This window comes from Streptomyces sp. NPDC045021 (assembly GCF_056432645.1).
In genome coordinates this window covers 1-57,671 of record NZ_JBWKIQ010000024.1, presented here as the reverse complement: position 1 = coordinate 57,671, position 57,671 = coordinate 1, and the positions used below count along the sequence as shown (strand labels likewise).

Here is a 57,671-nt window from a genome sequence, read left to right as displayed (position 1 = left end):
GTCGAGGCCGCCGCGGGAGTCGTCCAGGTCGAAGAGGTCCGACCACGGTCGCTGCCTGCCGCCGCTCACCGCGGCGACCCCCGACGCGCGGTAGCGGGCGGTCTCCAGGGACCAGTCGAGATTGCCGCGCATCACATAGCGCATGGCGTGCACGTAGTCCTCCACCTGCGCCCGCAGTTCGGGCTCGGCGTCGTACTCCTCGAGCACCGAGGGAAGCCGCGCCGCGAGTGCCTGGAACCGATTCACTCGCGCGTTGGCGGCCCGCGCGATCAGTGCCACCGCCTCCTCCAGCGTGTGGTCCGAGGTGTTGAGCAGCAGGATCACGCTGTTGTTGACGTCTCCGGCGGCCAATTCCTTGTCCACCGACATGATGTCGTTCACGAAGATCACCACATCACCGGTGATCTCCCGCATCTCGGCCAGCGGCCCGGAATGCAGCATGTCCGGCAGGGTGTAGCCGCCGCACCGCTCGGCGAAGTCCAGGCACGGCTGGACGCCGATGGAGTCCCGGCGGCCCCGCAGGAAGGCGTCGAGGGTCATGTCGGGCCGCCGCGTCCGGTTGAGGGCCTCCCAGTGGTAGGCCCGCAGATAGTCGCGCCAGTGGTCGCGGAAGCGGTGCTGCCACACCGTCGGGGTGCCGGCCGCCGAGCGGACCCATATGTCGCGGAAACCGTCCGCGAGCGGGTTGCCCGACGGGTTGGGAGTCCCGGGGACGGGGGAGGGTGGTTCGTAGAGGATCGACACCAACGTGTCGACCTCGCGCTCCACGTCGTCCGGCCGACGCCCCAAAGGGCCGTCGAACTGGTCGTCGAAGATGAAGAACCAGGCGTTGAAATCGGCGGCGAGGTCGAGGTCGGATGTGGTCGCACGGGGGTAGAAGAACGCCATGAGGCGCTCGAGCCGCAGGGCGTCGTACTCCTGGAAGTCGCGGTCGAACCGGAGAATCGCCAGGTCGCGCAGCCACTTGAGGGTGTGCCGGCGGGCTCGGTCGGTGTGCGGGCTCGACCGCCCGGGGAAGGGAATGCTCAGCAGGGTGGTGCGTTCCGCGAGGATGTCGCGCTGGATGGGGCCGCTGGGGGCTGTGATGTCCGTCAAGGTGCCCACCTCGGGTTGCGTCACGGGCGGTCCGGAGCTCCCCGGACCGTGAGGAAAGTGAACTGGCGTTTGCCATCTACCCGTTCGGCCGACGCGGATATCACCAGCGGGCACTACAGAGCGTCCCGACGGGCGTACGCTCGGCGCTACCTGCCGAACAGGCACGAGAACGGGAACGGACATGCCAGACGCGGTAGAACAATTGGGACGAGTGAATCGCTTGGTTCTCGAACGGGAGTCCGAACTCGTCGCGCTCGACGGGGCTTTGAACGATCTCTGCGGGACTCGGTCCGGCACGAAGCACGGTGGCCTGATCGCCTTCGCGGGTCCCGCTGGCCTCGGCAAGACCGCGCTGCTCGCCGAGGTCCGCAGGCGGGCGGCGGCGCGTGGTTGCACCGTGCTGTCCGCGCGCGGTGGCGAGCAGGAGCAGGGGATGGCGTTCCACGTCGTCCGCCAGCTCGTCCAGCCGGTCCTCGCGGCCACCGCCGAGGACGAACACCGCCGGATACTGGGCGGCTGGTACGACATCGTCGCCCCGGCGGTCGGGCTGGTGGCCTCGCAGGGCGACGGCGCCCCCGATCCCACCGGCGTGCGCGACGGTCTGGACTGGGTGCTGACGCGCTTCGCCGTGCAGCAGGCGCCCGTCGTCCTGGTCCTGGACGACGCGCACTGGGCCGACGCGGAGTCCCTGGCATGGCTGACCGCCTTCGCCCCGCGGGCCGAGGAACTGCCGATGCTGGTGGTCGTCGCGTACCGTCCCGACGAACTGCCCGCCGACGCCGTGGCGTTCCGCAAACTCGCCGGCCGGCACGGCTCCCGGCCCTTCGACCTGGTGGCGCTCACCCCGGGCGCCGTCCGGCGCATAGTGCGCGACGCGGTGGGGGAGAGCGCCGAGGAGGCGTTCTGCCGCGAGGCGTGGGCGGTCACCGGCGGCAACCCGTTCGAGGTCACCGAGCTCACGGCGAAGATCTGCGACCGCGAACTCAAGGGCCAGCGCGAGGACATCGCCGAACTGCGCGAACTGGCCTCCGCCGTCAAGGGCAGCGGTCTCATCGAGCGCATCGAACGGCTGGGCCCGTCCGCGGTCCGCTTCGCCTGGGCCGCCGCCGTCCTCGGCACCTCGATCGCACCGCCGCTGGCCGCGGGTGTCGCCGCGCTCGGCCGCGAGGAGGCGGCCGACGCCTTCGAACGGCTGCGGGCCGCCCGTATCCTCACGGTCGGTTCCTCCGACAACTCCACGTTGGAGTTCGTCCATCCGCTGATCGCCACCGCTGTCTACCGGGCGATCCCCAGCGCGCTGCGTGTCGGGATGCACGGCGAGGCCGCGTCGGCGGTGACCGAAGCGGGGCTGGGCGCGGCGAACGCCGCCCGGCACCTGCTGGAGCTGCATCCCGAAGGCGACGAGTGGGTCGTGCAGCAGTTGCGCGACGCCGCCCGCGAGTACCTGCGGGCCGGAGCGCCCGAGACGGCCCAGCGCTGCCTCGCCCGCGCCCTGCGCGAACCTCCGCCCTACGGCGAGCGCGCCGCCGTGCTCTTCGAACTCGGCTGCTCCTCGCTCCTCAGCGAGCCCGCGAACACCGTCAACCACCTGCGGGCCGCGCTGGACGAGCCGGAGCTCGAACCGGATCTGCGCGAGGCCATCACCTACCGGCTCGCCCAGGCACTCGGGCACACCGGCCGGATGGCGGAGGCCGCCCGCACCGTCGAGGCGGAGGCCCACCGGGCCACCAACACCCGTACCCGGCTGCGCATGCAGGCCGAGCAGTTCATGTGGAACGCCTTCCGGGCCGACGAGCAGGACTCGCCCGCCCGCTCCCGGCGGCTGAGCCGGCTGGCGGACCATCTCACCGGCCGCGGACAGGCCGAGCGCTACATCCTGGGGCTGCGCGCCTGGGACGCGATGGTGCGCGGCGAACCGGCGGCCGTCGCGGTCCGCTACGCCGAGGAGGCGCTCGGCGACGGCCTCAGCTGGACCGACGAGAACTGGGGCTTCGAGGTACCGGTCCTCGTCGCGTTGACCTTCATGTACTGCGACCAGCCGGGCCGTGCCGAGGACCTGTTCACCAAGGGCATCGCGGAGCTGGAACGCAAGGGCTGGCGCGGCGCGCACCTGTCGTTCGGCTTCACGCTCCTCGGGTACATCCGCTACCGGCGCGGGCGTCTCGCCGAGGCGGAGGATCTCGTGCACGCCGGGCTGGGCATCGCCGACCGGGTGGGACCAGGAGTGCCCGCGCAGTGGTTCGCGATCGGCATCCTCATCGAGATCCTGCTCGCCCGCGGCCGCACCCACGAGGCACAGGAGCTCGCCGCCACGTACAACTACGGCGAGGTGATCCCGAACGCGGTGGTCTACCCCGACTCCCAGACGGTCTTCAGTGAACTGCTGCTGGCCCAGGGCATGCGGGGCGACGCCGAACGCCACCTCACGGCGGTCGGCCAGCGGCTGGAGGCGCGCGGAATGCGCAACCCGGGCTGGTGCCCGTGGCAGCTGCACCTCGCCCAGGCGGTGGCCCTCGTGGAACCCGAACGGGCCGCGGAGACCATCCGCGAGGCCGTTCAGCGGGCGCGCCAGTTCGGCACCGCGTCGGCGATCGGCCAGGCGCTGCACGCGGCCGCCGACGTGGCCGGTGGTGCCGACGGCCTGCGCCTGTTGGCCGAGGCCGTCAGCCATCTCGAACGCTCACCCTCGGCGTACGAACTGGCCCGCGCGCAGGTCGCGTACGGTGCCGCACTGCGCCGGGCCGGACTGCCGCAGGACGCGGCCGACCGGTTGCACGCCGGTCTGGAGGGCGCGCTGCACTGCAATTCGGACGCCCTCGCCAGCCGGGCCCGGGACGAGCTCGCGGCGGCGGGCATGCGTCCGCTGCAGCTGCGCGCCACCGGGACCGACACGCTCACCGGTCCGGAGCGGACGGTGGCGGAACGGGTCGCGGGCGGCCGGTCCGCCGCCGACGTCGCCGAGGAACTGGGCACCGCGGAACGCGAGGTGACGCGCATGCTGTCCGCCGTCTACCGCAAGGTCGGCACCGATCACGCCGGGCTGGCCAAGGCCCTCGAACAGACATCGGACAACGGGTTCCAGCACTCTGCGCTGGGGTGATGAGCTAGAGACCGGGCAGGTAGGTCCGCGGCGGTCCGGGACAGGGTCCCGGACCGTACGGCGGGCGTACGCTGAGGAGGCATCGGACGCGCTTGCTCCGAGCGCATCGGGCGCCCGGCGTACGCGGTGGTACCAGGGGGTGCGCGATGCCGGAGCACAGGGCCCTTCCAGGGCGCCCCCTGCTCGAACGCGAAGCTGAACTCGTCGCTGTGGACGAGGCGTTACGGCAGCTCACCGGATTGCGCGCGGACGGGGCGGAGAGCCGTGACCGGTCACGCGGCGGCCTGCTGGCCTTCGCCGGCCCCGCCGGACTCGGCAAGACCACGCTCCTGGCCGAGGCGCGCCGGCGCGCGGCCGCCCAGGGCTGCACCGTACTGTCCGCCCGCGGCGGCGACCAGGAGCAGCGGGTGGCCTTCCACGTGGCCCGACAGCTCCTGCAACCGCAGCTCGCCGGATCCGGCGAGAGCGAACTGCGCTCCTCGCTCGGCAGTTGGTACGGCATCGTCGGCCCGGCGCTGGGCCTGTGCGCCGCGGCCGACGGCGCGGCCCCCGACCCGCAGGGCCTGCGCGACGGCCTGGACTGGGTGGTCACCCACCTCGCCCAGCGGCGTGCCCCGGTGGTACTCGTCCTGGACGACGCGCACTGGGCCGATCCCGAATCCCTGGGCTGGCTCGCCGCGTTCGCGCCGCGCGCCGAGGACCTGTCCATGCTGATCGTCGTCGCCTACCGGCCCGAGGAACTGCCGGAGCACGCGGAGTCGTTCCGCCGGCTGCCCGGCAGCGCCGGCCATCGGGCGCTGGACCTGGAGCCGCTCACCGCCGCCGCTACCGCCGACCTCGTGCGCGCGTCGGTCGGCGAGCACGCGGACGACGCGTTCTGCCGCGAGTGCTGGTCCCTCACGTCGGGCAACCCCTTCGAGGCCGTCGAGCTGGCGGCCAAGGTCCGCGAGCGGGGCCTGCGCCCCGACCGGACCGGCGCGCACCTGCTGCCCGAACTGGCGGCCGCCGTGAAGGGCAGCGGCCTGACCACCCGGCTGGAACGGCTGGGCGCCTCCACCGTCCGGCTGGCCTGGGCCGCCGCGGTACTGGGGACCGAGATCTCCCCGGCACTGGCCGCGAGCATCGCGGGCCTCGCCGAGGGTGATGCCGCAGAGGCCGCGGAGCGGCTGCGCGGCGCCCGGGTGCTGACCGGCGGCGCGACCCTGGAATTCGTCCACCCGCTGATCGCCACCGCCGTCTACCGGGCGATCCCCGACGCGGCACGGGTCGCGCTGCACGGCCGGGCGGCCTGGTCGGTGGTCGACGCCGGCCTCGGCCCGTCGGCCGCCGCCCGCCATCTGCTGGAGACCCACCCCGAGGGCGACTCCTGGGTCGTCGGCCAGCTGCGGGCCGCCGCCCGCGAGACGCTGCGCGCGGGCGCCCCCGAGGCCGCCCGCACCTACCTCGGCCGGGCCCTGCGCGAACCCCCGTCCGACGGCGAGCGCGCCGCCGTCCTGTACGAACTGGGCTGCGCCTCCCTGCTGCTCGAACCCGCCACCACCGTGAACCACCTGCGGGCCGCGCTGGAGGAACCGGCCGGCGACCCCGCCCTGCGCGAGGGGATCCTCTTCCACCTCTCCCAGGCACTCGCCCACAGCGACCGGCTCGACGAGGCCGCGGACACCGTCGGCCACGCGGCCCGTATCGCCACCGACCCCCGCACCCGGCTGCGCATGCAGGCCGAGCAGTTCATGTGGGACGCCTTCCGGGCCGACGAGCCCGACTCGCCGGCCCGCTCCCGCCGGCTGGCGCGGCTCGCCGACCGGCTGACCGGCCGCGACCTCACCGAGCGGTACATCATCGGGCTGCGCGCCTGGGACGCGGTCCTGCGCGGTGAGCCGTCCGGCACCGCGCTGCGCCACGCCGGCCGGGCCCTGGACGGCGGTCTGCACTGGGCCGAGGTGGACTGGGGCTTCGAGGTCCCGGTCCTGGTCGCCCTGGTCCACATGTACGCGGACCGGCCCGGCCGGGCGGAGGAACTGTTCGCCGACGGGATCGCCGAGTTCGAACGCCAGGGGTGGCGCGGCGCGCATCTGTCGTTCGGCTATCTGCTGCTCGGCTACGTCCGCTTCCGGCGCGGCCGGCTCGCCGAGGCCGAGGACTTCGCCCGCGCCGGACTCCGGCTCGCCGAGCGCGTCGGCCGCGGCACACCCGTCCAGTGGTACTCCGTCGCGGTCCTGATCGAAGTGCTGCTCGCCCGCGGCCGGGTGGCCGAGGCGACGGAACTGGCCGCGGACCACGACTTCCACGCCCCGTTCCCGTCCGCCGTCACCTTCCCCGACGCGCAGAGCGTCCATGGCGAGCTGCTGCTCGCCCGCGGCATGGCGGCAGAGGCCGCCGTGGAACTGGCCGCCGTGGGGCGCCGGCTGAACCGGCGCGGCATGCGCAACCCCGCCTGGTGCCCCTGGCAGCCGAACCTCGCGCTCGCCGAGGCGGCCGCCGACCCGGACCGGGCCCACGCCACGGCCATGGAGGCCGTCGCCCGCGCCCGGCAGTTCGGCGCCGCCTCCACGATCGGGCACACGCTGCGGGTCGCCGCAGAGGTGTCCAGGGGAGCGGAGCGGATGAAGCTCCTGGAGGAGTCCGTCGACTGGTTGGAACGCTCCCCGGCCGGCCACCAGCTGGCCTGCTCGCTGGTCGCCCACGGGACGGCGCTGCGCCGGGCCGGCCGCCCGGCGGAGGCCGCCGAGCAGCTCTACCGGGGCCTGGAGGGAGCGCTGCAGTGCGGCGCCGACGAGCTGGCCTCGCGGGCTCGCGGGGAGCTCACGGCGGCGGGGCTGCGGCCCCTGCGGCTGCCGGCCGACGGGACCGCCACCCTCACCGAGCCGGAACGGGCGGCGGCGTCCCGCGCTGCCGCCGGCGAGACACCGGCGGTCATCGCGCTGGCGCTGTCCACCGACGAGATCACCGTCGGCCGGCTGCTCTCCGCCGTCTACCGCAAGCTCGGCACCGACCCCGGCGGGCTGCCGGGGGCGTACCCGTCGCACCCGTCCCGCGGCCGGCCCGGGGCAGCTGCGGGGGAGGAATGACCGTGGGGCGCCGGGAGGTCCGGCGGCCACGGCCCCCGGCGCCGCGCGGAGGACCGCGGGCCACGTACGATGGCCGTATGTCGTTCCTCCGCCGCCGCACCGCAGCCACGCCCACCGGGCCGGACTTCGATGTCCTGGCCATGGACCCGGGGGACTGGCCGGGCATTCTCGGCGCCGGGCTGCTGCCCGGTCCCGACGGCAGTTGCCAGGGCATCTTCCTGCGCTACGACCTCTTCGGCGGACGCGGTCCCGCCATGCTGATCGGCAACCTCCCCGAGGGCTCCCCGGCGCGTGAGCTGGAGGACGGCCAGGTGCCCTTCGAGGTGGCCCAGCTGATGGTGGCCCTCGGCAACGAGGAGCCGGTCGAAGTGGTCAGCACCGAGGACACCCCCGCGATGCACGGCGACGGACTGCTCATCGTCCGGCGGATAAAGGTCTCGGAAGCACGGATCGCCTGCGCGCAGTTCGACCGTAGCGACGGCGTCCAGGTCACCATCGCCACCTGGGACCGCCCCATCACCGACGACCTGTACCAGCTGCTGAAGCCGCTCCCGGCGGAGATGTTCCAGCAGGGCTGACGATCCCCACACCGCACGCGACAGGGGCGCCGCCGGTAGATCCGGCGGCGCCCCTGTCAGCTCACACGGTCATCGGACCCGTGTCCACGGCTCAGCGCGGAGCGCCCACCTGGGACGGCAGGACGGTGACGTCCTCGGCCTTGACGTACTCGATCCGGTGGCCGAACTGGATCTCGTAGTAGACCTGCTTGCCGCGCACGACCTGGTGCGAGGCGGTGTCGAAGGTCGTCGAGTAGTAGTACTCGCCCTGGACCCGGTTGCCGATCGCGTACTTCTGGCCCGCCAGGAGCTTGTAGGGCATCGGCACGGTCGCCTGCACCGGAACGCCCGCGGGGAACGCCGCGGCCTCGGGATAGGCGCGCCCGTAGACCGGGATGTCGGCCAGTCCCGCCTTCGGGGTGACGGTCCAGCCCCAGGCGTTGACGGCTGTCGGCAGCGACCGGGGGTTGTGGAACCAGGCCTTCTGACCGAGGTACCACACGGCCGTCCAGTCGCCCTGGCGCTCGGCGACCGCGTACTGCTGGCCGGTCGAGGCCCGCGCGCCGACATCGTTGACGCCGGTGGTGGAGTCACCCGTCGGGTGCAGGCCGATGTCCTTCACCAGCGGCGCGTCCTCGCTCGGCGCCGTGTGCAGCCGCACCGCCTCCGAGCCGCGCGCCGGGCAGGTGTCGCCCGCCTTGACGCAGCCGGTGTACAGCGGCTGGTTCGTGTCGTACTCCGGGCGGATGGTGACCAGGCCGCCGCCGGGACCCGCCGTGGCGTGCAGCGGAGCGCCCATCAGCTGGAAGTAGTGCGCCCAGTCCCAGTACGGGCCGGGGTCGGTGTGCATCCCGCCGATGTACGCGCCCGTCGGTCCCGGCACGTTGTCGTGGCCCAGGATGTGCTGGCGGTTGAGCGGGATGTCGTACTTCTTCGCCAGGTACGCGACCAGCCGCGCGGACGTCCGGTACATCGACTCCGTATACCAGGTGCCCGGGTCGATCAGGAAGCCCTCGTGCTCGATGCCGATCGACTTGGCGTTGGTGTACCAGTTGCCCGCGTGCCAGCCGACGTCCTTGGTCTTCAGGTGCTGGTCGATGTGGCCGTCCGCCGAGCGGACCGTGTAGTGCCAGGCCAGATACGTCGGGTCCTGCACCAGCTTCAGGGCGGTGTCCCAGCTGCCCTCGGTGTCATGGATGACGATCGTGTCGATCTTCTGGCTGGTGGGCCGATCGGCGAGATCGTGGTTGCCGTAATCCCCGGGAGCCGTCTCCTGGTAGGGCGCGGGCAGCCACTCGCAGCCCACCCCGCGCGGGCACTCCGTCTCGCTGTCGTTGACGTGCTTCAGGCCGAGCGCCCCCACCTGCGCGGTGGCCGGGGTGATCCCCGGAGCGGCGGCCAGGGAGACGTTCTGTCCTGCGTCGGTGGTGCGGGACTGGCCCTGCCGCAGCACGTCGTAGACATCGTCCGCGAAGGCGGTCGCGGTGGCCGAGTCGTCGGCGCCGGAGAAGCGCGCGACGGCGCCGTACCAGTCGGCGGGATCGGAGCTCAGCGGCTGCCCCAGGGACTTCTGGGCGTCGGCGATCAGCGCCGCGCCACCGGCGACATTGGCCGCCGGGTCCGCGCGCAGATCCCGGGCCGGCAGGCCGGTCAGTCCCGCGGCACGGCCCAGCGTGGTGAGCGTGGCGGGCAGCTTCGACAGGTCGGCGGCGGGCACGGCCTGCCCGGTGCCGATCAGCGGCCGGGAGTCGTCACCGCGCGAGTCGTCACCGCCGTCCCCCTTCTGGGGGAAGTCGGTGAGCGCCGTACGGGCGTCCGTGAGGTGCATCGGGCCGTATCCCGCGGTGACGCTGGGCAGCCCCTGATGGGTGTCCCAGCGCGACTCCATGTAGGACACGCCGAGCAGGACGCTCGCCGGCACCTGGTAGCGCTGGGCCGCGTCGCTGAACGCCTGCTGCAGCGACGAGGTGGCGGGCTGGGCGGCGTTCGCGGATGTGGCCGTGGAGAGCACGGGCAACAGCGCCGCGGCGGCGGCCGCAGCGGTCACCGTACGCAGTGTGCTCCGTCGGTGTCTCGCTGGTCGAGCGGCGGACTCTCGCAATGCGGCCTCCTTGAAGCGGTGCTGGGGCGAACGGCTCCACAGAGGTATCGGCTCCCGGACGATCCGTCAACAGGCCCCAATCGGGCACTGTTTGCGCACGTCAAAAGCCCGTGCCGGGAGTTTCCCCGGCACGGGCGTGCTGGCCTGCCCCGCGTCAGTGGTCTGGACCGATGACGCGGGTACCGGCGAGTGGTGAAAACCCCCGCCATTCGGGGGCAGGACGGTCCGCGCGGAGCTCAGCGCGTGCCGACGGCGGCACGCACCGCCCGCCGGGCCAGACCGCAGTCGTCGTGCAGCCGGCGCAGCAGCAGCCGCTGCTCCTCGCCCGCACCGGCCACGGTCTGCGCGGGCGGCGCCGCACTGCGCATGGTGCGCTGCACGGCGGTCTCGTAGGTACGGATCTCGCGGGTGAGCACGAGCATGAGGTTGACCAGGAAGGCGTCCCGGGTGGCGGGACCCTGGTTCTGGGCGAGTTGGCTGATCTGGCGGCGCGCCACCGGGTCGTCACCGAGTACCGACCACAGCACCGCGAGGTCGTATCCCGGCAGGTACCAGCCGGCGTGCTCCCAGTCGACCAGCACCGGGCCGGCCGGGGACAGCAGCACGTTGGAGAGCAGGGCGTCTCCGTGGCAGAACTGCCCCTGTACATGGGCCAGTCCGTGCAGCAGTTTCTGCAGGTCGCCCATGTCCCGGTCGGTGAGCAGCCCCAGCTCGTGGTAGCGCGAGATCCGTGCCGGGTAGTCGATCGGCGCGTCGAACACCCCGGCCGGCGGCCGCCACAGGTTGACCCGGCTGAACGCACTGATGGCAGCGCGGACATCGGACCGGGGCGGTGTCTCCACCGGATGCCGCTGCACCGACACGACGCGTCCGGGCATTCGCTCCAGTACCAGCACGCAGCTCTCCGGATCCGCGGCGATCAACCGCGGGACCCGGGCCGGTGGCCGGTGGCGGACGAACGCCCGGTAAGCCGCTATTTCGTGCTGGAACCGCTCGACCCACGCTGGGGACTGGTCCAGCAGACACTTGGCGACCGCGGGACTGCGTCCCGACGTCCCGACGAGCAGTGCGGTGCGCCCGCTGCGGCGCAGCATCTGAACAGGATTGAACTCGGGGCAAATCCGCTGGACCGCGGCGATGGCCGTCCGCAGTTGAGCGCCCTGGGGGCCGGTCAAGTCGAGTCTCCCGCTGAGCGGATGGGAGGTGCCCGTCGGGAGACCCCGCCGAGCGGCGGTGAGCGGCGGACGGGAGCGCATGGAGGAGTCCGTACCAGCGGGGTGCGACAACCGGGGCGGAGCGGACACGGAGGACGATGCTGAATACATGAGGGGGAAACAGATCCCTTCGTGTGCCTGCGAGCTCATGACAGTGGTGCGGTACTGCGTCCGGCGGTGCCCGCGGGGCGGTGTCGCCACGCGGTGGCCGGTCGGTGGCCCGGCCGGCGCGTGGACGGTACGGAACCGGTGTCGGCGTCCGGACCCGCACCCTGGGGAATGCGGGTTCAAGCCGGTGGTCCGGGTTACGTCCACGCGCCGCACGCTCCTCCCGGGGGCGGTTCGTCCCCTCCACGAGAGCAGTTCAGTGCAGCTCGCAGAGGACTCGAACGACCTTCCGGGAGCCGGCTAGTGCCGGGCCGGGGTGGCGCGTTCCTACATCACACCCTGGCGCGGGTGGCAGACCATCTGGCGCACCCTGGCGAAGCGTGGCGAATACTCGCGGGGCCTTTGTCAGGCGATTAATGTCAACCGTGCCGAGGAACCTGGGGGCTTGACGTGAGCAAAGAAGCCAACACCCGACTTGCGGACCTGTTCGGCCTTACCGGCTGGTCCAAGGGCGAACTCGCACGGTTGGTCAACCGGCAGGCGGCGGCCATGGGCCATCCGCAGCTGGCGACCGACACCTCGCGGGTGCGCCGCTGGATCGAGACCGGTGAGTCGCCGCGCGAACCCGTTCCGAAGGTGCTGGCAGCTCTGTTCACCGAGCGGCTCGGCCGTGTCGTGACCATCGAGGATCTCGGGTTCGACCGGCACCGGCACGCGGGGAAGAAGCAGACCGGAGACGGTCTGCCGTGGCCACCGGAACGAACAGCCGCGGTCCTCACCGAATTCACGGGAATGGACCTCATGCTCAACCGACGCGGTCTGGTGGGCGCGGGCGCCGCGCTCACCGCTGGCTCAGCACTCAGCAGCGCAATGTACGACTGGTTGCACACCGACCCGGCCCTGGTGGCCGATGCACCGGTCATCGACAATCCACTCCACGCCGAACCCGCAGCGTACGACCGGTACGAGGCGGCTCCGGTGGGTTCCCAGGAGATCGAGGCTCTCGAGCGCTCGGTCGAGGTGTTCCGTGCCTGGGACGCGGCCCGCGGCGGCGGGCTGCAACGCAAGGCTGTGGTCGGCCAGCTCAACGAGGTGGGCGGCATGCTCGCCTACCGGCACCAGGACCATCTGCAGCGCAGGCTCTGGGGCGTGGCGGCCAATCTGGCCGTGCTCGCCGGATGGATGTCCCATGACGTGGGCCTGGAGCCCACGGCGCAGAAGTACTTCGTGATCGCCGCGCACGCGGCGCGGGAGGGAGGGGACCGGCCGCGGGCCGGCGAGGCACTGTCCCGTGCGGCCCGGCAGATGGTCCACATCGGCCGGCCGGACGACGCGCTCGATCTGATGAAGCTGGCGAAGTCGGGATCGGGGGAGCAGGCCCTGCCCCGCACCCGCGCCATGCTGCACACGATCGAGGCGTGGGCCCAGGCGTCCATGGGGCGCGGCCAGGCGATGCGGCGGACTCTGGGGGAGGCCGAGGATCTGTTCGTCTCGGACAAGGGCGATGTGCCGCCACCGAGTTGGATGCAGATGTTCGACGAGGCGGACCTGCACGGTATGCAGGCGCTGGCGTACCGCACGCTGGCCGAGCACGACCCGTCCGCCGCGGCCCAGGCGCAGATGCACGCCAAGCACGCGCTGGAGCTGCGGGTGTCGGGCCGGGACCGGTCGAAGATCTTCGACTACATCTCGCTCGCCTCGGCCTGCTTCATCGCCAACGACCCGGAGCAGGCCGACCGTTACGCCCGGATGGCACTGCTGACGATCGGCAGTACGTCCTCGCACCGGACATGGGACCGGCTGCGGGAGATGTACCGGCTCACCGCGCGGTACGCGGACTACACGACGATCCGGGAACTGCGGTCGGAGATCGAGACCGCGCTGCCTCCGCTTCCGAAGAACAGGAGCACCCGGCAGGTCTGACCGGCGATCCTTGGGATCGCACCAGGTCAGTCAGGTCCCACCGTCAGGTCCACCGTCCAACCGTCAGATCAGACCATGTCGATGTCGACCGGGTCTAACCGATTCTCGCGACGAGCACGCAGGCATCGTCCTCGCGCTCGGGGGCACCGAACTCCTCGACCACCAGCCGTACGCAGTCCTGTGCGGTGCGGGCCCGGGTGAACAGCGGCGCCATCGCGAGCAACCTTCGTGCGCCGTCGGTCGGCTCCGTCGCGGCCGGGAACGACGTCCGGCGGGGTACCAGACCGTCGGTGTGCAGTACCAGCAGGTCGCCGGAGTTGAGGGGCTCGGCGGCCTGGGTGTACCGCGCATCGGAGGTCGCCCCGAGGAGCACGCCCTCGGGCGGGTCCAGGGCGCGCCCGGTCCCGTCGCGGAAGAGCAGGGGGGCGGGGTGGCCGGCCTGGGCCCAGGACAGGGTCCGGTCGGCGGGGTTGTAGCGGCAGCACAGCGCGCTGCCGAGGGTGGGCTGGGCCGAGGTGTCCAGCAGGTGGTTCAGCCTGCCCAGCAACGGTCCGGGCTCCAGCCCGGCGACCGCCATACCGCGCAGGGCGCCGAGCATCATCGCCATGCCGGAGGTGGCGCTCACACCGTGTCCGGTGAGATCGCCCACGGTCAGCAGCGTCGCGCCGTCGGGAAGTTGCAGTGCGTCGTACCAGTCGCCGCCGATCAGCGCGCTGGTACCGGAAGGGAGGTAGTGGGCGGCGAGGTCCATGGTGGTGGGCCCGCCGCCCTGCGGGAACCGCAGGGAGCCGCGCCACGGCGGGAGCACGGCTTCCTGCAGTTCAACCGCCAGCCGGTGCTCGGACCGCGCGAGCTGCCGCTGGCGCTGGAGAGAGTCACGGGTCTCTCTCAGCGTCAGCTGGCTGCGGCGCAGTTCGCTGACGTCCCGCAGTACGGCCCACATCGAGGCGGTGCCGCCGTCAGCGTCGAGCACTGGCTCGCCCACCATGTGCAGCGTCCGGGTGGAGCCGTCGGAGCGCACGATGCGGAACTCGCCGTCGATGGGTCTGCCGTCGACCAGGCAGCCGGTCACCATCGAGGTGAGCGCCTGCTGGTCCTCCTCGAAGAGCCAGGACGGGAGCTCGTCCAGCGTCAGCGGGCCGTCGTCCGGGTCACGGCCGAAGATCCGGTAGAGCTCGTCGGACCACTCGGCCTCGTCCGTCAGCAGATCCCATTCGGCGCTGCCGGCCCGTCCGGGGGCGTGATCCGGGACACGGTCCGGCATGGCGGCGGACGGGAGATACGAGCCGGCGAAGTCGCTCGGGACGAACGGTTCCGAGGTGCTGCCGTCGTCCGCTAAACCCTCGCGGAGCTGTCCCAGATGCGCGCCCAGATCGTCGAGCTGGTGCACCGCGAGATCGCAGAGCGCGCGCTCCCAGCGGACCTGAGGGTCCTCACCGTCCGGGGCGGCGGCGTCGCGGCGTACCGCGTCGACCTCGCTGCGCAGCCGGCGGGCCTGGGAAATGAGCGCGTCCACCGCACCGGGGTCTGTCGACTGTGCGGCGGAGCGATCCGCGTGCAGGTGGGACGGCATGACGCTCTCCGAAGGAGTGGCTCCGATACCGGATACCGGTGCTGAGCGGCCAAGGCGGACGGAAGGGCCGGTAACGACTGTGGCACACGGCGTGAGGGCCCGTAAGGGTTTCTGCAATACCCGATCCGGTGGTGCTTATGGCATATGCCATAAGCCTTCCGGTGCCCCCGGAGGCCCGGAGCGACACGGGCCGCGAAACCTCGGTAGGCTGCGGCCCGCCCCGGCCCCACACATTCCCACCCTCCGCCAGGCTTGAAACGCCCGGTGGCCGGTAAGGATGCCGGGCACCCGCAGCGGAAATCCCGTTGCCTTGGAACCCCCCGCACCGGATGCTGACCTCATGTTCGACCCAGACATAGCGCCCAGTGGAACCCTTCTCGGCCTCCTCCAGCGAGGACGCGGAGACGGGACCCTGCATGCCCTGGCGGCGCAGCGGGCAGATGCCCTCGCCGCTCTGGAGCAGTGCGTCCTGCGTGACCCCCGCCTCGACTGGCGGGTGGAATCGCGCTCCCTCTATTACGCGCGGCTGTACTCCGAACTGGAAGCCGGGCTCGACGGGATCGAACAGCACCTCTTCCATCCGGACGACCTCCTGGCCCCCGACGAGCACCGCTGCGGTCTCGCGCTGTCCGTCCTCGGCCACCTCGCCGGCTACGGACGCGGCGACGCCCTGCGCCTGCTCCGGCGCTACGCGGCCACCGGCGGCAACTGGGAGTGGGCCCTGGACGAGCTGGCAGTCCGTGACGACGAGCAGGGACTGCGCGGCCTCGGGCCCGCCCTGCTCGCCCGCTTCCCGGAGACCGCCGAGGGCGACGCCGAGCTGGCCGCGGCCGTGCGCGAGGCGTACGAACCCAGGCCGTGGCAGTTGTGGGCCGAGGACTCCCGGCACCCCGCGACCGCCGCCCGGGTCCGCAAGGCACTGGAAGAGGTCTCCTTCGACCGCTGGCAACGCCAGCTGCGCCCGACGGGCCCGACCCCCGGCTGGAGCGTGCGCGCCGTACTCGAATGGGCCGAGGAAGGCCTCAGCCAGTACCCGGCCGCCCACCGTGACCAACCCGCGGCCCGCTGCCTCGCCGCCGTCGCCGGCCCCGAGGACCGTCCCGAGCTCGTGGCCGCCGCCCAGGACGGCCCCGCCGCCGCCCGTGCCGCCGCCCTGCGCCACCTCGCGGACCGGCAGGATCCGCAGGCCCTCGACCTGATCGAAGCCGCCGCCGCCAGTCCCGTGGACCTCGTCGTACGGGCCGCCCTCGAATCGTTCGAGCGGATGCGCAGCGGCGACGCGATGGACCGCGCCCGCTCCTGGTCGGAGCGCGAGGACGCGCTCGGCATCTCCGCCGCCCGCATGCTGGCCTGCCGCGGTGGCGACGAGGACACCGGCCGGGTGCTGGCCGGACTGCGCAGACTCGTCCGGAGCGACGGCGCCGACGCCGAGGGCCTCGCCGTCCTCGTCGAAGGCGCCGGCCGGCTCGCCATCGGCCGCTCGGCACCCGTGCTGCGCCACGTCTACCGCGAGACCTCCTCCTCGCAGCTGCGCGGCTGCGCCGCCCAGGCCCTGGCCGCCACCGACCCCGGCTTCGCCGCCGGCTTCGCGGTGGAGTGCCTGTGGGACTGCGAGGAGACGACGCGCGAACTCGCCGCGCACCAGGCCGCCACCGGCGACGTGCGGGTACTGGCCCAGCTGCGCCGGATGGCCGCCGATCCGGCCGAGGAGGCCGAGGTCCAGACCGCTGTGCGGGGCCGCCTCAGCTCGGGAGAACCGGCCCGCTAGGACGCTGCTGCGACGGCCCCCGCCCCCTCGGCGGGGGCCGTCGGACGTTTCCCGGGACCGGAGCGGGGGCTCCGGCCGCCCGAAGGGTCATCACGCGTTCCACGGCGGTATAGATCGACGTGGTCCTGTCAACGCTCGGCATGGCGACAACGTTGGTATGCGAGTTGCGATCGTCACCGAGTCCTTCCCACCCGACCTCAACGGAGTGGCGCACTGCGCGCTCCGCACCGCAGAGCACCTGGCCAGGCGCGGGCACGAGCCGCTGGTCGTCGCACCGGCCGGGCCGAACGACGTACTGCCCGGCGACGACCCCTGCCCCGTCATCCGCGTCCCCTCCCTGCCGCTGCCCCGCTACCCCCAGGTGCGGGTGGCCCTTCCGGGCCGCCGGACGGCCGCGGCCATCGCCGCGCACCGCGCCGACATCGTCCATCTCGCCAGCCCGTTCGTCCTCGGCGTGCGCGGCATGGCGGCCGCCGAGCGGCTGCGGGTACCGGCGGTCGCCGTCTACCAGACCGATCTGGCCGGCTACGCCCGCTCCTACCTCCCCGTCGGCGAGGCCGCCGCCTGGCGCCGCATCCGAGCCGTGCACGCGGCAGCCGCCCGCACCCTCGCGCCGTCCACCGCCTCGGTGCAGGAGCTGGAGCGGCAGGGCGTCCCGCGGGTGCACCTCTGGCCGCGCGGGGTCGACCCGGTGCGGTTCCGGCCCGAGAACCGCGACACCGCGCTGCGCCGCACGCTCGCCCCGCGCAGCGAGCTGATCGTCGGCTACGTGGGCCGGCTCGCCCCGGAGAAGCAGGTCGGCCTGCTCGCGGGGGTCTGCGGGCTGCCCGGCGTCCGGGTGGTCGTCGTCGGCGACGGTCCGAGCGCCCCCGGGCTGCGGGCGGCCCTGCCGGGCGCGACCTTCCTCGGCTCCAGGACCGGCGACGAGCTGGCCCGGATCTTCGCCTCGTTCGACGTCTTCGCCCACACCGGACCCTTCGAGACGTTCTGCCAGACCGTCCAGGAGGCGATGGCCAGCGGCGTGCCGGTGATCGCCCCCGCGGCCGGCGGCCCGCTCGACCTCGTCGCCCACGGGCGCACCGGCCTGCTGGTGCCGCCCCATGACGCCGACGCGATGCGCGACGCCGTGGAGCTCCTGCAGCGCTCCCCGGCGCTGCGCGCGCGGTACGGGGCGGCCGGACGGGCGGACGTCGCCACGCGCACCTGGGAGGCGGTCGGCGACCAGTTGCTGGACCACTACGCGCAGGTGTTCACCGCCCGTACGGCGGTCGCGGCATGAGCCGGCCGCTGCGGATCGTCCGCCTCGCGAACTTCATCACCCCCGTCTCCGGAGGGCTGCGCACCGCACTGCAGCACCTGGGCGAGGGCTATCTCGCGGCCGGTCACGAGCCGGTCCTCGTCATGCCGGGGGCGGCGTCCCCGGAACACCCGGCGATCCGTGCGGAATCCACCACCCAGGGGAAGGTCATCACCCTTCCCGGCACTCGGGTCCCCGGCACCGGCGGCTACCACGTCCTCGCCCACCGGCGACCGGTCGAGGCGCTGCTCGACGCGCTCGCCCCGGACCGGCTGGAGGTCTCGGACCGCACGACGCTGCGCTGGACGGGGGAGTGGGCCCGCAGGAACCGGGTCCCGGCCGTCATGGTCTCCCACGAGAGCGCCGACGCCGTACTCCGCACCTGGGGGATGCCGCCGGGCGCCGCCCGAGCCGCAGCCGACCGGCTCAACCGCCGTACCGCGCATTCCTACTCGCGGGTCGTGTGCACGACCGGGTGGGCGGCCGCGGAGTTCGAACGACTCGGGGCGCGCAATGTCGTACGGGCCCCGCTCGGCGTCGACCTCGACCGGTTCCGCCCATCGCTCCGTGACGGTGCCCTGCGGGCGCGGTACGCGGGCGGCGCCGCGGTGCTGCTCGTGATGTGCTCGCGGCTGTCGGCCGAGAAGCGGCCGGGCCGCGCCCTGGAGGCCCTCGCGGAACTCCTCCGGCGCGGAGTCGGCGCGGCCCTCGTCGTGGCCGGGGAGGGCCCGCTGCGCGGCCGCCTGGAGGCGCGGGCCCGCGCCGCCGGACTCCCGGTCACGTTCCTCGGCCATGTGGCCGACCGCGACCGGCTCGCCGCCCTCCAGGCCTGCGCCGACATCGTCCTCGCCCCCGGCCCCGCCGAGACCTTCGGACTCTCCGCTCTGGAGGCCCTCGCCTGCGGCACGCCCGTCGTCGCCAGCGCGCACTCCGCGCTCCCCGCCCTCATCGGCCCGGCCGGCGCCGGGGCCGGCGACGGACCCGCCTTCGCCGACGCGGTCCAACTCCTCCTCTCCCGGGCCGAGACCGCCCGCCGCGCCGCCGCCCGCCGCCAGGCCGAGCGGTACGGCTGGCCCGCGGCCGTCTCCGCCTTCCTCGCCGCCCACGAAGCCGCGCCTCTCGTCACGACGCCTCTCGTCGCCGCGCCTGCCGTCACCACGCCTCTCCCCGGCGCCCCGCCCGTCCGCACCCCGGGAGCCACGTCATGACCTGCCGCCGCCCGCCGCTCGTCCGGGGCGCGGGGGAGACCCCGTGAACGCCCCCGCGCTGGCGTCGGACCCCCGGCCGTCCGCCGGGCACGACCACCCGCTGCCGGAACGCCCGCCCGCCGGCGCGCCGCCGGCGCTCCGGTTCGCCGCGCTGGGCGACTCGCTGACCGAAGGGCTCGGCGACCCGGGCCCCGACGGGCGGTGGCGCGGCTGGGCGGCGCTGCTGGCGCCGGGGCTGGGCGCCGGGCCCCGCGACGTGGAACTGCTCAACTGCGCCCACAGCGGCGCCCTCACCTCCGACGTGGCGGGGCGGCAACTCGACGACGCGCTGCGCTTCCGGCCGCATCTGGCGTCCGTCCTGGTCGGGGCCAACGACACGCTGCGCGGCTCGTTCGACATCACCGTCGTCGTACGGCGCCTCGACGCCGTACTCGGCGCACTGCGGACCGACGGCTCCGGCGTCCTGACGGCCTGCCTGCCCGACCCCGGTCGGGCGCTCGGGCTGCCCTGGCCGCTGGCCCGTCCGCTCGCCCGCCGGATGCGGGCGGTCAACCACGTGGTGCACGCCCTGTCGGAACGGCACGGCGCACTCCATCTGCACGCGGCGGACCGGCCGTGGACGGCGGACCGGGCCGCGTGGAGCGCGGACCGCCTGCACCCCAGCGAACTGGGGCACCGGCTGCTGGCCGGGGAGTTCCACGCCCTGCTCGCGGTCCACGGCCTCGCCGCCGGAGAGCCCCCGTACCCCGACCCGGCCGGTCCCGGCCCCTCGCGTGCGGCGGACGTCTGGTGGATGGCCACCCGCGGCGCCCGCTGGATCGCGGACCGCTGCACGGATCTGCTCCCCGGGCTGCTGCGCCTCGCCGCCGCCGAATGCCGCCACCGGGCCGCCGGCACCACCCACCTCCTGGACACCCGGGCCCACCATCTGACGACCTTGGCCCTGGCCGCGCTCGACGAGGGGCCCGGCGAACCGGCCGCGCAGGTCGCGTAGGCCCGGCGCTCCCGCCCGGCCAGCCGCTCCCACCCGACTTACTGGCGCCCGCGGACCGGGAGGAACCGTACGGGCGTGCCCGGGACGGCCTGCGCCGCCGCGGCCAGCGGTGCTTCCGGCACGACGCCGATGACGGGGTAGCCGCCGGTGGTGGGGTGGTCGGCCAGGAAGACGACCGGGCGGCCGTCGGGCGGCACCTGCACGGCCCCCAACACCATGCCCTCGCTGGGCAGCTCGCCGTCGAACGCCCGCCGCAGCGCGGGGCCTTCGGTGCGCAGCCCGATGCGGTTGGAGTCTTCGGAGACGGTGTACGCGCCGGTCGCCAGCAGCCGTGGCGCGTCCTCGGTGAACCAGTTGTCGCGCGGCCCGAGCAGGACGGGCAGCACGAGTTCGGCCGGCGGGGCGGGCCAGGGCATCGCGTCGGCGGCGCGGGCCCGCCCCTGGGGCGTGCCCAGCGGGAGGATGTCGCGCTCCGCCAGCGGCGCCGGCCCGAGCCCCGAGAGCAGGTCCGCGGAACGGCTGCCGAGCACCGGCTCGACATCGACGCCGCCCGCGAACGCCAGGTAGCAGCGCAGCCCGCCGACGACGGTGCCGAGTTCCAGGACGGCGCCGGCCGGCATGCGCACCGGGGCGCCCCAGGGGGCGGGGCGACCGTCGATCCGGACGGCGCAGGGCGCCCCGGTGACGGCCACGACGACCGGGTGCTCCGCCCGCACCGCGCAGCCGTTGACGGTGGTCTCCAGGGTCGCGGCCCCGTCCGGGTTGCCCACCAGCCGGTTGGCCCGGCGGTGCGCGGGCGGGTCGAGCGCACCGGAGCGCGGCACACCGAGGTGGGCGTGGCCCGGGCGTCCGAGGTCCTGCACGGTCGTCAGCGCGCCCGCCCGCACCACGCGGACCGACCCTCGCGTCATACCGGGTCGCGGGTGGTCCTGCGTCATGTCACGTCCCGCGTGCTGTGCCATACCGGATCCCGCGTGCTGTGCCATGTCGCGTCCCCCGTGCTGTGTCATGTCGCGTCCCGCGTGAAGTGCACCCGAGTGCCGGGTGCCAGCAGTGCCGCCGGCTCGCGCCGCGGGTCCCACAGGACGGCGTCGGTGGTGCCGATCAGCTGCCAGCCGCCGGGGGAGGAGCGCGGGTAGACGCCCGCGTACGGCCCGGCGAGCGCCAGCGAACCGGCGGGCACGGCGGTGCGGGGGGTGGCCCGGCGCGGTAGGTGCCGGTGCTCGGGGAGCCCGGTCAAGTACCCGAAACCGGGCGCGAAGCCGCAGAACGCCACCCGGAAGACGATGCCGCCGACGATGTCCGCGACCTCGTCGGGCCGCACGCCCCACAGCCCGGCGACCTCCGCCAGGTCGGGCCCGTCGTACCGCACCCGGATCTCCGTCTCCGCGGTTGCTTCCGCCGTGAGCGGCGGGACGGTCCAGGCGGCCAGTTCCGAGGCGAGGGCGCGGGGGTCGTCCAGGCCGTCGAGCAGGATCGTGCGAGCCGCAGGGACGATCTCGCGGACCGTCGGCAGCGTCCCGGCCGCGCGCCGCCGCAGCAGCTCGGCGTGGAACGCCCCGACCTCGCCGTCCGCGTCCAGCTCCACGAGCAGCGCGTGTTCGCCGACCGGCAGCGTCCTCATGCGAAGGGCCGCAAGGAGACGCCCGCGTCCTGGAGTTCGCGCCGCACCCGCCGCGCGAGCTCCGCGGCACCGGGGGTGTCGCCGTGCAGGCACAGCGACCTGGCACCGGCGGCGATCCGCCGGCCGCCGGCCGCGACGACCTGCCCGTCGCGGGCGACCGCCAGGGCCTGCGCGACGACCGCGTCGCCGTCCTGGAGCACCGCGCCCGCCTCACCGCGCGGCACGAGCGTGCCCCGCTCGGTGTAGGCCCGGTCGGCGAACGCCTCGGCCACCGCCGGCAGCCCGGCCTTCTCCGCCGCGGCCAGCAGCTCGGAGCCGGGCAGGCCCAGCACCGGCAGCCCGCCGTCCGGCCCACCGGCCAGCAGGACGCCCGCCACCACGGCGGCGGCCTGCGCCGCGTCGCCGACCGTCCGGTTGTAGAGCGCGCCGTGCGGTTTGACGTACGCGACCCGCGAGCCCGCCGCCCGCGCGAAGACCTCCAGGGCGCCGATCTGGTAGGCGACTTCGGCGGCCAGCTCGTCCGGCGGCACGTCCATGGCGCGCCGCCCGAAGCCGGCCAGGTCCCGGTAGGAGACCTGCGCTCCGATCCGTACCCCGCGCTCGGCGGCGAGCGCGCAGACCCGCCGCATCGTGACCGGATCGCCCGCGTGGAACCCGCATGCGACGTTGGCGCTGGTGACGACGGAGAGCAGCGCGTCGTCGTCGGTGAGCGTCCACCGGCCGAAGCCCTCGCCGAGATCCGCGTTGAGATCGATGACCATGTCCGCCATGGTGCTGCATCGGGAACGGCTCGGCTACGGGTGACTTGTGGCCGGGCGGGTGATCCGTGCCGTTTCGTTCGATGTCGGTGGCACCGCCTAATGTGTGCGTCGTGACCGTAACCACCCCGTACCCGACGACGGGCGCGCCCCGCCCCGCTCCGGGCCCGGCCGCCGACGAGGGCCTGGCCCGCCGCCTCAAGGCGCTCGCGTGCACCGCGCCGCTGCACGACCTGGACGTGCGCAAGGCGAACCTGGCCGGCGAGTACTCGGTGTACGCGATGGCGGAGGTGGCGCTGTCCGCCATCGACATGGTCACGCTCAACATGGACTTCGACACCGGGGCCGACCCGGAGCAGATAGTGACCAGGCTGCTGCCCCGGGTCGCCGCCCAGTCCCCGCGCCGGCCCGTCGAGGAGCATGAGCGGGTCGCCCGCTGGGTCCTGGAGAACCTGATCAACGTCGGCAGCGTGGACCGCGGCTTCCGCGCGGTCTACGGCACCTTCGGTCCCGACGGCGCGTACGTCCGCCGCGACTACGACTTCAAGCTGATCGAGGAGGTCCCGGGCCCCGGCGGCGGCGTGTACCTGCGCACCACCGACGAAGCGGTCAACGTCCTGGTCGGCGCGCTCGACACGGACGTCACCAGCGCCCAGATCGCCGCCGAGGTCAAGCTGGAGGTGCTGATCAGCCGGGGGCGGCTGGCGGACGCCCAGCTCGCCGCCGAGCAGGCCCGCTACCGCACCGTGCAGTACGCGGAGACGCTGCGCCGCGCCCTGGAGGCGACCCGGCGCAACGTCCGGGCGGTCGACTGGCTGCGCGCCGTCCCGGACATGATCGCCGAGGCGCTCGACCACGTCGCCGACCGGTACCGGCACGAGAACGCGATCCTCACCAACATCCGCAAGGCGCGCGACGAGGCGGAGGACCCCGAGCACAAGCGGCGGGCCGCCGAGCTCGTCGACATCGTCAAGGACTGCATCCGCCGCCACACCCAGCTGCAGTCCCGGCTGCTGGAGGCCGGCCCGCTGTTCCGCGCCGAGCAGGACCGGCAGGCGTTCGCCTCGGCGCCCGCCCGCGCCGGACTCGACCTGTACGGGCAGCTGATCGCGCCGATCCTGCCGCTCCCCGTCGAGCAGGCGTCCCGGGTCACCGACGCCTTCTTCGCCCGTGGCGCGGGCCTGCGCACCCCGCCCGCGGTGCGGATCTGCGACCTGGTGGACGTGCTGCTCACCCCGCCCACCGAGCGCGAGCACCTGGGCGCGGCCATGCCCGAACCGGACCTGGTGGCCACCCCCGCGGACAGCCGCTTCAGCGAGGAGCAGCTGGAGAGCGCGCTGGAGCTGCTGGACCTGCCGGACGACGCGCCGCGCCGGCTGTCCGGGCTGCTCGCCGACGCCCGCCGCCGCGATCCGGAACTGCCCTACCTCGTCGCCCTGCTGGCGGTGCACGCCGCCAGCCCGCCGGTCGGCACCGCCTACCGGCAGGGCGAGCCGCGGCTGCTCTTCTCCGTCGACGACGGCGAGGAGCTGACGGATCCGGAGTTCGGCGGCGCCGACCTGATCGTGGGCACCGCCCGGCTCGACACGGCCGGTATGGCCGCGGCCCGTTCGGAGATCGCATGACAGCCGCCCCACCCACCAGCGCCCCCGAACAGCCACCCGCCGTCCGCCCCGAGGAGATCCACCCGTGACCGAGTACCGCGACGACGGGACCGCGCAGCAGGCCGGGTACGGCGATGCCGCGCCGGCCGCGCGATCCGGCGCCCCGTCGCCCGTCACCGCGGCCGACGCGGCGGACGCCGCCCGGCTGGTCTCCTACGGGCTGCAGCCCAAGCTGCTGCCGGCCCGCGACGCGGAGTACACGGAGCTGATCCGCAGGCACCGCGAGGAGCCCGCCTTCGCCCGTCTCGCGGACGCCGTCGCCGCCGGGCTCGGCCTGATCGTCCTGGAGGTGTCGCCGCGCGCCGGGATGGCCGTGGCCGCCGCCGAGGACTCGGTGTTCGCGGTGCGGATGGGCGAGTACTCGCGGCGGGCCGCCTCCGACGCCGGCGACCGGTTCCTGCACGGTCTGGCGCACCTGGCCACGGCCACCATGGCGTTCCCCCGCCCCGAGGACCTCGCGGACGACGGCTACATCGGCCGGATCACCGTCAACGGCGTCGACGGGTTCGTCCGCCAGGCCTGCCGCCGGCTGGAGGAGCGCGCCGCGGAGCAGGGCGAGAACACCGACCCGGCCAGCGACGCTCCCGGCCTGGAGGCGGCCTGGCGGGTCTGGACCCGCCGCAGCTCCACCGGCGCGACCAAGGACGCCCGGCGGCTGGCCGGTTCCACCACCGGCATTGTCGGCAAGGCGGTCGCCTTCCTCGTCGACTCCGGCTTCCTGCAGCGCACCGGGGACGACGCGGGCGGCACGTTCCGCACCACGGCCCGGTACCAGCTGCAGGTCCGGGACATGGCGGGCAGCGCGGCCATGGCCGAACTCCTGGAGCTGGGCGTCGTCCCGGTGAGCGACGGCTCGGCGACCCTGCTGCCGCCGGACGACACCGGGGAGCTGGACCTCGTCGCCGAGGCCGGCCTGCCGTTCCACGAGAGCGACAGCCACCGGAGCGACAGCCCCCGGAGCCACGGCCGCGAGAGCCGGCACAGCCCAGAAGACCAGCACAGCCACTCCTGAGCCGCACCCACCACCCGCGCGCCCACACGCGCAGATAACGAGAGTCCGCCGCCATGTACGAGCTGTCCCGGCTCCGCCTGTACTCCATCGGCCCCGCCGGTGCGCGGTACGCAGACACCGTCCTGGACCTGCGGGGTGTCGGCGCGCCCGTACCGCAGCCCGCGCCCGCCCAGGCCGAGTTCTTCCAGGACGAGCCGACCGGCCCGCCGCGCCGCCCCGCCCCCGCGGGCGTCCTGTTCCTGGAGAACGGCGGCGGCAAGTCCGTCCTGCTCAAGCTGATCTTCTCGGTGATGCTGCCCGGCCACCGCAACACCCTCGGCGGGGCCAGCTCGGGCGTGCTCCGCAAGTTCCTGCTGGCCGACGACTGCGGGCATGTGGCGCTGGAGTGGCAGCACACCGTCACCGGCGAGCTGGTGGTCGTCGGCAAGGTCAGCGAGTGGCGCGGCCGCCAGGTCTCCTCCGACCCGCGCAAGTTCGCCGAGGCCTGGTACTCCTTCCGCCCCGGCCCCGGGCTCAGCCTGGACTCGCTCCCGGTCGCCGAGTCCACCGCCGTCCGGCCGCCCGCCGAGGGCGCCTCGGGCGCGACGGGCCGGCGCCGCACCATGAAGGGCTTCCGCGACGCCCTCACCGAGGCCGGCAAGTTCTACCCGCACCTGGAAGTGGTGTGGGAGGAGATCCACGACCGGTGGAACGAACACCTCGGCGAGATCGGTCTGGACCCGGAGCTCTTCCGCTACCAGCGGGAGATGAACGCCGACGAGGGCGAGGCGGCCGGGCTCTTCGCCGTCCGGCACGACTCCGACTTCGCGGACCTGCTGCTGCGCGCCGTCACCGACACCCGGGACACCGACGGTCTCGCGGACCTCGTGCACAGCTTCGCGGGCAAGCTCGGCCGCCGCGCCGAACTGACCGCGGAACGCGACTTCACCGCCGGCTCGCTGGAGCTGCTGGAGCGGATCGTCGAGCACGCCAGCGCCCGCGAACTGGCGCGCGGTATCCACACCCAGTCCGAGCGCCGCACCCGCGCCCTGGCGCGCCGGTTGTCGGCGCGGGCCCGGGAGGAGCGCGGCCGCGGCGCGGAGCTCGCGCAGAACACCGACCGGGCCGCCCAGGCCGTCACCGACGCCGAGCAGGCCCGCGGCCGCAGCGCCCTGGTCGCCGCCGAACTCGCCTACCGGCACGCCTCGCTGGCCCTGGCCGCGTCCGACAAGGCCGCGGCGGGACTGCGCCGCGAACTGAACGACGCCCGCACCCTGCACTCCGCCTGGCAGGCGGCCGAGACGGTACTGCGCCACCGCGCCGCGGGCGACCGGCTGGCGCGGGTCAGCGCGGCCATCCAGGAGGCCGAGCGGGACGCGGCTCCCGCGCTGGCCGCCCGCACGCTGGCCGCAGGCGACCTGGTGCGTGCGCTGCACGCTGCGGCGGACGGCGCCGACCACCAGGCCGACGTGGAGGAGGAGCGCTCCGCCGCGCTCCAGGAGCAGTCGGTGGCCGCCCACCGGGACGCCACCGCCGCGGCCACCGAGGCCCAGCGGTCCCGCAGCGAGGCCGGCCACCTCGGGCAGCGGCTCGCCGAGGTGGCGCAGGAGACGGCCGAAGCGGTCAGCGCCGGTTGGCTCGACGACTCGGCACCCGACGCAGACCCGGCCCGTGCCGCCCTGGAGGCATCCGACGCCGAGCGGAGTGCCGCCGCCGTCGCCGGTGCGGCGCGGGAGAGCGCCCGCCAGGCCGCGGAACACGCCCGTGAAGCCGCCGCGGCAGAGTCCCGGGTGGAACTGGCCGCCGCCCGCGCGGCGGACGCCCTGGCGGCCGCCGAGGCCGCCCACTCCGCCGACTTCCGCGTCGCGCAGGCCCTCGCGGCCGAACCGCGGCTGGCCGAACTCCTCAGCCTCCCGGGTCTGTCGGCGGCCGAATCCACCGCCCGGGACGCCATCCCCGGCCCTCGCGGCTCCGCACCGGCGCCTGCCGCGCCCGCCGCGCCGCGCCGGACCGACGCCGGCCCGCTGGGCGCCCTGGAGCTGGACGCGTTCGCGGAGCCGCTGCGCGAGCTGCTGGACAGCACCGTCGCGGCCGCCGAACGGCAACTGTTCGACCTGCGGACCTCGGCCGCCGACGACGCGCGGATCCTGGCGGCGCTCGGTGACGGCGGCCTGCTGCCGCCCGGCCCGGACGTGCTGGCCACCGTGGAGTACCTGGGCGAGCACGGCATCCCCGCGCTGCCCGGCTGGCGCTACCTCGCGCAGGCCGTGGACCCCGCGGACCACACCGCGGTGCTGTCGGCGCGCCCGGAGCTGGTGGACGGCGTCGTCGTCACCGACCCGGAGACCTACCGGCGGGCCCGCGAGGTCCTCGCGCAGGCGGCGCTGCTGCCCCGCTCGACCGTGGCCGTGGGCACCGCGGCGGCCCTCCTCGCGCCGACCCCCTCGTCCGGCACCGAGTCCGACGTGTTCCTCGTACCGCCGAATCCGGCGATGCACGACGAGCTGGCGGCCGACGGCGAACGCCAGGAGCTGCGTACCCGGGCCGGCGCCCGGGACGGCGAGATCCGCGCGCTGGCCGCACGGCTCGGCCATGACCGGACGCTCGCCGCGCGGCTCGCGTCCTGGCGGTCCGGCTGCCCGAAGGGACAGCTCGGCGAGCTCGCGGCGGCCGTGGAAACGGCCGTGGAGGCCGCGGCGGCGGCCCGCGCGGAGCTGGCGGAGGTGCGCGCCCGGCGCGCCGAGGCGGACGAGGTGTCGGCCGAGGCGGCCCGGGAGCGCGACGCGCGCCAGGACGCGGCGCAGCAGGCCCGGCGCCGCGCGGACCTGCTGGCCGGGCTGGCCCACCGGCTGCGCGAACGGGCCAACTGGCAGCGCCGGGCGCGGGAGCTGACCGAGGACGCGTCCGAGGCCGAGGCCCGCGCCGAGGCCTGTCTCGCGCTCGCCCAGGCGGCCGACGAGGACCGCAGGGCCGCCCAGCGCGGCGCCGACGACGCCCGTCGTACCGCCAGGGTGCTGCGCGCCGAGCGGTCCGAGATCGCGGGTGCGCCCGACGAGCCCGCGCGGGACGCGGCGCCGCCCTCCGGCGAATCGCTCCCCGCGCTGCGTGAGGCGTACCGCGCCGCATCACAGCTGTACGAGCAGGTCGGCGTCGGCGCCGACCTGCGCGCCGAACAGGCCCGCGCGGAGAGCACCGAGAGCGCGGCACTCACCGAACTGCAGCGGCTGACCAACAAGGTCCGCAGCCGCGCCGCCCAGCTCCTGGAAGGTTCGGACGGCGCGGACGGCCCGTCCCGGCAGGCCGCGGCGGCCCGCGCCGAGCAGCTCGTCCAGACCATCGAGGCCCGTGCCTCGGCGGCCAGCGAGCAGCTGGGCCGGCTGCGCGGCGAGTCCGAGCGGCTCGCCCCCGTCACCGGGGAGTCGCACACCGAGCTGCCCGCCGAGCTGCTGCCCCGCGACGCCGGGCACGCCCAGGAGCTGCTGCGCGGCGCCAACGGTGAACTCGCCGCGCGCACCGAGGCGCTGGACGAGGCCCGGGGAGCCCACGCGGACCTGGTGCGCTCGCACCGGGCGGCGGAGGACGCGGCCGGCGGGTTCGACGAACTGGCGGCGCTGCTGCGCGATCTGCTCAGGGACGGCTCGGCGATCCACGACGAGGCCGAAGCGGAGCCCGAGCCGTATGCGGGCAGTCTGGAGGAGGCCCGTACGGTCTCGGCCGAGGTCCGCCGGAGCCTGCGCGGCTGCGCCACCGATCTGTCGGCGGCCGAGTCGCAGCTGCGCGAGGCGTCCGACATCCTGGTCCGCCATGCCAACGCCGCCCGGTTCGAGCAGGTCAGGACCCCGGCCCGGCAGCAGATCCGCGAGTTGCCGGCGGCCGGACTGCCCGAGCACGCGGCGGCCTGGGCGGTGGCGTTCGCGCCCCGGCTGCGGGTGCTGACCGACGAGATGCAGCAGTTGGAGCGCAACCGCGACAGCATCGTGGACCGGCTGCGCGGCCTCGTCGAGTCCTCGCTCGCCACCCTGCGCTCCGCACAGCGACTCTCCCGCCTCCCCGAGGGGCTGGGCGACTGGTCGGGCCAGGAGTTCCTGCGGATCCGCTTCGAGGACCCGGACCAGGCGGCGCTCACCGAGCGCCTCGGCGAGGTCATCGACGAGGCGACCAGCTCCGCCGTCCGCAAGAACTCCGACCTGCGACGGGACGGTATGTCCCTGCTGCTGCGCGGTGTCGCGGCGGCGCTGCAGCCCAAGGGGATCTCCGTGGAGATCCTCAAGCCGGACGCGGTGCTGCGCGCCGAGCGGGTCCCGGTGGGTCAGATGGGCGACGTGTTCTCCGGCGGACAGTTGCTCACCGCGGCCATCGCGCTGTACTGCACGATGGCGGCGTTGCGCAGCAACGACCGGGGCCGCGACCGGCACCGGCATGCCGGCACGCTGTTCCTGGACAACCCCATCGGCCGGGCCAACGCGACGTATCTGCTGGAGCTGCAGCGGGCGGTCGCCGACGCGCTGGGCGTCCAGCTGATCTACACCACCGGCCTCTTCGACACCACGGCGCTCGCCGAATTCCCGCTGGTCGTAAGGCTGCGCAATGACGCGGACCTGCGCGCGGGGCTGAAGTACATCACCGTCGAGGAGCATCTGCGGCCCGGTCTGCCCGTCCAGGACACCGGCAGCGAGACGGTGCACGGGGAGATCACGGCCACCCGGATGTTCCGCCGCCCGTCGGAACAGCCGCGACCGCAATCGCAGTCGCCGGCCATGCCCCAGGCCCAGCCTCAGTAGCCGTTCTGTTCCTGGGCCGGGAGACCGGCCCAGGAACCTTCACGTACTGTTCACGCCCGGTTCAGGGGTCGCCTCACGGCCGGTTCAGGCCCGCGACAGCGACCGGGGTATGTGCCCGCGCGGCTTCGACTTCGCCGCGGTCCGTTCCCGGCGCCGTGCCCTGCGCCGCTCCCGGCGCAGCGCACGCGCGGCGCTGCTCGGGCTGGAGACCACGCCGTTGCGCTGGTTCCACACCTGCCGGGTCACCCACACGTCCAGCACCGCCCAGGTGGCCACGATGGTGCTGATCACGGTGAAGATCATGGCCGGCGCGGAGAGCCAGGACTCGCCGGCGGTCAGCAGCGCGGTGACCACCGCTTCGATCAGGGTCACGGCGACGATCAGCACGGCACGGACGGCAGCGGCTCGGACGGGGTCGGCCATCCGCGGGGTACCGACGGGATCTTCGACCCACATCGAGCGGGGTTCTGTGTCCATAGAAGGTGGCTGCCCGCAAATCGCCCTTGCCATTCCGCAGTACCTTTCCAGCCACTCGCGGCATCGGTGCATCGCGCCCGAACCGGGTGTCCCGCACCACGATGCCATCCGGGTTGCCCGGGTTGAACCCGAAAACGAGCCATCGGAAAATCTGGCCGACCTACTCCGGCCACCGGACTGGCTTTCGAGTTACCTATGGGGCAGTAGTAGGCTCGCGCAGATTCCATGCGATCGAACACCCCCCGAACGGGGCTGACGTTGGGGAGGCCATGCGCTTTCGCGGTACGACGATCCGCCGGAAGATCGTGGCGCTGCTGCTGATTCCGCTGGTGTCGCTCACAGCCATCTGGGCATTCGCCGCCACGCTCACCGGCCGCGAGGTCTGGGGTCTGCTGGACATCGAGCGCATCGTCAACGACGTCGGATACCCGACCGAGGACGTGGTCCAGGCCCTGCAGCAGGAGCGGCGCGCCGCCATCCTGTATCTGGCCGATCCGCGCCGGTCGGACTTCAAGGCCGGGCTGGCCAAGCAGGAAGCCGCCACGGACAAGGTCTTCGCCAAGTTGCGCACCAACGCGTTCGACTCGGGTGTCAGGTCCGACCTCAGCGGGGACGCCAAGCTCCGACTGGACGCCGTGACACAGGGGTTCGAGGGACTGCCCGCGCTGCGCGCCAAGGTCGACGGCCAGAGCATGACCCGTAACGACGCCTTCGGCGCCTACAACGCGATGGTCGACCCCTGCTACGACTTCCTCGACTCGCTCAGCCCGCTGAACAACGTGTCGCTCGACAGGCAGGGCCGCGCCCTCATCGTGATCACCCGGGCCCGGGAGGCGATCAGCCGCGAGGACGCGCTGATGGCCGCGGCCATCAGCGCCGGCCGGATGAGCCCGCAGGAGTTGCGTTCCTTCACCTTCGCCGTCGGCGAGGAGCGGGACTACTACGACGACAACCTCAAACTCCTTCCCGACGACGAGCGGACGCTCTACGACGAGTTCTGGCGGGGCGCCACCGGCAAGGCGCTGCGCACCGCGGAGGACTCCGTGATCGCCGCGGGCGCCGCCGCCGCGCCGCGGGTCGCCGACCGGGCCTCCTGGCTCGGCACCGCGACCACCGCGCTGGGCGACCTCGACCGGATCGGCGTCCAGGCGGGCGACCTGCACAAGAAGCGCGCCGAGCCCTACGCCCTCAAGCTGCTGATCCTGGCGGCCGTCGCGGGCGGCCTCGGCCTGATCGCCGTCTTCGCCTCGCTCTTCGTCTCGGTACGCATCGGCCGCAGCCTGATCCGCGACCTGTCCGGGCTGCGCAAGGAGGCCCAGGAGGTCTCCGGCACCCGGCTGCCGCGCGTCATGCGGCGTCTCGCCGCCGGCGAGAAGGTCGACGTCGAGACCGAGGTGCCGCGGCTGGAGTACACCGACGACGAGATCGGGCAGGTGGGCAAGGCCCTCAACACCCTGCAGCGCGCCGCCGTCGAGGCGGCCGTCCGCCAGTCCGACATGCGGCGCGGCGTCTCCGACGTCTTCGTCAACCTCGCCCGCCGCAGCCAGGTCCTGCTGCACCGCCAGCTCACCCTGCTGGACGCCATGGAGCGGCGCACCGAGGACACCGAGGAACTCGCCGACCTCTTCCGGCTCGACCACATGACGACCCGCATGCGGCGGCACGCCGAGGGCCTGGTGATCCTCTCCGGAGCCGCGCCCTCACGGCAGTGGCGCAAGCCCATCCAGCTCATGGACGTGGTGCGCGCGGCGGTCGCCGAGGTCGAGGACTACGAGCGCATCGAGGTCCGCAGGCTGCCGCGGCTGGCGGTGGCCGGCTCGGCCGTCGCCGACGTGACGCACCTGGTCGCCGAACTCATCGAGAACGCCGCCGTGTTCTCCCCGCCGCACACCGCGGTCCGGGTGCACGGCGAGCACGTCGCCAACGGCTTCGTCCTGGAGATCGACGACCGCGGGCTCGGACTCACCCCGGACGCGCTGCTGGAAGCCAACCTGCGGCTCGCCGAGACCCCCGAGTTCGAGCTGTCCGACACCGACCGCCTCGGCCTCTTCGTCGTCAGCCGGCTCGCACAGCGGCACGGCGTACGCGTCTCGCTGCGGCTGTCGCCGTACGGGGGCACCACGGCGGTCGTCCTCATCCCGGCCACGCTGCTCACCGATGCCGGTGAGGACACCGGAGCGACCCGCCTGGGCGGGATCCTCGGGGCGGAGGAGATCGACATGGACTCGACCGGCACCGAACTCTCCTTCCGGCAGTGGGGACTGGAGACCGCCAGGAGTGACGAGAGCAGGGAACACGTCCAGGTCCCGGACCTGGCCCCCGACACCGCTGACCCCGGTGCGGGTGGCAACGACGGGGAGGCGGTGCCCCTGCCGCGCCGCCGCCGTACCGCCCCGGTCCTGGTCTCGGACCGCGGCCGCCCGGTCGCCCCGCCGACCGTCCCGGCGGCCCGCTCGGCTGAGCCGTCCGGCCCGACGGCGGCGCTGCTGCCGAAGCGGGTCCGGCAGGCCAACCTCGCCCCGCAGCTGCGCGTCGAATCCGCGTCGCAGGAGACCGGGACCGCGGTGCGGCCCGGCGCCGGGGCACCGCGCGAACGCTCCGCCGACGAGGTGCGGGACCGGATGGCCGCACTGCAGCGCGGCTGGCAGCGTGGGCGCGAACACGACATCACCGACGACGACACCGTCGGCCCGCACGGCTCGGACGACGAACACACAGCACCGAGAACGACTCCTGAGGGGAACGGTCGATGACCGCACCATCGAGCCCGACACGCGAGCTGAGCTGGCTCCTTGATGATCTGGTCACCCGCGTGGCCAGCATCCGCAAGGCACTGGTGCTCTCCGGCGACGGCCTGGCGATCGGCGCTTCGGACGGACTGACCCGCGAGGACTCAGAACACCTCGCCGCCGTCGCCTCCGGCTTCCACAGCCTGGCCAAGGGCGTCGGCCGGCACTTCGACGCGGGCGGGGTCCGGCAGACCATGGTGGAGCTGGACGAGGCCTTCCTGTTTGTGACCGCGGCGGGCGACGGCAGCTGTCTCGCCGTGCTCACCGACGCCGACTCCGACGTCGGGCAGGTGGCGTACGAGATGGCGCTGCTGGTCAAGCGGGTCGGCGCCCATCTGGGCACCGCGCCCCGCACCGACAGCGGCGCGGCACTCAGCGGTTGACGGCATGACCTGAGGACGGGGTACGGGGTGACATGACTTCAGACAAGGACCGCTGGTTCGACGACGCCGCCGGCCCGGTGGTGCGTCCGTACGCGATGACACGTGGCCGCACCAGCCACGCCGCCGAGGGCCGGCTCGACCTCATCGCCCTGGTGATGACCGAGCCGGAGGGCGAGGACGGGGCGGCCGAAGGCGATCACACGCTGTCGCCCGAGCACCTCGACATCGTCGACCGCTGCCAGCTGATGGCGACCTCGGTCGCCGAGCTGGCGGCCGATCTCGATCTGCCGGTGGGCGTGGTGCGCGTGCTCGTCGGCGACCTGCTGGACGCGGAACTCGTCCACGTCAGCATGCCTGTTCCGCCGGCTGAACTGCCGGACGAGAGCATTCTCCGAGAGGTGATCAATGGGCTTCGGGCGCTCTGACCGACGCCGCAGGTCCGCCCCCGATCCGGTAGCGCTCAAGCTGCTGGTCGCGGGCGGTTTCGGGGTCGGCAAAACGACGTTGGTGGGTGCCGTCAGCGAGATCAGGCCGCTGCGCACCGAGGAACCGCTCAGCGAGGCCGGCCGGCCGGTCGACGACATCCACGGTGTCGAGGCCAAGAGCACGACCACCGTCGCCATGGACTTCGGGCGGATCACGCTCCGCGAGGACCTGGTGCTGTACCTGTTCGGCACGCCCGGCCAGGACCGCTTCTGGTTCCTGTGGGACGAGCTGGCCCAGGGCGCGCTGGGCGCGGTCGTGCTGGCCGACACCCGCCGCCTGGAGGACTGCTTCGCCGCCGTCGACTACTTCGAACGGCGCGGCATCCCCTTCACGGTCGCGGTGAACCTCTTCGACGGTGCCACCCAGCACGCGACCGAGACGGTCCGCGACGCGCTGGACCTCGACCCGCACGTACCGGTCGTGATGTGCGACGCACGGGACCGGGCCTCCGCCAAGCAGGTGCTGATCACCGTGGTCGAGCATGCCGCGAAGGTGGCGGCGGACCGTCGGGAGCCCGCCGCCACCTGATGCCGCGGGCGGGCTAGGGAGCGTCGTCCCGCCCGTCCTCCTCCTGCCAGCCGAAGCTGCGCTCGACGGCCTTCTTCCATCGCCGGTACTCGCGCTCCCGGGTGGGCTCGTCCATGCCCGGGGTCCACTCGGTGTCGCGCTTCCAGTGCGTCTTGAGGGTGTCCAGGTCCGGCCAGACCCCGGTCGCGAGACCGGCCGCGTAGGCGGCGCCCAGGCAGGTCGTCTCGGCGACCACCGGCCGGATCACGGGCACTCCCAGGACGTCCGCCTGATGCTGCATCAGCAGGTTGTTGACGGTCATGCCGCCATCCACCCGCAGCGAGGTGATCTGCACCCCGGAGTCCTGGTACATCGCGTCGACGACCTCGCGGGTCTGCCAGCTGGTCGCCTCCAGCACCGCCCGCGCCAGGTGCGCCTTGGTGACGTAACGGGTCAGGCCGGTGATCACCCCGCGCGCGTCGGAGCGCCAGTACGGGGCGAACAGGCCGGAGAAGGCGGGCACGATGTACGCGCCGCCGTTGTCCGAGACGCTCGCGGCCAGCGCTTCGATCTCGTCGGCGGAGCGGATGATGCCGAGCTGGTCGCGGAACCACTGGACCAGAGCGCCGGTGATCGCGATCGAGCCCTCCAGGCAGTACACCGGCGCCTCGCCGCCGAGCTGGTAGCCCACGGTGGTGATCAGGCCGTTCTTGGAGGGCACCGGCCGGGTGCCGGTGTTCAGGAGCAGGAAGCTGCCGGTGCCGTAGGTGTTCTTGGCTTCGCCCGGTTCGTAGCAGGTCTGCCCGAAGACGGCCGACTGCTGGTCACCGAGCGCGGCGGCCACCGGCACCCCGGCCAGCTGGCCGACCGCGGTGCCGTAGACCTCGGAGGAGGAGCGGATCTCCGGCAGGATCGCCTCGGGGAGGTTCATCGCGGCGAGCACCGACGGATCCCACTGCAGCGTTTCCAGGTTCATCAGCAGGGTGCGCGAGGCGTTGGTGACGTCGGTGACGTGCTTCCCGCCGTTGACGCCGCCGGTCAGATTCCAGATCAGCCAGGAGTCGATGGTGCCGAAGGCGATCTCGCCGTTCTCGGCGCGCCGTCGCAGGCCCGGTACGTTCTCCAGCAGCCAGGCGGCCTTCGGCCCGGAGAAGTAGCTGGCCAGCGGTAGGCCGGTCAGGTCGCGGAAGCGGTCCTGGCCGTCCTGGCCGCCGAGTTCGTCGCAGAGCGCGGCGGTTCGGGTGTCCTGCCAGACGATCGCGTTGTGCACGGGCCGGCCGGTGGCCCGGTCCCACAGCACGGTGGTCTCCCGCTGGTTGGTGATGCCCAGCGCGCTGAGCTGGTCGGCCCGCAGCCCGGCCTTGGCGAGCGCGCCGGCCACCACCGCCTGCACCTTGGACCAGATCTCGGTGGCGTCGTGCTCCACCCAGCCGGGCCGGGGAAAGATCTGCCGGTGCTCGCGCTGGTCGACGGCGACGATCGCGCCGCCGGTGTCGAAGACGATGCACCGGCTGGAGGTCGTGCCCTGATCAATGGCGGCTACGTACGTGACGGACTTCTCGCTCATGACGGCCTCCCTTAGAACGCGGCGTTGTAAAGGGCTCCCGAGAGCGCGCCGCCGATCAGCGGACCGGCGACCGGCACCCAGGCATAACCCCAGTCGGACGTGCCCTTGTTGGGAATGGGCAGCAGTGCGTGGACGATGCGCGGGCCCAGGTCGCGGGCCGGGTTGATGGCGTATCCGGTGGGCCCGCCCAGCGACAGGCCGATCCCGACGACCAGCAGGGCGACGAGCAGTGTGGTGGTGCCCGACTCGCCCAGGCCCTTGTTGCCGGGGAAGGCGAGCACCGGCAGTACGAGCCCCATGGTGGCGATCACTTCGGTGACCAGGTTCTGCCAGGGGACGCGGATCTCGGGGATGGTCGAGAAGATCCCCAGGGTGCCCAGCGGTTCCTCGTCCTGGCCGGTGTTGGCGGCGAACTGGCCGTAGTAGGCCAGCCAGGCCAGCGCCGCTCCGGTCATCGCGCCGATCAGCTGACCGGCGAGGTAGTACGGGGTCTGGTCCCACTGGCCGGTGTCGATGGCGATGCCGAGGGTGACGGCGGGGTTGAGGTGGCCGCCGGACAGCGGTCCGGCGGTGTAGGCCCCGGCGAGGACCCCGAAGCCCCAGCCGAAGGCGATGACGATCCAGCCGGACGCTCTCGCCTTGGAGTGCTTGAGCGTGACCGCGGCGCAGACCCCCGCGCCGAACAGGATGAGGATCGCGGTGCCGATGATCTCGCCCAGGAAGACGTCTCCGTTGGAGTGCATGGCGGGCTCCTTCGTGCAGGCTGCACTGACCGGGCTTGTGCCATCCGAAGAGCGCGCGACATCACCAGCGGTGCGGAAAAGACTCCCGCGTGCCTGCGCACCACCGGAAGTGTTCACCTGGTGTGATGGAGCGTCAAGGCCGCGAACGGTTCACCGCACGGCCACCACCGAGGAGCCGTGGCCGAACAGTCCCTGGTTGGCGGTGATCCCCACCCGGGCGCCCGGGACCTGCCGTTCACCGGCCGCACCGCGCAACTGCCAGGTCAGCTCGCAGACCTGGGCGATGGCCTGGGCCGGTACCGCCTCGCCGAACGAGGCAAGCCCGCCGCTGGTGTTGACCGGGATCCGGCCGCCGAGAGCGGTCGCGCCGTCCCGCAGCAACTTGGCGCCCTCGCCGGGCGCGCACAGCGCCAGGTCCTCGTACCACTGGAGTTCCAGGGCGGTGGACAGGTCGTAGACCTCGGCCAGATCCAGTTCCGCCGGCCCGATCCCCGCCTCCTCGTACGCGGCCGCCGCGATGGACGCCCGCAGCCCCAGCGCGGGCGGCTGCACGGCGGCCGCCGAGTCGGTGGCGAAGTCCGGCAGGTCCAGAACGGTCTTGGGGTAGGACGGGGTGACGGTGGAGACCGCGCGGATCCGCACCGGGTCCGTGGTGTGCCGCCGGGCGAACTCCATGCTGGACAGGACCACCGCGGCGGCCCCGTCGGAGGTCGCGCAGATGTCGAGCAGCCGCAGCGGATCGGCGACGACCGCGGAGGCGGCGACCTCGCCGGCCGAGACCGCCTTGCGGTAGCGGGCGTTGGGGTTGGCGGCGCCGGCCGCCGAGTTCTTCACCTTGACCTGCGCGAAGTCCTCCAGGGTGTCGCCGTGCAGGGCCATGCGGCGGCGCGCGTAGAGGCCGAAGTACGTGGGGTTGGTGGCACCCAGGACGCGGAAGCGCAGCCAGTCCGGGTCGTCGGGGCGGTTGCCGCCGGCGGGGGCGAAGAAGCCCTTGGGCGCGGCGTCCGCGCCGATCACCAGGGCGACGTCCGCCATCCCGGCCAGGATCTGGGCCCGCGCGGCGTTGATCGCCTGCGCGCCCGACGCGCAGGCGGCGTACACGCTGGTGACGCGGGCGCCCTGCCAGCCCAGCGCCTGGGCGAAGGTCGCACCGGCGACGTAGCCGGGATAGCCGCCGCGCACGGTGTCCGCGCCGACCACGAGCTGGATGTCGGTCCAGGCCAGCCCCGCGTCGGCGAGCGCGGCGCGGGCGGCGGCGACTCCGTATTCGGTGAAGGACCGGCCCCACTTGCCCCAGGGGTGCATGCCCGCGCCCAGCACTGCCACGTCCCGCGTCATCGGTCGCCTCCCAGCGGCTGCCAGTGCCAGGTGGTCCAGGTGGTCTCGGCGTCCTCGTTGAGCACGCCGGGGACGAGTTCGACCTCCATGCCGACGGCGAGGTCCGCCAGGGCGGTGCCCGGGGCGGCCTGGCCCAGCACCACCATGCGTTCCGCGGCGAGTTCGACGGCGACCAGGACATATGGCTCCCACTCCTGGTCGGGGTCGGAGACGTAGGGCGCGGGCGGCCGGTAGCGCCCGTCGGTGTACGACCAGACACGGCCGCGACGGGACAGCGGGGTCTCCTCCAACGCGGTGCCGGAGCAGGCCGGATTGCGGCAGAAGGTGTCCTCCCGGGGGAAGAACACCGAACCGCACTCCCGGCAGCGGGTGCCGAGCAGCCGGAAGTCTCCGCCGGTGCCTTCAGCGGCCGGTCCGTCTTCCGCGTGCGGTCCGGGCTCCGTGAACCAGCCGGCCACCACAGGTTTGCGCGCTCGCGCCACGTGCCGCCTCCCCTTTGAATCTGACGGTTCGTCAGAAGTGTGCCACGGCAGGGCGGGAGAGGGAACGGCGGGGCCGGGACCGGGCTCCGGGCCCGGCCCCGATCGGCTCGGGCGGTCGGATCAGTCCTGCGGATGCTCCGCGAACCACTTGATCGCGATGTCGCCCAGCTCCGCGTCCCGGCCGGCCAGCATCGTCGCGATCATCTTCGCGTCGCCCCGCAGCGACCAGCCGGGGTGGCCGAACGAGGCCGGGTTGTTCTTCTCGATCAGGAAGTGCGCCGGCCAGGCCGTCCCGTAGCCGATCAGCGGCAGCGCCGCCAGGTACCGCTTGCGCCCCCGGGCCAGCCCGTACGCGCTGATCGCGAGCCCGGTCAGCGTCCCGGTCAGGTGCACCCAGCGGGTGGCGGACCGGGAGTGCATCGCCACGTAGTAGGGCCAGAAATCCTCGAACGATTCGAATGTCCGCTGTGTCATGCCCGCACGCTAACCCCGGCGCCCGCCCGGCCGACAGGCCCCAATCCCTGGACGCAGTCAGAGGGCGGTGGTAAGTTCTTCTCGAACAGAGAATTACTCAGTCTGAGAAGAACTAGCCGAGGGGCAGTCATGGCACCGCAGCAGGAGGAGGACCGCTTCCTCGCCGCCTACGACCCGCGCGCCTTCGATCCGATCGCCGTGACCGTCGACGTGGTCGCCCTGACGCTGCGCGAAGGTGCCCTCCATGTGCTGCTGGTCCGCCGGGGCGCGCCGCCCTTCGAGGGCGCCTGGGCGCTGCCCGGCGGATTCGTCCGGGCCGGACGGGAATCGCTCGACCAGGCGGCGGCGAGGGAGCTCGCCGAGGAGACCGGTCTCGACGCCGCCGGCGGCCTCGGCCGGGTGCACCTCGAACAGCTCGGTTCCTACGGCCGCCCCGACCGCGACCCGCGGATGCACGTGGTCTCCGTCGCCCATCTCGCCTTCGCCCCGGACCTCCCGGACGCGAAGGCCGGCAGCGATGCCGCGGCCGCCGCGTGGATCTCCGTCGCAGAACTTGAGCCCGGATGGCAACCGGACGCGTCGGACCCGCGTCCCAACGAACAGGGCCGGCGGTCCGGGGCCCACGGGGGTGGTCCCGGCCGCCGGCCCGTAGGCCCTGAGCTGGCCTTCGATCACGCCGGAATCCTGGCCGACGGCCTCGACCGCGCCCGCTCCAAGATCGAGTACACACCGCTGGCCACCGCGTTCCTGGGCGAGGTGTTCACCATCTCCGAACTGCGCGCCGTCTACGAAGCCGTCTGGGGCGCGACCCTGCACGCGGGCAATTTCCACCGCAAAGTGCTCTCGGTCCCCGGCTTCGTCGAGTCCACCGGAGGCACCGCCACCCACGGCAGCGTCCGCGGCGGCCCCCGCGCCCGGCTCTACCGCGCCGGCGACGCCCGCCTCCTGCACCCCGCCCTGCTGCGCCCGGACCGTGAGGAGACCGTGCGATGACCGTCACCGGCGGCGCCGTCCCCACTTTCGACCAGGCCCTCGACACGCTGCGCCACGGCTTCCCCGAGGACCGGGCCGCCGCCACCCGGCTGCACCGACGGCTCGCCCGGCTGCTCCACCCCGACACCGCGCCGAGCGGCCGCCGGGCGGAAGCCGAGGCCGCCTTCCTGGCCCTGGGCGAACGGTGGCGGGAGTACCTCGCCGCCCGGAGCCCCGCACCCCACACCGTCACCACCCGCCGGCACACGTACGTGCTCGGGGACGCCCAGGCCACCGGCGACCTCGCCGTACTGCGCCGCGCCTCGTACCGGCGCGCCGACGGGACCCGACACGACGCGCTGCTGAAGATCCCGCTGCGGCCGTACGACAACGATCTGATCGAGCACGAGGCCGATGTGCTGGCCCGCCTCGACACCGAGGCGGAACCGCGCCACCGCGCCTACGCCCCGCGGCTGATCGAGACGTTCCGGCACCGGGACACCGGCGGCACCGAGCGCCGGGTCAACGCGCTCGAACCGCTGGACGGCTTCCACAGCCTCGCCGAGGTCGCCGCCGCGTACCCCGGCGGCCTGGACCCGCTGGACGCCGTCTGGATGTGGCGCAGGCTGCTGGTCGCCCTCGGCTGGGCGCACCGGGCCCGGCTGGTGCACTGCGCCGTCTTCCCCGAACACGTCCTCATCCACCCAGGACTGCACGGGCTGGTGCTCGTCGACTGGTGCTACGCGACCGCGACCGGCACCACGGCGCCGGTCCTCATCGAGCGGCACCGCGACCGGTACCCGCCGGAGATCCCCGGCCGGCGGCCCGTCACCGAAGCCACCGACCTCCACCTCGCGGCGCGCTGCATGGAACACCTGATGGGGCAGCGCACCCCCAAGCCGCTCGCCGCCTTCATCCGCGGCTGCACGCTCCCGAGCGAGGCGGGCCGGCCGCACGACGCGTGGCGGCTGCTCGCCGAGCTGGACGAGCTCCTGGACCGGCTCTACGGGCCGCGCACCTTCCGCCCGTTCACGATGCCGGCCGCCTGACCACCACTCACACCGACAAGCACACCCGAACACATCATCAAGGGGGAACACCATGGGCAGCGGAAGCTGGTCAACCAACGTCTACGACGCCGCCGCGCGCTACCGCGCCGCATCCGGCGCGGGCGCCTTCGCCTACAGCGACCACGTCACCTCGTCCGCCCCGCGCGACTCCTGGACGGCGCACCCGTCCCTCGACCCCAAGGACCTCACCGTCCGTGAGAGCCGCGACTCGGCGGAGCACCCCGCCTCGGTCGCCATCTCGGTGCTCTTCGACGTCACGGGCTCGATGCGGTCCGTCCCGCAGACGCTGCAGACCAAACTGCCCGAGCTCTTCGGGCTGCTGCTCCGCAAGGGGTACGTCGAGGACCCGCAGATCCTCTTCGGCGCGGTGGGCGACGCCACCTGCGACCGGGTACCGCTCCAGCTCGGCCAGTTCGAGTCCGACAACCGGATGGACCACGACCTCGGCAACATCCTGCTGGAGGGCGGCGGTGGCGGGCAGATGACCGAGTCGTACGAGCTCGCCATGTACGCGATGGCCCGGCACACCTCCATCGACTGCCACGAGAAGCGCGGCCGGCGCGGCTACCTGTTCCTCATCGGCGACGAGATGCCGTACGGCAAGGTCAAGGCCCGCGAGGTTCGCGCCGTGATCGGCGACGACCTGAGGGAGGACATCCCGATCACCGCGATCATCGCCGAGCTGCGCCGGAAGTTCGACGTGTACTACATCCTCCCGGCCGGTTCCAGTTACGTCGGCAACACCGAAGTCCTCGGCCTGTGGCGCAAGTTGCTGGGCCAGAACGTCATCGAACTCGACGACCTGGATGCGGTCTGCGAAACCATCGCGCTCACCGTCGGCCTCGGCGAGGAAGCCATCGACCTCGCAGAGGGGCTCGCCGACCTCGACGACGTCGGCTCGGACGCCGGTGCCTCGGTCGGCAAGGCGCTGGCCGCGATCGGCCGGGACCGCGCGTCGGGGCCCTCCGCAGGCGCCCCGCTGATCGACGGGCCGACCACCACCGGAGCCGCGCGCACGACACGTCTGTGAGCTGAGCAGGGACGCGCCGGAGGGGGCACGGCGGGGTGTCCCCGCAGGGCGGCGAACGAACTCGACCCGCACCTTCGAGCGGACACGCGCGTTCGCCGCCCGAGGAGATAACCCGGCAGGCCCCCGCCCTTGCACCCGGGCCGCGCCGGACGACCGCCGCGCCGTTGACCGAACGACCCCCGGAGGGAAAATGCACACCATCGTCGTCGACCTCGGCTACGGGGACGCGGGCAAAGGCGCCGTCGTGGACCGGCTCTGCTCGGCGGAGCCGGTCCGGGCGGTGGTCCGCTTCAACGGCGGCGCGCAGGCCGCGCACAACGTCGTCACACCCGACGGACGCCACCACACCTTCGCCCAGTTCGGCTCCGGCACCCTGCACGGGACGCCCACGTACCTGTCCCGCTTCATGCTCGTCGACCCGCTGGCGCTGGCCGCGGAGGCGGACCACCTCGCGTCGCTCGGCGTCCCGGACCCGCTGTCGCTGCTCACCGTCGACCGGGACGCCGCGCTCACCACCCCGTACCACGCCGCCGCCAACCGGTTGCGCGAGCAGGCCCGCGGCGGGGCTCGGCACGGCTCGTGCGGGATGGGCATCGGCGAGACCGCCGCCTACGCGCTCGCCCACCCCGAGGACGCCCCCCGGGTGGGCGACTGCGTCTCCCGCCCGCGCCTGCTGCGCAAACTCGCGCTGCTGCGCGACCGGTTGTCCGACGAGCTGGGGCGGCTGCCCGCGCCGCCCGTCGAACACTGCGCGGACGCCTTTGCGGCCTTCGCGCGCGCCGTGACGCTGGCCGGCGAGGGGCATCTCGCCCGGCTGCTGGCCGAGGGGCCGGTCGTCTTCGAGGGGGCGCAGGGCGTCCTGCTCGACGAGTGGCACGGCTTCCACCCGTACACCACGTGGTCGACGACCACCTTCGCCAACGCCGAGACGCTGCTCGCCGAGGCGGGCGGCGCGGGCACCGCGCTGCGGCTCGGCGTCGTGCGCACCTACACCACCCGGCACGGTCCCGGCCCGCTCGTCACCGAGGACCCGGAACTCGCCCGGGAGCTGCCGGAACCGCACAACGGCCACGGCCGCTGGCAAGGAGCCTTCCGCACCGGGCACTTCGACGCGGTGGCCCACGCCTACGCCGTCGAGGTCTGCGGGGGAGTGGACGCGCTGGCCGTCACCCACCTCGACGCCCCCGCCCGCTGCCCGGGACTGCGGATCGCCCGCGCCTACGGTATGGACGGCCGGCTCGTCGAACGGCTACCGGCCGGTCCCCCCGGCGATCTGGGGGAGCAGGCCGCGCTGACGGCCCGTCTGGAGGCGGCCAGACCGGCCGTCTGGGAGACCCCCGGCGCCGACCCGGAGGCCTGGTCGGCTGCCGTCGGCGGGGCGCTGTCCGCACCCGTCGCCCTGGAGTCCTACGGGCCGACGTACGCGGACGTCAGGGACCGCCGGGAGACCGGGAAGTCGAAGTACGTGTCGGGGAACCGCTCCGGCGTGTACGTGTAGTGCCACCACTCCTCGGCGAGGTTGACGAACCCCAGTCCTTCGAGGGTGCCCTTGAGCAGCAGCCGGTTCTCCCGCTGCGCACCCTGGATCCGCGGATCCAGGGTGTGGGAGAGCGTGTCGAAGTAGTCGAACGGGGTCCCCATGTCGACGCTCCCGCCCGACAGCTTCACGATGGTCACATCCATGGTGCTGCCCCGGCTGTGCCCGGACTTCGCCGCGATGTAACCGTCCTCGAACAGCCGCGACTTGTCGACATTCGGATAGAACTCGCTCTTCATCCGCTGGTCGTCGAGGTCCTTGGCCCAGGCCACGAAGTGGTCGACGGCGCGCTGCGGCCGGTAGCAGTCGTAGACCTTGAGCGAGTACCCGCGGCGCAGCAGCTTCGACTGCGCCGCGTGCAGCGCCTCGGCGGCCGGCCGGGTCAGCAGGCAGATCGGCTGCCGGTAGCCGTCGATGGGCACGCCGACGAAGTTGTGCGCGGTGGCGTAGCGCATCTCCTGCAGGATCGTCGGATCGACGTCCCGCAGCGCCACGAACGCCCTGGGGGCCTTGGGCTCGCTCCCTCTCCCGTCCCCGGACCGCGCCTGCGCCGGCGCGGCGGCGGTACCTGCGGTGACGGCGATCAGAGTGGCTATGGAGACGGCGAGGGTGCGGATCACGCTCGTGAGTCGTGGCATGGGTCCTCCATAAGGTGGTTGGTGATGGGGCAGGGATGATCGGATACAGTCCCGGCGTGCCTCGTCGCGAGAAGGACTCCCACTGCACGTACTGCGGAACGGCGTTCGGCCCCGCCGCCGGCTGGCCGCGGACGTGCGCCGCCTGCGGCGCCATCGGCTACCGCAACCCGCTGCCGGTCGCGATCGCGCTGCTCCCCGTCCGCACGGACTCGGGCACCGGGCTGGCCGTCATCCGCCGCACCATCGAGCCCGGACGCGGACTCCTCGCTCTCCCCGGCGGATTCATCGACCACGGTGAGACCTGGGAGCAGGCCGTGGTCCGGGAGCTCGTCGAGGAGACCGGGATCGTGGCCGCGGCCGATCCCGTGCTCGCCGACACTCTCACCGACGCGGAGGGCGGATTCCTGCTCGTTTTCGGGCTGCTGCCGCTCCGGGACGCGGCCGATCTGCCCGCGTCGGTGCCCACCGACGAGACCGAGGGCTGGGAAGTGCTGCACGCGCCGGCCGAGTTGGCGTTCCCGCTGCACACGCTGGCGGTCCGCCGCTGGTTCGACGGCGGGTACGTCGGACGCGCCGGGCACGGTGAACACCCAGCCCGCCCCGGAGCCCGCTGAGACCGTTCTGGCAGCGGCCCTCACTCCGGCAGTCCGCGGACCCGCACCTGGTAGCCCACCTCGTCCTGCCCGTCGCGCTCCACCACCACTCGCCCGTCCGTCAGCCGTGTCGTGAAGCGCTCCACCAGCGGTGCGGCCCAGCCGTCCCCCTCGTCGGTGAAGACGATCCCGCCGCCCGTGCGCCCCGCCACCGGGGCCCAGGCCTCCAGTTCCACGGTGCCGTCGTCGCCGGTCACCGGCACGACGGCGCCGGCCCGCGCCAGCACCGGGGTCCGGCCGAGCGGCGCGTCCAGCAGGATCTGGCCGGGACCCTCGTGCGCCGTCCCGGTCGCGGTGTCGTACCAGCGACCCCGTGGCAGCCGGATCGCGCGGGTGACCGAGCCGCGCTCCATCACCGGGGCCACCAGCAGGGCGTCGCCCAGCAGGAAGGCGTCCCCGCAGCCGCGCAGCTTGCGGTCCTCCGGATCGTTCCACCACAGCGGACGGATGTACGGTGCGCCGGTACGCAGCGCCACATGGGCGAGCGTGTCGAAGTACGGCAGCAGCCGCTGCCGTTCGCGCAGCGCGGCCGCCGCGTGCTTCTCGACCTGCGGCCCGAACTCCCACGGTTCGCGGCGGCCCGCCGCGATCGCCGAATGGGTGCGGAAGAACGGCAGGAAGGCGGCGAGCTGGAACCAGCGCAGATACAGCTCGGGTGACGGCGATCCGGTGAAACCGCCGACGTCGGGGCCGGAGTACGGCACCCCGCACAGCCCCAGGCCGATCACCAGCGAGAGCGACGCCCGCAGCCCGGGCCAGCCGGTGGTCACATCCCCCGACCACGTCCCGCCGTACCGCTGCATCCCCGCCCAGCCGGAGCGGGAGAACAGGAACGGCCGGGCGTCGGGCTCCAGTTCCCGCAGCGCCTCGTACCCGGCGCGAGCCATCGTCAGCCCGTAGACGTTGTGGGCCTCACGGTGATCGCCGCCCCGGTCCTCCAGGGCGTGCCGGGCCGAACGCGGCAGGGTGGGCTCGCCGAACGCGGTGAACGACACCGGCTCGTTCATGTCGTGCCACACCCCGGCGAAGCCCTCCGCGAGCCGCTCCGCGTACAGCGTGCCCCACCACTTGCGGACAGTTGCGTCGGTGAAGTCGGGGAAGACCGCCTCGCCCGGCCACACCACGCCGCGCACCTCCTGGCCGCGGGCGTCCCGGACGAACGCCCCCGCGGCCGTCCCGCTGTCGTACACCGCGTTGCCCGGCTCCGCCTTAACCGCCGGATCGACGATCGACACCAGCCGCACCCCGTCGCGCCGCAGGTCGGCGGCGAGTCCGGGCAGATCGGGGAACCGCTCCCGGTCCACGGTGAAGACCCGGTGACCGTCGAAGTGATCGATGTCCAGGTGCAGCGCCGACAGCGGCAGCCCGCGCTCCCGGTAGCCGTCCGCGATCCTGCGGACCTCCTGCTCGTTGCCGAAGCCCCACCGCGAGTGCTGGTAACCCAGTGCCCAGCGCGGCGGCAGCGCGGGCCGTCCGGTCAGCGCCGTCCAGCCCGCCAGGATCCGGGCCGGCGAGCCCGTCAGCACCCAGTAGCGCAGCGGCCCGCCGTCGACCCGCAGCTCGCAGCCGCCGGGCCGGTCGTGCCCGGAGCCCGCGCCCTCCTCGCCGTCGCGCAGCGTCACATGGCCGTCCCACGTGTTGTCGTGGAAGACCAGGTGGCAGCCGGCGTCCGCGACCACCATCTGCACCGGCATGGTGATGTACAGCGGGTCGTCGCCAGGACCGAAGGAACCGCCCGGGTCGGTGTTCCACAGCCGGTACGAGCCCTCCCGCAGCCGGGGTCCCGACGACCGGCCGCCCAGGCCGAAGACGCACGCGTCCGCGGCGGTCTCCGAGCGCTGCACCCAGCGGGTGCGGTCACCCGGCTCCCGGCCCACCGGATCCCACCAGCGGGGCGGCAGATCGCGCCGCAGCAGGATGCCGCCCGGAGTACGGAACTCCACCGCGCCGTGGCGCGAGATCAGTACCGTCACGCGCTCCGACACCACCCGCCAGCCGTCCCCGGTGCGGTCGCTCTCCAGCTCGACCCGGGCGTCCACCGGCGGACACTCCCCGGCCACCGCGTACGAGGGTTCCGGTTCCGCTCCGTCCCAGCCGCAGAACACCGCGCCGCCCACCGCGACCCGCACCCGCAGCGTCGAGCGTGTGAAGCGCACCACCCCGCCGCCCGGCAGCGGCTCCACCCCCTGCGCGGGACCGGGCACCCGGGCCCGTTCCGCGCCGCGCCGCGGCAGGTCCCGCGCATCGGTGCGCTGCCGGCGCCACGCGGACCGCAAGGCCCGCAGGCCGTTCGCGGACCCGACCATCCGTACCGACCGCACCAGGTCCCGAGCATCCATGGCGCCCACCCTTCCACTGCTCCCGGCCGCCGTACCGCGCGTTCAGCCAGCGTTCACCTGTAGGTGCACCACATCGCGGCATTCCCCGTTGTGGGGGCCCCGCCCTGGCGCCGGAGACGATCACATGGCATCGTCCTGCCCAGCCCTGCCGTAGGACATTCCGCCCGCGCAGGGTCCAGCCGCACACAGAGCGACGCGTCGCCGTACCCGTCTCGTCGTACCGTCCGGGAGCCGCCCCATGAGCACCACGACCGAGCCCGCCCACGCCCCGGAGCCCTTGTGGACCCCCGGTCCCGAGCGGGTCGCCGGCGCGCGGATCACCCACTTCCAGGCCTGGGCCGCCGAACACCACGGCGCCCCCGCCGGCGATCCGGCGGACGCAGCTGCGAGCTACCGGGCGCTGCACGCCTGGTCGGTGGGGGAGCCGGCGCTGTTCTGGGGGGCCGTGGCGGAGTGGTTCCAGGTGCGTTTCTCCACTCCCTACGAGGAGGTGCTCGCCGACGCGTCCATGCCGGGCGCCCAGTGGTTCACCGGATCGGCCGTCAACTACGCCGAGCACGCGCTGCGTCCGGCCCTGGACCCGGAGCGCGCCGACGAGCCCGCACTGGTCCATCTGGACGAACGGCCGGAAATGGCCGAAACCAGCTGGGCCGAGCTGAGCCGCCAGGTCGCCTCCGTCGCGGGCCGGCTGCGCGCCCTCGGCGTCACCCCGGGCGACCGGGTCAGCGGCTACCTGCCCAACATCCCGCAGGCCGTCGTCGCGCTGCTCGCCACCGCCGCCGTCGGCGGCGTGTGGACCTCCTGCGCCCCGGACTTCGGCGCCCGCAGCGTCCTGGACCGCTTCCAGCAGGTCGAGCCCGTCATCCTGTTCGCCGTCGACGGCTACCGCTACGGCGGCAAGGAGCACGACCGGACGGAGAGTGTCGTCGAGCTGCGGGCCGAGCTGCCCTCGCTGCGCGCCGTCATCCACATCCCGCTGCTGGGGACTGCGGCGCCGGACGGCGCTCTGGAGTGGGACACCGTGGTCTCGGACGACACCGCGCCCGCGTACGAGCAGGTGCCCTTCGACCATCCGCTGTGGGTGCTCTATTCCTCGGGCACCACCGGTCTGCCCAAGGCCATCGTCCAGTCCCAGGGCGGCATCCTGCTGGAGCATCTCAAGCAGACCGGCCTGCACATGGACCTCGGTCCCGGCGACCGCTTCTTCTGGTACACCTCCACCGGCTGGATGATGTGGAACTTCCTGGTGTCCGGCCTGCTGGCCGGCGCCACCGTCGTGCTGTACGACGGCAGCCCCGGCTACCCCGACACCGGCGCGCAGTGGCGGATCGCCGAGCGGACCGGTGCCACCGTCTTCGGTACCTCCGCCGCCTACGTCATGGCCTGCCGCAAGGCCGGCGTCCGGCCCGGCCACGACTTCGACCTCTCCGCGGTCAAGTGCGTCGCCTCGACCGGCTCACCGCTGCCGCCCGACGGCTTCCGCTGGATCCACGAGGAGGTCAAGGAGGACGTCTGGATCGCGTCCGTCAGCGGCGGCACCGATGTGTGCAGCTGCTTCGCCGGTGGCGTTCCCACCCTTCCGGTCCACATCGGGGAACTGCAGGCGGCGGCGCTGGGCACCGACCTGCAGGCGTGGGACGTGTCGGGCCGGCCGGTCATCGACGAGGTCGGGGAACTGATCGTCACCAACCCGATGCCGTCGATGCCGGTCCGGTTCTGGAACGACCCCGGGGACGCCCGCTACCGCGAGAGCTACTTCGAGATGTTCCCCGGCGTGTGGCGGCACGGGGACTGGATCACCATCACCGCCCGCGGCACCGTGATCATCCACGGCCGCTCGGACTCCACCCTCAACCGGCAGGGCGTCCGGATGGGCTCCGCCGACATCTACGAGGCCGTCGAACGCCTCCCGGAGATCCGCGAGTCGCTCGTCATCGGCGTCGAGCAGCCGGACGGCGGCTACTGGATGCCGCTCTTCGTCCACCTCGCGCAGGGCGCCGCGCTCGACGACGCGCTGCGCGGCCGCATCAAGGACGTGATCCGCACCGAGCTCTCCCCGCGCCATGTCCCGGACGAGGTCATCGCCGTCCCCGCGGTGCCCCACACCCTCACCGGCAAGCGCCTGGAGGTCCCCGTCAAGCGCCTGATGCAGGGGGCGGCGCTGGACAGGACGGTCAACCCCGGGTCGGTCGACGACATCGAGGTGCTGCGCTTCTACGAGCGGCTCGCCCAGGAGCGCTGCTCCTCGTGACGATTGCCGTGCTGACGCGGCCGACCGCGTCAGCACGGCGCCGCCCTCACCCGGTGTACTGGGCGAAGATCTTCGAGAACTCGTAGGGCGACTGCGGGACGTTGGTGCACATGTACAACGCCCCGTTGCAGGCGTTGCGGTCGCGGGTCTCCTCCCAGAAGCCGAGCATGCCCAGGTGCTTGCCCTGGGCGAACGACACCAGCTGCCGGGAGTCGGCCTGGTCGAAGATGTGCCCGTCGTCGTTCTGACCGAGCATCGGGGTGACGCCGGTCATGGCCCACAACTGGGCGTCGGTCTTGGCGGGGTACAGGGTCTTGAGCTGCGCCTGGGTGCTCTGCGCCGCCTGGACGGCCGCATCACCGTAGTCCGTCGCGCGGTAGTAGTCCATGGCCATGACGTTGACGACGTCGAGGGCGACGCCCGCGTCGCGCGCGGACTTCACGATGGCGATCCCGTCGGCCGTCAGGCCCTCGGGCAACACCGGCAGGGTGAGCGAGATCCGCAGCCCGGGGTGCGCCTGCTGGAGCCGGGCCAGCGCCTGCGAGCGCCGGCTGATGGAGGCGGGGTCGGCGGTGGCCGCCCCCTCGATGTCGAAGTCGGCGTAGGTCAGACCGTACGCGTTGACGACGGCGTTGTACTCCGCGTACAGCGAGTCGACGGTGGTGCAGGCCTGGGCGAGCTCCGATCCGGAGGCGCCGCCGAAGGAGATCTTCACGTCGCCGCCGCCCGCCCGGATGGCGTCGACCTGGTCCTTGGCCCAACCGGCGCGCGGGTCATAGGCGTTGAACCACATGGCCTTGCAGCTGGAGGCGGTGATGAAGGCCATGGTGAAGCTCTTCAGCCCGCTCGCCGCGGCCATGTCCGGCATGCTCGGCGTCGGCCAGGCACCCATGTCGACATACGGGGCGGTGTGCACGGTGCCGGGAGCGGGGCCGCCGCCCGTGGTCGTGGTGCCGCTGACGGTCGCGCTGTATGCGGAGGTGTTGCCCGCGGTGTCCTTGGCCCGGACCCGGAAGCCGTAGTTGGTGGTGGGCTGCAACCCGGTGGCGGTGTACGACGTTCCGGTCACGGCCACGGGTGCGGCGCCGTCGCGGGAGACCTCGTACCCGGCGACCGAACCGGAGTTGTCGGTGGAGGCCGTCCAGCGCACGGTGAGGGAGGAGCCGGTGGCCGAGCCGACGGTGACGCCGCCGGGCACGGAAGGTGCGGTGGTGTCGCCGCCGCCCGCGTCGCAGGAGCCGCCGTTCAGCCGGCAGTTGGCCGGGATCCCCGATCCGGCGGCGACCCAGCCGAAGACCGCGGACGCGCCGGGGGCCAGGGTGCCGTTGTAGTCCCGGTTGGTGAACGTGTAGTGCGAGGCGCTCGTGGTGAGCAGCGCGTCCCAGTAGCTGCCGACGCTGCTTCCGGACGGCAGGTCGAACTCGACCTTCCAGCTGGTCAGGGTGGAGGTTCCGCCGTTGGTGATCCGGTACTGGGCCTGGTAGCCGGAGCCCCAGTCCGAGGTCTTGCTGAAGGCCGCCGAGACGCCGCCCGCCGCGGCGGCGGGCGGCGTGAGGAACAGGACGAGCGTCCCGAACAGTGCCAGGACGAGCGTGAGGGATCTTCGCATACTGGACTCCCATAGGTCTGTACCAATGCCGCCCAGTACGTGAATACTTGACCATCAGGTGCACGTCAAGGCTCACGTCAAGAGTCACTGATGACCCATCAACCTCCGTAGGTGCTCTCCGACTCACCCAGCACCGCCGCGAAGTCCGCCGCCAGCCGGGCCGCCTCCTCCACCGGCAGGGCGGCCGTGGTGATCCGCACCCCGGGCGCCGACGCGGTACGGAACCGGGCGCCGCCCGCGACCCACCACCCGTACGACCGCAATCCGTTGACCACCGCGGACTCGTCCCTGACCGGCACCCAGACATTCAGCCCGCTGCGGCCGTGCGCGGCGATCCCGCGGTGCGCCAGCTCGCCGATCAGCGCCTCCCGGCGGGCGGTGTACGCGGCCTCGGCCCGCGCCACCAGCGCGGCCGTCGCCGGATCCGTCAGCAACCGCAGCACCGTCTCCTGCAGCACATGGCTCACCCACCCCGAGGTGAGCAGCAGCAGCCCGTCGTGCCGGGCCAGTGACGTCTCGTCGCAGGCGAGTGCGGCCCACCGCAGGTCGCTGCCCAGATGCTTGGACACGGTACGGACCTGCGCCCAGCGGGGGAGGCCGCCGGTGGTGAGGGAGTGCAGGGCGACCCCGGAGATGTCCGCCGTGTAGTCGTCCTCGATGACCAGGACCTCGGGGGCGGCGGCCAGCACCGCCAGCAGATCGGCCCGGCGCCGCTCGGAGAAGCACGCGCCCGACGGGCTCTGGGAGCGCGGCATGCACACCACCGCCCTGGCCCCCCCGCGCAGCGCGGCCCGCAGCGCCTCCGGCCGCATCCCCTCCTCATCCACCGCTACCGGAACGATGCGCAGCCCCAGCGCCGGAGCGAGGTCGAGCAGCCGGTGGAAGCCCGGATCCTCCATCGCCACGGCATCGCCCGGCCGCAGTTCGGCCGAGAGCAGACGGCCGATGCAGTCCAGCGCGCCATGGGCGAACGTCACCTGCCCGGCCGGGACGCCGTCGCGCTCGAACCAGCGGCGGGCCACCGCCTCCAGTTCCGGCAGCCGCGGTGATGTCCGGTGCGACCCGGGCCCCGGTGTCACCCGCTCCGGCGGCACCAGATCGGGCAGGAACGCCGGGTCGGGGTGGCCGCCGGCCAGGCTCCGTACGCCCTCCGGGGTTTTCGGGGGCCGCCGCGAGCCGCTGGTGCCGACGGAGGGAGCGTCGGCGATCACCGTTCCGCCGCGCCCGCGAGTCAGCACGATGCCGCGCTGCCGCAGCTCCTTGTAGGCCGTGGCCACGGTGCCAGGACTCACCCCGAGCTCCTCGGCGAGCCTGCGCACCGGCGGCATGGCGCTGCCGGGCGGCAACGAGCCGTCCGCGACCGCCCGTTCGACGGAGGCGGCAATGCCCTTGGCGGTTGTGCCACTGATCGCATATTGTGTTGCCACATTGAAGAGTATGTATTGATACAAAGACGGAGTCAAGGGGGAACGGGTGCGGATGCGACCGGCGATGGCGACGGGAATGGCGGCGCGGATTCCGGGAGGGCGCGACGGCCGCCGGATGCTCTGGATCAACTTCGTCGACAAGACCGGATCCGGTCTCTGGCTGAGCGTCACGGCGCTGTACTTCCTCGTCGTCGCCGACCTCAGCGCGAGCGAGATCGGCCTGCTCATGGGACTGGCCGGCGCCGTCGGCATCGCCGGCTCACCCGTGGCCGGCCGGCTCGCCGACCGCTTCCCCCTCACCCGGCTGCTGCTCGCCGTGCAACTGCTGCGCGCCGCCTCCGGCCTCCTGATGCTCGTCGCCGACGGCTTCTGGCAGCTCCTGCCCCTGGTGGCCCTCGGCAGCTTCGGCGAACGCTCCGCCTCCGTACTCACCAAGCTCTACGCCGCCCGGGTCGCCGGCCCCGACCGCTCCCGCTACCAGGCGGTCCAACGCACCGTCGTCAACGTCGGCTACACGCTCGGCGGCCTCGGCGCCTCGGTCGGCCTCGCCTTCGGCAACGCCACCGTCTACCGCGGCCTCCTGCTCGCCGACAGCCTCTCCTTCTGCGTCGTCGCCGTACTCGTCGCCCGCTGCACCGAACCCCCGTCCATCACCCGGACGGTCGCCTCGTCCGCCACCAAGCGCCCGGCCGCAACCACCGACGCCCGTCCGGCGGTGCCCTCCAGTCCCTGGCGCGACCGCGGATACCTCGGCTACGCCGCCACCGACGCGCTGCTCTTCCTCGACGGCTCCGTGCTGCGCGTCGGGATGCCGCTGTGGATCATCAGCGCCACCACCGCCCCGCACGGGCTCGCCGCGCTGCTCTTCGTCATCAACACCGTCGTCGTGGTCCTCTTCCAGGTCCGGCTCTCCCGCCACGGACGCACCCCGCGCCTCGCCGCCATGACCCTGCGCCACGTCGCGGCCTGCTACTTCCTCGGCGGAGCCGCCGTGGCCGCCTCGATCGTCGACGCCCGCTGGGCGGCCACCACCGCGATGCTGGTCGCCGCCGTCGCCTTCACCTTCGTGGAGATGTACCAGGCCACGGTCTCCTGGGAGCTGTCCGTGGCCCTCGCCCCGTACGACGCGCAGGGCGCCTACGTCGGGGTCCACGGACTCGCGCAGTCCGCCGAACGCGCCGCGGGACCGCTGATCATGACGACCGCGGTCATCGCGGCAGGGCCGCTCGGCTGGCTCGGCCTCGGCACGGCTCTCGCCGGCGTCGCCTTCCTCCAGAAGCGCATGGTGCTGCGACGCCTCGACTCCACACGGTCGGTGACGAACCAGTCCGGATTGTCAGTGCCCACGATTACGGTGAGTGAGAACTGATCGTCACGCCGAGGGGGAGCCATGGCACACACCAGGAAGAGGAACGGCCGCCGGACGAGCGGCCGTTCGGGAGATCGCTCAGGAGGCCGTTCACCGGAGCGTTCACGGAACCGGTCGCGGAGCGGGGCACCGCGCCGGGTGACCCTGCGGCGCGCCCTGCGCCGTGAAGCGCCGAGCATCGTCGCGCTGCTCGCCGATGAGCGGGACTTCGCCGCGATGCGCCACTACCGCGGCTTCCCCTGCGAGGACCATCCGCAGTACCTGCGGCAGACGGACGGCCTGCTGCGGTCGCTGCTCTCCCAGGGCCTGTTCGTCACCGTGACCCTCTTCGACCCCGACGAGTACGCGGAGTACTGCGCCGACACCGGCCAGGACCCGGACACCCCCGCCGCCCGGGCCCGGTACACCGCCGACATCACCGCGGGCGGCCCCGGTGTCCCGTACAACGGACAGCCGGTGCGCCAACTCATCGCCGAACTGGGCCACGAGGCCGACCGGCAACTGGCGTGGGACCGCGCCACCGAGGTCCTCATCGCCGCGGAAGGCCGCACCGACGGCGAGCGCGACCTCGCCCGGGCCGCCTTCGCAGGAGCTTCCCGGGCCCTGACGGGACTCATCGAAACGACCGGCCCAGGCACCCATCACCTGGTCTGCAGCGTGCCGCTGGACGGCACCCCGCTGCTCGCGGTCCTCACCGCGGAGCGCGCCGCGTCGGGAGGGATCCATTTCGTGGAGGCCGACGCCCTCGTCTTCTGCACGGTCCTCGCCGCGGCCGCCGTCAGCGACAGCCCAGGAGGCATCGTCCTGCGGTCCACCGGCGCCGACGGACGTGACGAGGTGCGGGGCTGGTCCCTGCGCGACGGCTGGCCGCAACCGCTCACCGAGGCCGAAGTCTTCAACGCCTACTGCACCGACGCGGAAACCGGCGAACCGGTGCCCCCGGAAGCCGGCGTCACCTACCGGCCCGGCCTGCCCCTGCGGCCGGCACCGCGTGACTGACCCGGGCCCCCACGAGCGAGGGGCGTCCCACCGGAAACCGGTGGGACGCCCCTCGGACCTGCTCGTCACCTCAACCGCACGCGCCGGCGGTCACTCGCCGGACAGCACCGCCTGCGCCGCACGGCGCGCCTCGTCAGCGGTGTCGGTCGCCCGAGCGGCAACCGCCGCCCGCTCGCACTGCGCCAGCGTGTACTTCGCGAGCGTGGCGCGCACGTAAGGAATGGACGCCGCACCCATGGAAAGGCTCGTCACACCCAGACCCGTGAGCACACACGCCAGCAGCGGGTCCGCAGCCGCCTCGCCGCATACCCCACAGCTCCTGCCCTCGGCCTTGGCCGCGTCGGCCGACGCCGCCACCAGATCGAGCAGCGCGGGCTGCCAGGGGTCCTGCAGCCGCGAGACCGCACCGACCTGCCGGTCGGCCGCGAAGGTGTACTGCGCCAGGTCGTTGGTGCCCAGCGACAGGAACTCGACCTCCTTGAGGATGGACCGCGCCCGCAGCGCCGCCGAGGGAATCTCGACCATCGCACCGAACTTCGCCCGCAGACCGGCCTCGCGGCACGCGTCGGCGAAGGCCTTGGCGTCGATACGGTCGGCCACCATCGGCGCCATGACCTCGAGATGCACCGGCAGGCCCTCAACAGCCTTGGCCAGCGCCCGCAGCTGCGTTTGCAGCACGTCGGGGTGGTCCAGCAGCGAACGCAGACCCCGCACACCCAGCGCCGGGTTCGGCTCGTCCGCCGGGGTCAGGAAGTCCAGCGGCTTGTCGGCGCCCGCGTCGAGCACGCGCACGACGACACGGCCCTCGGGGAACGCCTCGAGAACCTTGCGGTACGCCTCGATCTGCTTCTCCTCCGACGGTGCCTTCGCGGAGTCGTCGAGGAAGAGGAACTCGGTGCGGAACAGGCCCACACCCTCGGCGCCCGCCTCCAGCGCCGCAGGAACGTCGCCGGGACCGCCCACGTTCGCGAGCAGCGGCACCTTGTGACCGTCGGAGGTGGCACCGGGACCGGAGGTCGCCGACAGCGAGGCCTTGCGCGCGGCGGCGGCCTCCTCCAGCTCCGCGCGCTTCTCGGCGCTCGGGTTGACGAAGAGCTCACCGGTGCTGCCGTCCACCGCGATCACGGTGCCCTCGGCGATCTCGCCCGCACCGGGCATCGCCACAACGGCCGGCACACCCAGGGCACGCGCCAGGATCGCGCTGTGGCTGGTCGGCCCGCCCTCCTCGGTGACAAAGCCGAGGACCAGAGTCGGGTCGAGCAGCGCGGTGTCCGCGGGCGCCAGGTCCCGGGCGATCAGTACATACGGCTCGTCGCTGTCCGGTACACCGGGCATCGGAACGCCGAGCAGCCGGGCCACGATGCGGTTGCGCACGTCGTCCAGGTCGGCCACCCGGCCGGCCAGGTACTCGCCCGCGTTGGCCAGCAGCGCACGGTAGGAGGCGAAAGCGTCGTAGACGGCGCGCTCGGCGGAACTGCCCACCGCGATGCGGCGCTCGACATCGGCCATCAGCTCGGGGTCCTGGGCCATCATGGCCTGGGCCTCCAGCACGTGCTGGGCCTCACCGCCGGCCAGGTTTCCACGCGCGATCAGGTCGGCGGCAACGGCCTCGACGGCCTGCCGGGCACGGCCCTGCTCACGTGGAGCCTCCTCCGCCGGGATCTGCTTGGCCGGGGGCTCCAGAACAGCGGTACCCATGTGCCGTACCTCGCCGATCGCCACACCGTGGCTGACACCGACGCCTCGCAGCGTTGTCTCCATCTCACCTGTCTCCGGTCACTGCGACGGTCGATGCCGTCGCCTAGGTTCTTCCGACGTCCTCGTTGACGCCCCCTGGGGTACAGCGGTAAAGCGGGGGAACTACTGCCAGACGAAGAGCGGGGCGCCGGCCTTGACGTCGCCTTCCGCGGCAACATCGCTCAGCGCCTCGGCGGTGGCCTCGAGAGCCACGACGGGGCACACCGGCGACTTGCCCGCGGCCTCGACCGCGGCCGGGTTCCAGCGGATGACCTCTTGTCCCCGCTGCACGGTGTCGCCCTTCGCGACGAGCAGTTCGAATCCGTCCCCATTGAGCTGAACGGTGTCGATGCCCAGGTGCGTCAGTACGCCATGACCTTCGTCGTCCACGACGACGAACGCGTGCGGGTGCAGGGAGACGATGATGCCGTCGACGGGGGAGACCGCGGTCGAGGGCTCGCGCGCGGGGTCAATGGCGGTGCCGGGTCCCACCATCGCGCCGGAGAACACCGGGTCGGGCACAGCCGCGAGCCCGATGGCACGTCCGGCCAGGGGGGACGAAACGATCGTCATGGGGAAGCCTCCTAGATGCGGAGCTCAAAGACGCCGTCACTACCTGTCACCGGACGGCGATGCCGCTTGAGCAGCCTAAGTCATGCGAAGTAAGGATTCCGCCCGAGCGGATCCGATCATCGGGTGATCGATCCCGACCACTAAGTGTGGCATCCCGGACCGGTCCGATCGGAGGGCCGAAGGACCCCACGAGCCGATTTGCACGGCGCGGAGGCGTCCAGTACCTTGGCACAACCGCCTCGACGAGTGCCGCGGAAACGCATGTTTCCAGAGCAGTCTCGAATTGGCTGGGAAATCCGACAGAAAGCTTCTGCTAAAGTCGGGTGCAGCGGGAAAGCCGAAAGGCAGAAACGCTGAAGCAACACAATGCAGGATCTGAGGTACTCCCGCTGACTGG

42 protein-coding genes (1 of these 42 running past the window's edge) are annotated in these 57,671 nt (G+C 73.2%); 23 read left to right on the top strand and 19 right to left on the bottom strand.

Going from position 1 to position 57,671, the window contains the following annotated elements:
- A protein-coding gene (locus tag AC07DC_RS40220) for an isoafricanol synthase (protein WP_478919854.1) crosses the window boundary here: on the bottom strand, nt 1-1,095 show its 5' portion. Its footprint begins 15 nt before the window's first position; 1,095 of the gene's 1,110 nt are visible here — the first part of the coding sequence; it begins with the start codon at nt 1,093-1,095; the stop codon falls past the left edge of the window.
- Nucleotides 1,096-1,276: 181 nt separating this feature from the next.
- Between AC07DC_RS40220 and AC07DC_RS40215 the strand changes: the two genes are divergently transcribed.
- The 3 genes from AC07DC_RS40215 to AC07DC_RS40205 all read left to right on the top strand — a co-directional run bounded on the left by AC07DC_RS40215 (nt 1,277) and on the right by AC07DC_RS40205 (nt 7,841).
- Nucleotides 1,277-4,195, top strand: a complete 2,919-nt coding sequence (locus AC07DC_RS40215) for an ATP-binding protein (RefSeq protein WP_478919852.1) — start codon at nt 1,277-1,279, stop codon at nt 4,193-4,195.
- Nucleotides 4,196-4,341: 146 nt separating this feature from the next.
- Nucleotides 4,342-7,263, top strand: a complete 2,922-nt coding sequence (locus AC07DC_RS40210) for an ATP-binding protein (RefSeq protein WP_478919850.1) — start codon at nt 4,342-4,344, stop codon at nt 7,261-7,263.
- A 77-nt stretch (nt 7,264-7,340) separates the two neighbouring features.
- Complete coding sequence (locus AC07DC_RS40205) at nt 7,341-7,841, top strand: hypothetical protein (RefSeq protein WP_138353938.1); 501 nt, start codon at nt 7,341-7,343, stop codon at nt 7,839-7,841.
- A 91-nt stretch (nt 7,842-7,932) separates the two neighbouring features.
- Here the strand turns inward: AC07DC_RS40205 and AC07DC_RS40200 are convergent, their stop codons facing one another.
- Together AC07DC_RS40200 and AC07DC_RS40195 are read right to left on the bottom strand one after the other, a co-directional pair.
- Nucleotides 7,933-9,921, bottom strand: a complete 1,989-nt coding sequence (locus AC07DC_RS40200) for an N-acetylmuramoyl-L-alanine amidase (protein ID WP_478919849.1) — start codon at nt 9,919-9,921, stop codon at nt 7,933-7,935.
- Between the two features lie 236 nt (nt 9,922-10,157).
- Entirely contained in the window at nt 10,158-11,246 is a 1,089-nt protein-coding gene (locus AC07DC_RS40195) for an aminoglycoside phosphotransferase family protein (RefSeq protein ID WP_478919848.1), read from the bottom strand.
- 447 nt (nt 11,247-11,693) lie between these two features.
- Between AC07DC_RS40195 and AC07DC_RS40190 the strand changes: the two genes are divergently transcribed.
- Entirely contained in the window at nt 11,694-13,166 is a 1,473-nt protein-coding gene (locus tag AC07DC_RS40190; RefSeq protein ID WP_478919847.1) for a DNA-binding protein NsdB, read from the top strand.
- A gap of 94 nt (nt 13,167-13,260) precedes the next feature.
- Here the strand turns inward: AC07DC_RS40190 and AC07DC_RS40185 are convergent, their stop codons facing one another.
- On the bottom strand, nt 13,261-14,739 hold the full coding sequence (locus tag AC07DC_RS40185; protein ID WP_478919846.1) for a PP2C family protein-serine/threonine phosphatase: 1,479 nt from the start codon (nt 14,737-14,739) through the stop codon (nt 13,261-13,263).
- A 340-nt stretch (nt 14,740-15,079) separates the two neighbouring features.
- On the opposite strand from AC07DC_RS40185, the gene AC07DC_RS40180 reads away from it, so the two are divergent.
- From AC07DC_RS40180 to AC07DC_RS40165, 4 genes are all read left to right on the top strand, one after another.
- Nucleotides 15,080-16,507 (top strand): HEAT repeat domain-containing protein, encoded by a 1,428-nt coding sequence (locus AC07DC_RS40180; protein ID WP_478919845.1) that lies wholly within the window; start codon nt 15,080-15,082, stop codon nt 16,505-16,507.
- Nucleotides 16,508-16,664: 157 nt separating this feature from the next.
- Nucleotides 16,665-17,786, top strand: a complete 1,122-nt coding sequence (locus AC07DC_RS40175) for a glycosyltransferase family 4 protein (RefSeq protein ID WP_478919844.1) — start codon at nt 16,665-16,667, stop codon at nt 17,784-17,786.
- A complete protein-coding gene (locus tag AC07DC_RS40170; protein ID WP_478919843.1) occupies nt 17,783-19,012 on the top strand; it encodes a glycosyltransferase in 1,230 nt (409 codons plus the stop codon). Before AC07DC_RS40175 ends, AC07DC_RS40170 begins: the two co-directional genes overlap by 4 nt.
- 43 nt (nt 19,013-19,055) lie before the next feature.
- Nucleotides 19,056-20,006 (top strand): SGNH/GDSL hydrolase family protein, encoded by a 951-nt coding sequence (locus tag AC07DC_RS40165; RefSeq protein WP_478919842.1) that lies wholly within the window; start codon nt 19,056-19,058, stop codon nt 20,004-20,006.
- 38 nt (nt 20,007-20,044) lie between these two features.
- Here AC07DC_RS40165 and AC07DC_RS40160 read toward each other — a convergent pair whose 3' ends face one another.
- The 3 genes from AC07DC_RS40160 to AC07DC_RS40150 form a co-directional block, all read right to left on the bottom strand.
- The gene (locus AC07DC_RS40160) at nt 20,045-20,917 is read right to left on the bottom strand and encodes a 5-oxoprolinase subunit C family protein (RefSeq protein WP_478919859.1); all 873 of its coding nucleotides are present in this window, start codon (nt 20,915-20,917) and stop codon (nt 20,045-20,047) included.
- A gap of 95 nt (nt 20,918-21,012) precedes the next feature.
- Complete coding sequence (locus AC07DC_RS40155) at nt 21,013-21,630, bottom strand: 5-oxoprolinase subunit B family protein (protein ID WP_478919841.1); 618 nt, start codon at nt 21,628-21,630, stop codon at nt 21,013-21,015.
- A complete protein-coding gene (locus AC07DC_RS40150) occupies nt 21,627-22,400 on the bottom strand; it encodes a LamB/YcsF family protein (protein WP_478919840.1) in 774 nt (257 codons plus the stop codon). The genes AC07DC_RS40155 and AC07DC_RS40150 overlap by 4 nt, the downstream gene beginning before the upstream one ends.
- Before the next feature lie 71 nt (nt 22,401-22,471).
- On the opposite strand from AC07DC_RS40150, the gene AC07DC_RS40145 reads away from it, so the two are divergent.
- The 3 genes from AC07DC_RS40145 to AC07DC_RS40135 all read left to right on the top strand — a co-directional run bounded on the left by AC07DC_RS40145 (nt 22,472) and on the right by AC07DC_RS40135 (nt 29,824).
- Nucleotides 22,472-24,013, top strand: a complete 1,542-nt coding sequence (locus tag AC07DC_RS40145; protein WP_478919839.1) for a hypothetical protein — start codon at nt 22,472-22,474, stop codon at nt 24,011-24,013.
- A gap of 64 nt (nt 24,014-24,077) precedes the next feature.
- Entirely contained in the window at nt 24,078-25,064 is a 987-nt protein-coding gene (locus AC07DC_RS40140) for a hypothetical protein (RefSeq protein ID WP_478919838.1), read from the top strand.
- A gap of 53 nt (nt 25,065-25,117) precedes the next feature.
- The gene (locus AC07DC_RS40135; protein ID WP_478919837.1) at nt 25,118-29,824 is read left to right on the top strand and encodes a hypothetical protein; all 4,707 of its coding nucleotides are present in this window, start codon (nt 25,118-25,120) and stop codon (nt 29,822-29,824) included.
- Nucleotides 29,825-29,908: 84 nt separating this feature from the next.
- Here the strand turns inward: AC07DC_RS40135 and AC07DC_RS40130 are convergent, their stop codons facing one another.
- Nucleotides 29,909-30,301, bottom strand: a complete 393-nt coding sequence (locus AC07DC_RS40130) for a hypothetical protein (RefSeq protein WP_478919836.1) — start codon at nt 30,299-30,301, stop codon at nt 29,909-29,911.
- A gap of 269 nt (nt 30,302-30,570) precedes the next feature.
- On the opposite strand from AC07DC_RS40130, the gene AC07DC_RS40125 reads away from it, so the two are divergent.
- The 4 genes from AC07DC_RS40125 to AC07DC_RS40110 are packed head-to-tail and all read left to right on the top strand — an operon-like array spanning nt 30,571 to nt 34,487.
- Entirely contained in the window at nt 30,571-33,054 is a 2,484-nt protein-coding gene (locus AC07DC_RS40125; RefSeq protein WP_478919835.1) for a sensor histidine kinase, read from the top strand.
- Nucleotides 33,051-33,473 (top strand): roadblock/LC7 domain-containing protein, encoded by a 423-nt coding sequence (locus tag AC07DC_RS40120; RefSeq protein WP_250974712.1) that lies wholly within the window; start codon nt 33,051-33,053, stop codon nt 33,471-33,473. The genes AC07DC_RS40125 and AC07DC_RS40120 overlap by 4 nt, the downstream gene beginning before the upstream one ends.
- Nucleotides 33,474-33,505: 32 nt before the next feature.
- Nucleotides 33,506-33,898: a DUF742 domain-containing protein gene (locus tag AC07DC_RS40115; protein ID WP_478919834.1), complete on the top strand. Its 393-nt coding sequence runs from the start codon at nt 33,506-33,508 to the stop codon at nt 33,896-33,898.
- A complete protein-coding gene (locus AC07DC_RS40110) occupies nt 33,879-34,487 on the top strand; it encodes a GTP-binding protein (protein ID WP_478919833.1) in 609 nt (202 codons plus the stop codon). The genes AC07DC_RS40115 and AC07DC_RS40110 overlap by 20 nt, the downstream gene beginning before the upstream one ends.
- Before the next feature lie 13 nt (nt 34,488-34,500).
- Here AC07DC_RS40110 and glpK read toward each other — a convergent pair whose 3' ends face one another.
- The 5 genes from glpK to AC07DC_RS40085 all read right to left on the bottom strand — a co-directional run bounded on the left by glpK (nt 34,501) and on the right by AC07DC_RS40085 (nt 39,070).
- A complete protein-coding gene (glpK, locus tag AC07DC_RS40105; RefSeq protein WP_478919832.1) occupies nt 34,501-36,033 on the bottom strand; it encodes a glycerol kinase GlpK in 1,533 nt (510 codons plus the stop codon).
- 11 nt (nt 36,034-36,044) lie between these two features.
- A complete protein-coding gene (locus tag AC07DC_RS40100) occupies nt 36,045-36,776 on the bottom strand; it encodes an MIP/aquaporin family protein (protein WP_478919830.1) in 732 nt (243 codons plus the stop codon).
- Nucleotides 36,777-36,926: 150 nt separating this feature from the next.
- Nucleotides 36,927-38,114, bottom strand: coding sequence for a lipid-transfer protein (locus AC07DC_RS40095; protein ID WP_478919829.1), 1,188 nt, complete (start codon nt 38,112-38,114; stop codon nt 36,927-36,929).
- The gene (locus AC07DC_RS40090) at nt 38,111-38,575 is read right to left on the bottom strand and encodes a Zn-ribbon domain-containing OB-fold protein (protein ID WP_478919858.1); all 465 of its coding nucleotides are present in this window, start codon (nt 38,573-38,575) and stop codon (nt 38,111-38,113) included. The genes AC07DC_RS40095 and AC07DC_RS40090 overlap by 4 nt, the downstream gene beginning before the upstream one ends.
- 141 nt (nt 38,576-38,716) lie before the next feature.
- Nucleotides 38,717-39,070: an Mpo1-like protein gene (locus AC07DC_RS40085; RefSeq protein ID WP_478919828.1), complete on the bottom strand. Its 354-nt coding sequence runs from the start codon at nt 39,068-39,070 to the stop codon at nt 38,717-38,719.
- Nucleotides 39,071-39,199: 129 nt separating this feature from the next.
- Here AC07DC_RS40085 and AC07DC_RS40080 point away from each other — a divergent pair, with 129 nt between their 5' ends.
- The 4 genes from AC07DC_RS40080 to AC07DC_RS40065 all read left to right on the top strand — a co-directional run bounded on the left by AC07DC_RS40080 (nt 39,200) and on the right by AC07DC_RS40065 (nt 43,640).
- Nucleotides 39,200-40,063 (top strand): NUDIX hydrolase, encoded by an 864-nt coding sequence (locus tag AC07DC_RS40080; RefSeq protein WP_478919826.1) that lies wholly within the window; start codon nt 39,200-39,202, stop codon nt 40,061-40,063.
- The gene (locus AC07DC_RS40075; protein ID WP_478919825.1) at nt 40,060-41,091 is read left to right on the top strand and encodes a molecular chaperone DnaJ; all 1,032 of its coding nucleotides are present in this window, start codon (nt 40,060-40,062) and stop codon (nt 41,089-41,091) included. The genes AC07DC_RS40080 and AC07DC_RS40075 overlap by 4 nt, the downstream gene beginning before the upstream one ends.
- 52 nt (nt 41,092-41,143) lie before the next feature.
- A complete protein-coding gene (locus AC07DC_RS40070; RefSeq protein WP_478919824.1) occupies nt 41,144-42,142 on the top strand; it encodes a hypothetical protein in 999 nt (332 codons plus the stop codon).
- A 190-nt stretch (nt 42,143-42,332) separates the two neighbouring features.
- Nucleotides 42,333-43,640 carry an adenylosuccinate synthetase gene (locus tag AC07DC_RS40065; protein WP_478919822.1) on the top strand — a complete coding sequence of 436 codons (1,308 nt, stop codon included), beginning with the start codon at nt 42,333-42,335 and terminating at the stop codon, nt 43,638-43,640.
- Here AC07DC_RS40065 and AC07DC_RS40060 read toward each other — a convergent pair.
- The gene (locus AC07DC_RS40060; RefSeq protein ID WP_478919821.1) at nt 43,550-44,317 is read right to left on the bottom strand and encodes a M15 family metallopeptidase; all 768 of its coding nucleotides are present in this window, start codon (nt 44,315-44,317) and stop codon (nt 43,550-43,552) included. The two genes, AC07DC_RS40065 and AC07DC_RS40060, sit on opposite strands and share 91 nt — an antisense overlap.
- Nucleotides 44,318-44,352: 35 nt before the next feature.
- Here AC07DC_RS40060 and AC07DC_RS40055 point away from each other — a divergent pair, with 35 nt between their 5' ends.
- Nucleotides 44,353-44,931, top strand: coding sequence for an NUDIX domain-containing protein (locus AC07DC_RS40055; protein WP_478919819.1), 579 nt, complete (start codon nt 44,353-44,355; stop codon nt 44,929-44,931).
- A gap of 20 nt (nt 44,932-44,951) precedes the next feature.
- Here AC07DC_RS40055 and AC07DC_RS40050 read toward each other — a convergent pair whose 3' ends face one another.
- A complete protein-coding gene (locus tag AC07DC_RS40050; protein ID WP_478919817.1) occupies nt 44,952-47,309 on the bottom strand; it encodes a glycoside hydrolase family 31 protein in 2,358 nt (785 codons plus the stop codon).
- Between the two features lie 238 nt (nt 47,310-47,547).
- Here AC07DC_RS40050 and AC07DC_RS40045 point away from each other — a divergent pair, with 238 nt between their 5' ends.
- Nucleotides 47,548-49,560 carry an acetoacetate--CoA ligase gene (locus tag AC07DC_RS40045; RefSeq protein ID WP_478919815.1) on the top strand — a complete coding sequence of 671 codons (2,013 nt, stop codon included), beginning with the start codon at nt 47,548-47,550 and terminating at the stop codon, nt 49,558-49,560.
- 46 nt (nt 49,561-49,606) lie between these two features.
- On the opposite strand, the gene AC07DC_RS40040 is transcribed toward AC07DC_RS40045, so the two are convergent.
- Entirely contained in the window at nt 49,607-51,169 is a 1,563-nt protein-coding gene (locus AC07DC_RS40040) for a cellulose binding domain-containing protein (RefSeq protein WP_478919813.1), read from the bottom strand.
- 98 nt (nt 51,170-51,267) lie between these two features.
- A complete protein-coding gene (locus AC07DC_RS40035) occupies nt 51,268-52,596 on the bottom strand; it encodes an aminotransferase class I/II-fold pyridoxal phosphate-dependent enzyme (protein ID WP_478919812.1) in 1,329 nt (442 codons plus the stop codon).
- A 52-nt stretch (nt 52,597-52,648) separates the two neighbouring features.
- Between AC07DC_RS40035 and AC07DC_RS40030 the strand changes: the two genes are divergently transcribed.
- Both AC07DC_RS40030 and AC07DC_RS40025 read left to right on the top strand, forming a co-directional pair.
- Complete coding sequence (locus AC07DC_RS40030) at nt 52,649-53,965, top strand: MFS transporter (RefSeq protein ID WP_478919857.1); 1,317 nt, start codon at nt 52,649-52,651, stop codon at nt 53,963-53,965.
- A gap of 138 nt (nt 53,966-54,103) precedes the next feature.
- Nucleotides 54,104-54,964 (top strand): hypothetical protein, encoded by an 861-nt coding sequence (locus tag AC07DC_RS40025; RefSeq protein ID WP_478919811.1) that lies wholly within the window; start codon nt 54,104-54,106, stop codon nt 54,962-54,964.
- Nucleotides 54,965-55,054: 90 nt separating this feature from the next.
- Here AC07DC_RS40025 and ptsP read toward each other — a convergent pair whose 3' ends face one another.
- Both ptsP and AC07DC_RS40015 read right to left on the bottom strand, forming a co-directional pair.
- Nucleotides 55,055-56,725 (bottom strand): phosphoenolpyruvate--protein phosphotransferase, encoded by a 1,671-nt coding sequence (ptsP, locus tag AC07DC_RS40020; protein ID WP_478919809.1) that lies wholly within the window; start codon nt 56,723-56,725, stop codon nt 55,055-55,057.
- Nucleotides 56,726-56,824: 99 nt separating this feature from the next.
- On the bottom strand, nt 56,825-57,274 hold the full coding sequence (locus AC07DC_RS40015; RefSeq protein WP_478919807.1) for a PTS sugar transporter subunit IIA: 450 nt from the start codon (nt 57,272-57,274) through the stop codon (nt 56,825-56,827).
- Nucleotides 57,275-57,671: the final 397 nt, after the last annotated feature.

Excerpts from the sequence above, each read along its gene's own strand:
- AC07DC_RS40170 (WP_478919843.1), top strand. The coding sequence starts at position 17,783 with ATGAGCCGGCCGCTGCGGATCGTCCGCCTCGCGAACTTCATCACCCCC.
- AC07DC_RS40120 (WP_250974712.1), top strand. The coding sequence starts at position 33,051 with ATGACCGCACCATCGAGCCCGACACGCGAGCTGAGCTGGCTCCTTGAT.
- AC07DC_RS40080 (WP_478919826.1), top strand. The coding sequence starts at position 39,200 with ATGGCACCGCAGCAGGAGGAGGACCGCTTCCTCGCCGCCTACGACCCG.
- AC07DC_RS40150 (WP_478919840.1), bottom strand. The coding sequence starts at position 22,400 with ATGGCGGACATGGTCATCGATCTCAACGCGGATCTCGGCGAGGGCTTC.
- AC07DC_RS40210 (WP_478919850.1), top strand. The coding sequence starts at position 4,342 with ATGCCGGAGCACAGGGCCCTTCCAGGGCGCCCCCTGCTCGAACGCGAA.
- AC07DC_RS40045 (WP_478919815.1), top strand. The coding sequence starts at position 47,548 with ATGAGCACCACGACCGAGCCCGCCCACGCCCCGGAGCCCTTGTGGACC.
- AC07DC_RS40130 (WP_478919836.1), bottom strand. The coding sequence starts at position 30,301 with ATGGACACAGAACCCCGCTCGATGTGGGTCGAAGATCCCGTCGGTACC.
- AC07DC_RS40205 (WP_138353938.1), top strand. The coding sequence starts at position 7,341 with ATGTCGTTCCTCCGCCGCCGCACCGCAGCCACGCCCACCGGGCCGGAC.
- AC07DC_RS40100 (WP_478919830.1), bottom strand. The coding sequence starts at position 36,776 with ATGCACTCCAACGGAGACGTCTTCCTGGGCGAGATCATCGGCACCGCG.
- AC07DC_RS40175 (WP_478919844.1), top strand. The coding sequence starts at position 16,665 with ATGCGAGTTGCGATCGTCACCGAGTCCTTCCCACCCGACCTCAACGGA.
- AC07DC_RS40195 (WP_478919848.1), bottom strand. The coding sequence starts at position 11,246 with ATGTATTCAGCATCGTCCTCCGTGTCCGCTCCGCCCCGGTTGTCGCAC.
- AC07DC_RS40065 (WP_478919822.1), top strand. The coding sequence starts at position 42,333 with ATGCACACCATCGTCGTCGACCTCGGCTACGGGGACGCGGGCAAAGGC.
- AC07DC_RS40180 (WP_478919845.1), top strand. The coding sequence starts at position 15,080 with ATGTTCGACCCAGACATAGCGCCCAGTGGAACCCTTCTCGGCCTCCTC.
- AC07DC_RS40075 (WP_478919825.1), top strand. The coding sequence starts at position 40,060 with ATGACCGTCACCGGCGGCGCCGTCCCCACTTTCGACCAGGCCCTCGAC.
- AC07DC_RS40055 (WP_478919819.1), top strand. The coding sequence starts at position 44,353 with ATGATCGGATACAGTCCCGGCGTGCCTCGTCGCGAGAAGGACTCCCAC.
- AC07DC_RS40185 (WP_478919846.1), bottom strand. The coding sequence starts at position 14,739 with ATGCCGTCCCACCTGCACGCGGATCGCTCCGCCGCACAGTCGACAGAC.
- AC07DC_RS40135 (WP_478919837.1), top strand. The coding sequence starts at position 25,118 with ATGTACGAGCTGTCCCGGCTCCGCCTGTACTCCATCGGCCCCGCCGGT.
- AC07DC_RS40060 (WP_478919821.1), bottom strand. The coding sequence starts at position 44,317 with ATGCCACGACTCACGAGCGTGATCCGCACCCTCGCCGTCTCCATAGCC.
- ptsP (WP_478919809.1), bottom strand. The coding sequence starts at position 56,725 with ATGGAGACAACGCTGCGAGGCGTCGGTGTCAGCCACGGTGTGGCGATC.
- AC07DC_RS40125 (WP_478919835.1), top strand. The coding sequence starts at position 30,571 with ATGCGCTTTCGCGGTACGACGATCCGCCGGAAGATCGTGGCGCTGCTG.
- AC07DC_RS40050 (WP_478919817.1), bottom strand. The coding sequence starts at position 47,309 with ATGGATGCTCGGGACCTGGTGCGGTCGGTACGGATGGTCGGGTCCGCG.
- AC07DC_RS40095 (WP_478919829.1), bottom strand. The coding sequence starts at position 38,114 with ATGACGCGGGACGTGGCAGTGCTGGGCGCGGGCATGCACCCCTGGGGC.
- AC07DC_RS40145 (WP_478919839.1), top strand. The coding sequence starts at position 22,472 with ATGTCGGTGGCACCGCCTAATGTGTGCGTCGTGACCGTAACCACCCCG.
- AC07DC_RS40015 (WP_478919807.1), bottom strand. The coding sequence starts at position 57,274 with ATGACGATCGTTTCGTCCCCCCTGGCCGGACGTGCCATCGGGCTCGCG.
- AC07DC_RS40085 (WP_478919828.1), bottom strand. The coding sequence starts at position 39,070 with ATGACACAGCGGACATTCGAATCGTTCGAGGATTTCTGGCCCTACTAC.
- AC07DC_RS40215 (WP_478919852.1), top strand. The coding sequence starts at position 1,277 with ATGCCAGACGCGGTAGAACAATTGGGACGAGTGAATCGCTTGGTTCTC.
- AC07DC_RS40070 (WP_478919824.1), top strand. The coding sequence starts at position 41,144 with ATGGGCAGCGGAAGCTGGTCAACCAACGTCTACGACGCCGCCGCGCGC.
- AC07DC_RS40030 (WP_478919857.1), top strand. The coding sequence starts at position 52,649 with ATGCGACCGGCGATGGCGACGGGAATGGCGGCGCGGATTCCGGGAGGG.
- AC07DC_RS40115 (WP_478919834.1), top strand. The coding sequence starts at position 33,506 with ATGACTTCAGACAAGGACCGCTGGTTCGACGACGCCGCCGGCCCGGTG.
- AC07DC_RS40155 (WP_478919841.1), bottom strand. The coding sequence starts at position 21,630 with ATGAGGACGCTGCCGGTCGGCGAACACGCGCTGCTCGTGGAGCTGGAC.
- AC07DC_RS40160 (WP_478919859.1), bottom strand. The coding sequence starts at position 20,917 with ATGACGCGAGGGTCGGTCCGCGTGGTGCGGGCGGGCGCGCTGACGACC.
- AC07DC_RS40040 (WP_478919813.1), bottom strand. The coding sequence starts at position 51,169 with ATGCGAAGATCCCTCACGCTCGTCCTGGCACTGTTCGGGACGCTCGTC.
- glpK (WP_478919832.1), bottom strand. The coding sequence starts at position 36,033 with ATGAGCGAGAAGTCCGTCACGTACGTAGCCGCCATTGATCAGGGCACG.
- AC07DC_RS40110 (WP_478919833.1), top strand. The coding sequence starts at position 33,879 with ATGGGCTTCGGGCGCTCTGACCGACGCCGCAGGTCCGCCCCCGATCCG.